This is a genomic window from Hoylesella buccalis ATCC 35310, assembly GCF_000177075.1.
GTDB classification, from domain to species: domain Bacteria; phylum Bacteroidota; class Bacteroidia; order Bacteroidales; family Bacteroidaceae; genus Prevotella; species Prevotella buccalis.
On record NZ_ADEG01000109.1, the window covers coordinates 1 to 47,259 of the forward strand.

The window sequence follows — 47,259 nt, forward strand, 5'->3', positions numbered from 1 at the left end:
ATATAATAAGGTATCTCGGCCCTGGAAACTACAACAAGGTCGATGAGAAAGGTAAAAGAAACTAAACAGATGAAGCGAAAACTCCTCACCCTGCTGGCATTGATGATGATGTCAATGGCCGCATGGACACAAGAACGACAGATTACAGGAACACTGGTAGACAAAGAGACCAACGAGCCGATGACGCATGCCACAGTACAGTTGTTGAAAACAGACAGCACGTTTGTCACCGGAGCCGTATCTAACAAGCATGGCGCCTACACCTTGAAGGCTCCCGCCAACGGCAGGTACCTGCTCAAGCTGTCGAGCATTGGCTACATCACCAGTTTCCAAAACATCCACATAACGAAGAACGAGTCTGTGAAGGTGGGACAAACGGCGATGCGCCCCGATGCCGTGATGCTGAAAGAGGCGCAGGTCACGGGACAAGCCATGAAGGTAGTGGTGAAGAAAGACACCTTCATCTACAACGCCTCGGCTTACCGCACGCCGGAAGGGTCGGTGGCCGAAGAACTGGTGAGACGCATTCCGGGCGCACAGGTAGACGACGATGGGAAGATTACCATCAATGGCAAGGAGGTGAAAAAGATTAAGGTGGACGGCAAGGAGTTCATGGTTGGCGACACCAAAACGGCCATGAAGAACCTGCCCGCCAACGCGATAGAAAAGATAAGGGCGTACGATGAGAAGAGCGACCTGGCACGCGTGACGGGCATTGATGATGGCAACGAGGAGACGGTGCTCGACTTTGGTTTGAAACGCGGCATGAACAAAGGAATGATTAGCAACGTCGACCTGGCCGTGGGAACCAAAGACCGCTATGCCGAACGCCTCATGGCGGCTTATTTTAAAGACGGTCTGCGTATCATGACCTTTGGCAACGCCAACAACACCAACGACATGGGATTTGGGCGAAGGGGTGGCTTTAGAAGAGGAAGAAACGGACTGAACGCCAACAAAATGGTGGGGCTGAACCTGAACTACGAAAAGAAAGACACGCTGAAAATAGACGGAAGCGTGCGCTGGAACCACTCAGACAGTGACATCGGCACGAAAAGATCGACAGAGAACTTCGTCAGTCGTGTGGGCTCGTTCTCCAACAGCGTCAACCAGCAATATGGACGAAACAACAGCTGGAATGCTAACATGCGAGTGGAATGGACGCCCGACACGCTGACCAACATCATGTTTCGCCCCAGTTTGAGTTATTCTACCAACGACGGGCGCAGCTGGAACCAGTCGGCATCGTATAACGAAGACCCGTTTCTACATGCCAGCGACCCATTGGCAGCCGAATCGTTGGCCCAGATGGCGGCCGACAGTGTGGTGGTGAACAGGCGCGATCACAATGGCATCAGCTACGGTGAGAACAAACGTTTCGGCGGGATGCTGCAACTGAACAGACGATTGGGAAACAAAGGTCGCAACGTCACCTTGAGGGCCGGCGCCCACTATAACGAGAGCGAAAACAACAACCTCACGATGAGCAACGTGCATTTATATAAGGTGAAAAATGCGCTGGGCAACGACTCAACCTACCAAACCAACCGCTACAATCTCACCCCGTCTAAGAACTGGAACTACAGTGTGCAGGCTACTTACAGCGAACCCCTGTGGAAGGCCACATTTTTGCAACTGAGCTACAAGTTCAACTACAGCTACAGCAAGAGCGACCGCTCTACCTACGACTTCAGCAACTTGGGCGAGGACTTCTTCGCCGGCCTCAGTCCTGTGTACCGCAACTGGAACAGTTATCTGAGTAGATTGGAACACCCCTACGAGACGTATCTGGACGAAGAGCTGAGTAGGTTCTCGCAATACCAAAATTATACGCACGAGGTGAACCTGGGTTTCCGCATGATTCGCACCAAGTACGACTTCAACGTGGGACTGATGGTACAGCCGCAGAAGTCGAAATTCATCCAACGTTATCAAGGAGTGGATGCTGACACAACCCGCACCGTGACCAACATGACCCCCACCCTGGACTTCCGTTACCGCTTCTCGGACGTGAGCAACCTGCGCATCAACTACCGAGGCTACACCACGCAACCGGGTATCGCAGAACTATTGGACATTTATGACGACAGCGACCCCTTGAACATATCCAGGGGAAACCCAGGACTGAAACCATCGTTCACAAACAACTTCCGCCTGTTTTACAACAATTACATCAAAAGCCATCAGCAAGGCATCATGGGCTATCTGCACTATGGCAACACGCGCAACAGTATTAGCCGCAAGGTGACCTACGATGAGAAAACGGGTGGAAGAACAACGCGGCCAGAAAACATCAACGGCAACTGGAATGTCAATGGCGGACTGATGTACAACTGCTCGATTGACACTGCGGGGGTGTGGAACATCAACACGTGGACTTCTCTGGGATACAACAACCGTGTGGGGTACATCAGCCTCAACCGCAAAGCCGACTCGCAGAAGAACACTACACGGTCGCTATCGGTTAACGAGCGTCTGGGGATGAGCTTCCGCAACGAATGGCTGGAAGTAGAGCTGAATGGATCGGTGAACTATGACCACTCGCGCAACCAACTGCAAAAACAAAGCAACCTGGACACATGGCGCTTTTCCTACGGTATCAACGTGAACTTGACGGCTCCGTGGGGAACCAGTCTGTCGACCGACTTGCATGAGAACAGTCGACGTGGCTACAACGACCAGGCTATGAACACCAACGAGCTGGTTTGGAACGTGCAGTTGTCGCAGAGTCTGCTCAAACAGCGCAACCTCACGCTGTCGTTGCAGTTCTACGACATCCTGAACAATCAGAGCAACTTCAGCAGGTCCATTGATGCCATGCGGCGCAGCGACACCGAATACAACAGCATCAACAGCTATGCCATGCTGCACGTGATTTATCGATTGAACATCTTTGGCGGCCGCCAAGCACGTCAAGGCATGCGTGAAAGAGCTGGTGCCTTTGGTGGTCGTCAACGCTACGGCGGCCGTGGCAACCAAGGCGGTCATGGCGGCAGACACTGGTAGAGATTAGTGTTGCCAATCAAGTTAATGGGAGGTAACGGGAGTTAATGGGGAGTAAATAGAAGTTAACGGACAATAGCGTTGCCAAAGAAGTGAATTATTTGCAAAGCTAATGTCCGTTAACTCCTGGTAACTACAAGATACTCCTGCTAACTCCCACTAATTCTATTCTCTTCCAAGAATTCCCGAACAACTTGCTCAATCACTTGCGGGAAATGCTTCATCTCCAGTTGGTGCTCTTTCTCCGCAATATCGTCGACACTGTCGGATGGGAGTAGTGGCGTGCGGAACTGAGCGATGATCTCTCCGCCATCGCATACCGAACTGACCCAATGAACGGTGAAACCTGTCTCGGTTTCGCCCGCGGCCTTCACCGCTTCGTGCACATGGTGTCCGTACATGCCCTTGCCGCCAAACTTGGGCAGCAAAGCGGGATGCAGGTTAATCATGCGCCGGTGGTAAGACTGGATGAGATAATCGGGAATCATCAGCAAGAACCCAGCCAACACAATGAAATCGATATGATGCTCATCGAGTATCTTCAGCACCTCGTCAGCCTTGCCGAACTCGGCCTTGGAGACGACAACGGTAGGAACGTTCAGTCTTTCGGCTCGCACCAAGGCGTAGGCATCTGACTTATTGCTCAACACCAGCGCGACATGCACCAGCAGTGAATCTTGAAAATAGCGTATGATGTTCTCGCAGTTGGTTCCGCTGCCGGAAACAAAGATGGCAACGTTACAGGGTTGCCGTTTGGATGCTGTGGTGGTGGTTGGTTTGGTCATAGTGATTATTGGGATTATTAGGCCAATTGGGCTTATTAGCCTTATTAGGCCTATTAGCCTTATTGTTGGTTGTCATCATCTTCTTCATCCCACTCATCCTCTTCATCCCATCCAAAGAGAGCCGGACGGACGAAGGCATCCATGCTGCGACGGTCTTTCTTCGTGGGGCGACCGGTTCCACGGGCACGGTCTACAAATCCACTGATGCGGCTCATCTCCAACAGTTCGTACTGCTTGGCATCGGTGACATTCTCGTATATCTGTGGAATGAACTTAGCCCCCACCCGCTGTTCGATGGTCTTAATCACCTTGAACGAATAGGTGATGGGCGGTTTCTTGACATCAATCGTTTCGCCGGGCTTGATGACATGACTTGGCTTCACGTTCACCCCATTGACGCTCACACGATTGTTCTTGCAAGCATCAGCAGCCAGTGTGCGGGTCTTGAAGATGCGAGCCGCCCAGAGCCACTTGTCAATGCGCGCCGATCCGGTGTCCTTGACACGAAGGTTGGTAGTGGTGGAGGTGGTTTCTGTCATAGTGATTATTGGGCAAATTAGGCCAATTAGGCAAATTAGGCTTATTAGGCCAATTAGGCCTATTGGGCTTATTGGCCTTATTAGCCTTATTGCCCCCCTTTCTTTTTCCCCTGTTGGTTGAACTGGTTCATGGTGATGTCGATGCCAGCCAGGACAAAGCTCTTGATGATTTCCACCGCCGTGTCGATGGCGGGCTGAAGAACCTGCATGTCCGTCTCATCATAGTGCCCGAGCACCCAGTCTACCTGTCCGCCACGCGGATACTCGTTGCCAATGCCCATGCGCAGACGGGGATAGTTCTGCCCGATGAGCTGCTGGATGTGTCCCAGTCCGTTGTGCCCGCCATTGCTGCCACTACCTTTGAGGCGGAACTCGCCTAAGGGCAAGGCCACATCATCTGAAACCACGAGCAAGCGGCGCTGATCAATGTTTTCCTTGTTGAGCCAATAGCGCACGGCATTACCGCTGAGGTTCATAAACGTAGTGGGCTTGAGCAAGATGATTTTGCGACCCTTCAGACTGGTTTCCGCCACGAAGCCATAACGCTTATCCTCAAAAACGATATTGGACGCCTTGGCAAAAGCGTCCAATACCATAAATCCAGTGTTGTGGCGGGTTCCCGCATATTCAGCACCTGGGTTTCCCAGACCACAAATCAAGTATTTGTCCATTGATTAAACTATCGTGACTATCACGGGCTGATTAAGCCTCTGCTGGTGCAGCTTCGCCTTCACCTTCGCCCTCAGCGGCTGCCTCGCCCTCTTCCTCTGTTTCTTCGCCAGTAGACAAGTTAGCGGCACGTGTCATCTTGATAGAGCATACCACGACATCCTTCGATGTAGCCATTTCCAGTCCTTCAAAATTCAGCTGACCCACCTTGATGCTCTTGCCGATTTTCAAGTTGGTAACGTCGATGTCCAGATGTTCTGGAATACGCTGGTAAGGAGCGGTAACGTTCACCTTGCGGATAGACAGGTTCATGCGTCCACCATCGCGTACACCCTGTGCCAATCCAACCAACTTCACCGGAATACCGATGGTGATAGGCTTCTGGTCGTTCACAGCGTAGAAGTCAACGTGGAGCAGTGCGTCCGTCACAGGATGGAACTGCAGTTCTTTCAAGATGGCGGTATGACTTTCGCCATCAATGTTGAGGTTGATGACATAGATATGCGGTGTGTACACCACCTTGCGCAACTCTGACATGGGAGCTGCGAAAGCCAATGCTTCCGGTTTGCCGTCAGCCTGTGCTGCACCGTAAATGTTACAGGGCACATAACCCTCTTTTCTCAATTGCTTAGAAGCTTTCTTTCCAAGGTCTTCACGCTTCTTACCTGATACATTAATCTCTTTCATAATGTGTTACTCTAAATTAAGTTGTTGAACTTTCATTGCCTTAATTCGCCATCACACAGAGACGCAGGACTCTCCTGCTTGGCCGATGCCGCTAGTAAGAGCAAAGGTGGAGCATGGCTCCTCTCCCCTACTTTTACGACATGCGTCGGCGTCACTGATGCGCTCAAAAAAGCGCTGCAAAGTTACTTGAATTATCTGAGATATGCAAAGTTTCTGTAAAAAATTGCTATTATCAAGAAAGATTGCTTGCAAGTCATGTAAAAAAAGGCTACATTTGCATGATAAAAATAGAAAGAACACAAGGATGATCAATCGTGAAATAATCAGGACCAAGATAGTCCAGTTAACCTACGCATACTATCAGAATGGCAATCACAACATGGATAACGCTGAGAAAGAGTTGCTTTTCTGCCTCTCCAAAGCATACCATTTGTACATCTATCTGCTCCAACTCATCGTGGCCATCTCGCGTGAAGAGCGACACAGAGTGGAAATCAACACGCAGAAGGCCGAAAGGGAAGGAACGGAGATGCCTTCACAAAAGTTCGCCTTCAACAAGTTCGCCGTTCAACTGGAAGAGAACAAGATGCTCAACGACTTCATTGAAGAACAGAAACTAACCTGGGATGATGACGTTGAGTTCATAAGAAAGATATGCAACCAGATTGAGCAGTCGGAAACCTACCAAGCATACATGTCCGACACGGACGACAGTTATGAGGCCGACCGCGAGGTATGGCGCAAGCTGTACAAACAGCTCATTCAGGATAATCCCGAATTGGATGCCCTGCTCGAGGAGAAGAGCCTCTACTGGAACGATGACAAAGAGGTGGTAGACACTTTCGTGCTGAAAACCATCAGGCGGTTCGACCAGGCCAACAAGGCCGACCAGGAAATCTTGCCCGAATACAAGGACGAGGAAGACCGCGACTTCGCCACCAAACTCTTCCGTGCCACCATCCTCAATGCCGACACCTACCAGCTGTACATGAGCGAAACCAGCCGCAACTGGGACTTCTCACGGTTGGCCTACATGGACGTGGTCATCATGCAGATTGCCATCGCCGAGATGCTCACGTTCCCGAACATCCCCGTCTCGGTGACGATATACGAATACGTCAACCAGGCCAAGCGCTACAGCACTACGAAGAGCGGCGGATATATCAACGGCATGCTCGACTCCATCGCTCGTCACCTTATTTCAACAGGCAAAATGCTCAAACCCATGCCTGAACCTAAGCAGCGCCGGTCTGCCAAGAGAGAGAAAACTCCTGATACAGAGCAACCGACCGAAGGACAAGAATAGACAAAATAGAAATACAAATACGAATTAATTAATCAATCAATCAAATATGACAACACTATTATTAGCTGCACAAGCAGCAGGCGGCGGAACAAGCATGCTCATCCTCATGGTGGCCATGCTGGCTATCATGTGGCTGTTCATGATTCGTCCACAACAAAAGAAACAAAAGGAGATACGCAACTTCCAAAACGCTTTGCAGGAAGGCTCAAAGGTAATCATCAACGGCGGCATCTACGGCACCGTGAAGCGCATCGACCTCACTACAAACAAGGTGGACGTGGAAATCGCGCGCGGCGTCACCGTACAGGTTGACCGCAACTTCCTTTATGCCGACGCGGCTTCGCAGAACACAACCAACGCTTAACCGCAATCGCACATGCTCAAGCAGCTCAAGCGTATCACCGCACCCATCAGGAATTTCTTGCTCGACTTGGTATCCAAGCGATTCCTGGTGTTTTTGTTTTTCCTATTTCTCAGTGCGGCGTTTTGGCTCTCCATGACGCTCGATGAGATGTACGAAAAGGAGATTCCCGTGCCCATACGCTTGGTCAACGTGCCCAAAAACATCATCATCACCACCAACATGCCCGACACCGTCATCATGACGGTACGCGACAAAGGATTTGCCTTCATGAGCGACTTTACGGGCAGACGGTTACGACCCATCAACCTCAACTTTTCTACCTACGCCAACGAAAGTGCAGGTAGAGGAAGTGTACCCCTGGCCGACGTGCAGAACATCTTGTACCAACGCCTGGCCACTTCTTCCAGAATCACCGCACTGAAGCCCGACCAGCTGAGATTCTTCTTCAATTTCGGACAGTCGAAAACCCTGCCAGTACGCATGAACGGTACCATGACACCCGCCAAGAACTACTACCTGGCGCGCGTGAGCTTCTGGCCCGAAAAGGTGACGGTGTATGCGCAGCAAAGCAAACTGGACAGCCTGACATACATCCTGACCGAGAAACTGAACATCACCAATTTCACGGACACACTGATTCGAAAGGTCAACTTGCAGAAAATCATTGGCGTAAAGACGGTCCCGGAGCAGGTAAAGATTGGGCTCTTCCCCGACATCCTCACCGAAGAGAGTATCGAGGTGCCCATCAAGGCCATCAACATGCCAAAAGGTAAAACCCTGCGCACCTTCCCAACCAAGGTAAAGGTGCTGTTCAACATCGGTGTCACGGCATTCAGGAAAATCAATGAAAAACAATTCGAGGTGGTGGTCGACTACAACGAGCTGCAGGCAAACCCATCGGACAAATGTGCCTTGCACCTGAAAACCGTTCCCGCTGAGGTACGACAAGCGCGGTTGGAAATGAGCCAGGTGGATTATCTCGTAGAACAACAATAACCACCCATGCAACCAACGGTGCGATGAACAACAAGAAAAGTATTGTCGCCCTCACGGGTGGCATCGGGTCGGGCAAGAGTTTTGTCTGCCAATTGCTCAGGCAGCACGGCATTATCGTCTACGACTGTGATGAAGCGGCCAAACGGCTCATGCGAGAAGATAGTCAGCTGCGGCAACAACTCATACAACTGGTGGGACCGGATGTGTACGAGGGAACGGATCTTCAGAAGTCGGTGCTCGCCCAGTTCCTGTTGGCATCAGAGACCAACAAGCAAGCGGTTAACGACATCGTTCACCCCGCTGTAGCTATCGACTTTCTACAATCGCCGTTGTGGTGGGTTGAGAGTGCCATCTTGTTTGACGCTCATTTCGACCGCCGCATCAAGCCCGACATGGTGATATGCGTCACGGCACCATTGCAGATTCGTGTGGAACGCATCATGCTTCGTGATGCTATCAGCCGCGAAAAGGCCACGGCGTGGATCAGCAGTCAGATGTCACAAGACGAGATGGTCCGACTGAGCGATGTGGAAATCATCAACGATGGAAAAGCTAATTTACCCCAACAAATAGAGAAAATTTTAGAACTACTGCACCGCAACCACATCCTATAATATAAGGTGTACAGGGTTGCGGGGTGGTACATGTATCATCTATCAAACGAAAATTAACGAATAACAATGGAAACAATTCTTTCAATCGCAGGTAAGCCAGGACTTTATAAATTGGTATCACGCGGAAAAATGAACCTCATCGTCGAATCGCTCGACGAAACACATCGCCGCATGCCGGCCTTCTTCACCGACAGGGTTACCAATCTGGGCGACATCGCCATGTACACCGACGCCGACGACGTACCACTGTGGCAGGTGCTCAAGAGCGTGGGCGAACAGGAGCAAAACAAGTTGGTTTCGTTCAACTATAAGAAAGCCGACAGCAAACAACTGCGCGAATATTTCGCCAAGGTGCTGCCGTCATTCGATCAGGATCGCGTTCACGACAGCGACATCAGGAAACTGTTGCAGTGGTACGACATCCTTGTGAAGAACGACATGACCGACTTTGAGACCATTTTCTCACCCGAAAAGAAAGAAAACAACGAGGAAGTAACCGAATAAAGGTAGGGGCGTGATTTATCACGTTCCGCTTTTTATGGAACGATGTTTTGTTTGCGTTATTTAACATTTGTTCATGCAATGTTTACGTTGGTCGATTGTTTATTTTTCAGAAGTAACGCACACTTGTCATTCATACGGTCAATACATGGGTTGCTTTGCTGACAAACAATGATAATTCTAACAAACAAGAAAATGAAGAAAATGAAGAAAAATGTAGGGATGACATGGCTGTTAGCGGCATGTCTTACCCTGGGTGCAACCTCGTTAACCTCTTGTCTTGGCTCCAATGAAGACAACCAAGTGAAGATTACGAAAGAAGAGGTACAGCTGGCATTTGCCAAGGTGAAGGGTAAGCATACCGGCAAACTGATTTATCCGCAGCGTGAGATGAAGAGTGCCACTGACCGCACTGACACGCTGGACATCTCGTGGACGCTGACAACAGACAGTACGATGGTCATCCACAACTTCCCAGCGAAAGCCTTGGCGGAGAACGTGACCAACACCGATTTGCGGAAACTACTGCTCACGGCACCCGACCAAGATTTGAAGTGCAACATCGGCTTCTATAGCGTGTCGCCCGTAGCCTTTGTCATACAGCCCACCCGACTGACCTACCAGTTGGATGACAATGGGGTGAGCAAGAAATATGAAGTGGCATTCTATTACAACATCCCCGGTTCGATCGGTGTTTACAATGAGAAGGAGGGACAGGCAAATATGATTATGCAGATTGTGCAGGCTGTCATCCTCGAACAAGGACAGGAGAAGGAGGTATTCCGGCAAGGCATTCCTTTGATTTTATCCGAGAAGAAAAAGAAGTAAAAATATTCCCTGGGCCCGCAAGGCACCCAGGGAATATTTTTTTTAATAGGTTTTCCCTAGATTTCTAGGTTTCCTAGATTCCCTAGAACCCCTAAATTTCCTAGGATCCCTAGATTCCCTAGAACCCCTAGGATTCCTAGGATTATTTTTTATCCTAGACTTTGCTTGATATCATCCAACAAATCGTCCACGTCCTCGATGCCCACAGAGAGGCGAATGAGGGTGGGGTCGATGCCTGCCGCGCGCAACTGCTCGTCACTCAGCTGGCGATGGGTGTGGCTGGCGGGATGCAGCACGCAGGTACGACTGTCGGCCACGTGGGTGGCGATGTTGATGAGGCGCAGCGAGTCCATGAACTTCACGGCCGTCTCGCGGTCACCCTTCAGGCCGAAGGCAATCACGCCACACGACCCGCCCGGCAAGTATTTCTGTCCCAAGGCGTAATGCTGGTCGCTCTTCAGTCCGCAGTAGTGAACCCATGCCACGCGCTCATCTGCCTCAAGGAACTCGGCAATGCGTTGAGCGTTCTGACAGTGACGGGCCATGCGCAGGTGCAACGTCTCCAGACCTAAGTTGAGCAAGAAGGCGTTCTGCGGCGACGGAATGGAGCCAAGGTCGCGCATGAGCTGTGCCACCAGCTTGGTGAGGTAGCCCATCTTGCCGAAATCCTTTGCATACGTCAGTCCGTGGTACGAGTCATCGGGCAGACACAGTCCGGCGAACTTGTCAGCATGCGCCATCCAGTCGAAGTTGCCGCTGTCCACAACTACTCCTCCTACAGCGGCCGCATGTCCGTCCATGTACTTGGTGGTAGAATGGGTCACGATGTCAGCTCCCCACTCGAAAGGCCTACAGTTGATGGGTGTGGCAAAGGTGTTGTCCACGATGAGGGGCACGCCGTTGCGGTGGGCGATGCGCGCAAACTTCTCGATATCCAGCACGCGGCATCCTGGGTTAGAGATGGTCTCGCCGAACATGGCGCGCGTGTTGGGGCGGAAAGCCTTCTGTATCTCCTCTTCCGATGCGTCCTGGTCTACAAAGGTACAGTCGATGCCCAGTTTCTTCATCGTCACGCCAAAGAGGTTGAACGTGCCGCCGTAGATCTCGGTAGAGGCCACGATGTGCGACCCAGCCTCGCAGATATTAAACACAGCGTAGAAGTTGGCGGCCTGTCCGCTGGAAGTGAGCATGGCACCCACGCCTCCTTCAAGCGCTGCTATCTTCTGTGCCACAGCGTCGTTGGTGGGGTTGGCCAAACGGGTATAGAAGTAGCCTGATTTCTTCAGGTCGAAGAGCTGTGCCATCTCCTCTGTGTTGTCATATTTGAAAGTGGTACTCTGATAAATAGGGGGTTGAACGGGTTCTCCGTTTTGTGGCTTCCATCCTCCACGGATGCAGAGGGTTGCCGGTTTCAATTTCTTTTCCATAACGTCTCTTTGTTGATTGATTTGTAAAAATAGAACGTGCCTCAACAAAGAAAAAAAACTTTCCCCTGCATTCAGCTGTCTCTAATTTTGGTGCAAAATTAATATATTTTTTTGGCATGGAGCAAAAACAAACCACAAAACCATTCGCCACCCCTCCCCCATTCCCCGCCATGCCCAGGTGAAGCCTCGCCAGCGCAAGAAGCTGGCACACAATCGCAAACAACTCAAGTTGGATGCTTATGTGGAAGTCGCCATCAGCAAGCCCAATCCATTTTGCTCCTTCGAAACCTATTGCTTGGATTCGACCCACTGCAATGCTTTTTCTACCTTTGACCCTCGGAGAGATGAGCGAAGGTAGGCAACAACCGCACGCTGTACTCTCATTCACTAAAAATAATTTTTATCATGAAAACACACATGCTTAGCGAGCATTTCTCGCTACGAGAGTTCACAGCTTCGGCAACGGCCGAAAAGTATCACATCAACAACACGCCCGATGCCCAAGCCTTGGAGAACATGCGCGTGCTGTGCCGCGAGGTCCTCGATCCTTTGCGCCACCGCTTCGGCCCCATCTACATCAACAGCGGCTATCGGTGCGAACTGCTCAACAACCTGCTGCACGGCGTGGGAAACTCGCAACATCTTTTCGGTGAGGCGGCCGACATCCGCCTGCCTAATGAACAGGCGGGACAGGCGTACTTCGACTTCATCCTGCTGCACTGTCCCTTCGACCAACTGCTCTTTGAGTACAGTCGATTTGGGCGCATCTGGCTCCACGTAAGCTGCAAGCGTCATCCTGGAGAGAACCGCAGAATGGCCCGAAGGCGATACCAGGTTTAACGCCTGGAAACCATTCTTCTTCTGATTTGTTCAACCACATATATAATAAGGTGTATTTTGCAAAAAACACGGTTTCAACATGATTATGTGAAAAGAATCCTGTATTTTTGCATAAGATAGGCATCGCCTCAACAAAGAAAACAAGTTTCCTTCGTTTTCGGCTTGCACTATCTTTGCAACAAATACAAAGATTATGTGGTTGAACATTTTATGGATGATTGCCGGCATCGCCCTCGTGTTATGGGGTGCCGACCGGTTGACTGACGGTGCCGTTGCCATTGCAGAACGCATGCACATGTCGCAAATAGTAATTGGACTGACGATTGTGGCCATGGGAACCTCCATGCCCGAGTTTTTTGTCAGTCTGCTATCCGCCTTGAAGTCCACGCCCGACATGGCGGTGGGCAACGTCTTGGGATCTAACATTTTCAATTCCCTGCTCATCGTGGGTTGTGCCGCCTTGGTGGCACCAATGACCATCCTGAAATCAACGGTGAAGCGGGACATTCCCTTTGCCTTTGTAGCTTCGTGGATGTTGCTGATGCTGTGCCTCGACCGCCATCTCTCGCGCATCGACGCAGGCGTGCTCTTCGCTATGTTCTTGCTGTACATGTATTTCACCCTCAAGGGAGCCAAGCAAGAACCCGATGAGAGCGAGGAGGCGCAAAAGAACTATTCTCTCCCAAAATCTATTTTTTTCCTGCTGTTGGGCTTGGGCTGTCTGGTCTTTGGCAGCAACCTGTTTGTCGATTCGGCCACGGTGATTGCCAAGTCGATGGGCGTGAGCGATGCCGTGATTGGTCTGACCATCATTGCCGGCGGAACCTCGATGCCCGAGCTGGCCACCAGCGTGGTGTCGGCTCGCAAGGGACAGAGCGGCATTGCCATTGGCAACGTGTTGGGTTCTAACGTGTTCAACATCTTGATGATTCTAGGCATCACCGGCCTCATCAGTCCGATGCAGCTCAAGGGTATCACCAACCTCGACTTGTCGATGCTGATTATCTCGATGGTGATGCTCTGGCTGTTCTCGCGCACCAAATACACCATTGCCCGTTGGGAGGGTGCCTTGCTCACCGTGGTGTTCCTGGGCTACATGAGCTACCTGGTGGCAGGAGCCTGAGGCATCGTTGGGCCGTGATTCATCACGTTCCGCAAACCGTTTGGGCGCGATAATTCTTCCCTAAGTAATCATCGAACTGCGCGAGGGGTCCAGCTGGTCGTTGTGCCAGCGGTGGAAGCTCTCGCGCGTCTTTCTGCCCTTGCGCAGCAGAGCCAACAGATGGCATTTGGCATCCGAGATGTCCTTGATGGGCTTGCCCTGCGAATGGCGCAGCATGCGGAACCATTGCAGACAATAGTAGCGGGTGTGGGCGTTGCGATAGACGCACAGCCCCGTGAGCGCTTCCAGACTGCGCATGAAAGCTGCATCGCCAAACAACGCATTGAGGATGCCCTTCTCCACCGCTTCCACATCGGCCGCAGACGCATGGCCGGCAATAGCATGCTCATTAGCCGCCAAAGTCATGTGGTTTGGGCGCTTATCTGTAAGAGATTGAGCATCAACCAACATGCTTTTGCCCGTCGGCTCGCTAACGGGCGTTTGGGAAGCACTTTGAGGCATTGATTGAGCTGCTAATTGTTCTTCCTGTTGCGGTGCAGGTTGCGATTCCGGTTGGGTGACTGGTTGTGATTCCGGTTGACAGGTCTGACGTGCCGGAATCGTTTCCCGATTTTTATTTTTAAAATTTCCGTCGGCGGCGTCGGCTCTTTTTTTCTCCGTCGTCGGATTATTAGTATCATCAGTATTATCAGTATTATTAGTATTATTAGTATTATTAGTATATAAGGGCGACCCTTGATTATCAAGCACTTGCGAGGGGGTAAATTGATTGTTCGTTGAATGTTGAACGAATAATGAATGCTCCAAGTAGGGACAATAAAAGAATTTTTGATCCACGATTTCGAAGATTTTATAGTCGGAAATGATGTGCATCAAATACGTTTTTGACTTACGACAGTCGTGTGCGATGTTTTTCAACGCGGCGAGGTACCCCGTTCCCTTGGGACAGGTGCGCAGGTAGCGCATCAGGGCCAACACGCATCCTTCACCGGTACACCCTTCGATGGCCCGCATCTCCATGTACACGGGTGCCTCGAAAAAATTCAATTCTAATTTAAGATATGCTTTCATGGTAATTAAGAGCCTCTCCCCCAACCCCTCCCCAAAGGGGAGGGGAGTAGATAGACAGGGTTTTTAGTTTATGAGTTTATAAGTTCTTTAGTTTACAAGTTGACGAGTTGACAAGTTAACAAGTTAACGAGTTGATAGCTCAGCTAATCATAAAGTTCAAAGTTCAATGTTCAAATTTCAAAGTAAGTACAGTTCAATGTTTAAATCTCAAAGTTCAAAGTAAGTACAGTTCAAAGTCCAAAGCTAACTACTCCCCTCCCCTTTGGGGAGGGGCCGGGGGAGAGGCTTTTTCTTTGATGAACCTCCCCAGCGGTTCTTCCCCTTGCTCCATCAGGTGGCGGCAGCGGGTGAGGAGCAGCAGATCAGGGTTCTTGCGCTTTCGCACATTATTCATCACCGTGTTAGGTTTGCGCGGCGAGGGCAGGTTGAGCCGCTCGCAAAGAAGGTTGACGGTGGTGCTGAAGTTGAGCACCTGTCCGTGTTCATTGATGGTCAGACCGTCGTACCACATCATGTGGACCAGCTCAACCAAGTCGGACACGGTGCCCAACCACCGCACCTGGCTGCCTTCTGGCAACCTCATCAACCTTTCAAACGTGTTTCTCATGGCATCTTTTGCCTGTTTTTGTGTGATTTCCATTTTTTACTTTACAGTTTATATATATTTGATTATCCTAAGTCAAAAAAAGTTTGCTGTCACCCCTACCCTCCCTTCGTCCATTTACTCTGTGAACCGAACATGATGCATCACGCACCTACGCTGGAGAAATCAGGGATGTGCCTTTCCTCATTTGCAAAGATACTGTCGATTTGCGCAATATTTGTTCCATTTACAGAGTTTAAATAGGCAGAATTATTAAATTGTGTTCAAACCCTTTGTACATGAGGATTTAGCCGCCTATCACTACCAAGCACTTATGTAAAAAGAAGTCATCTGCTTGAATTACAACGGTTTACCTATAAACGAACACCACCATTTGGAACTATTCTTTCCAAAGCATAGTGAATGAAAGTGAAAAACCATTGTCGTAAGCAACAGAAGACGTATGCTACATTGTTTAAGTAACAAACAACTTTTATTTGCTAAAATAAAAACCCTCATCTACAAAAGGGTTAGCACCCTAACAACGAAAATATTAGCAGAAAATCAGGCAAACGCTTATTAAAAATAACTACCTATTTTTTGTTTTAATAATAAAAATATTGTTACATTTGCATTTATAAATGAAACTAGACCTAAAAATAGCAAAAACGATTAAGCACACAGGTTTTCAAGAAAAATGAAGAAATAAGAACTATTGTTAGTCAGCTTATCAATAGACATGATTTGCAACAACATATGTTTGGATCTTTACTACCCAAGCCGTGGTGCATGATGTTGCATCAGACTTTATTTCAAGACGACAGCAGTATATCTACGATTTATTTTCATTGAACAAAGGCTAATTCATTCGTGAATCTTATCAGTAATTACAATTAATAACATTTTATGGAAAACAAATTTAGAATTAGATTGCGAAACGGAGAAATCCGGCTCGCAGCCGCAGCGATTCTTACCTTGGCCACTCCATTGTGTGCGCTGGCAGCGAAAGGCACTATGCCCGTGCAGGCCGAGCAGCAACGACAGATTGTGGTAAAAGGTAAGGTGGTAGACAAACAAACCAAGGAAGGACTCATCGGTGCATCGGTTACCGTGAAGGGCCTGACAACGGGGGCTGTTACTGACATCAACGGCAACTTTACCATCAACGTACCGTATGCAGAGGCCACGATTGTGGTTTCGTACATAGGCTATCAGCCTCAGGATGTGAAACTCGCAGGACGTAAAGAACTCGTGGTTGAGCTGATTGAAGATGCCAAAGCCTTGGAAGAGGTTGTGGCTGTGGGTTACATGAAACAGCGAAAGGAAACCATGACTGGTGCTGTAGCCACCATCACCACGAAAGACCTTACACAAAGCCCTACGGCCAACCTGAACAACGCCCTGGCCGGACGCTTGCCGGGTTTGATTGCCAACCAATACATGGGTGGTGAGCCTGGTGTTGACAGAGCCGAGGTGTTTATTCGCGGTAAGGCTACCTTCAATGCGCAGAACCCTATCGTGATCATCGACGGTGTAGAACGTGACATGACCTATCTGGCTGCCGACGAAATAGAAACCTTCACCATCCTGAAAGATGCGTCGGCAACGGCACAGTATGGTATACGCGGTGCCAACGGCGTGGTGGTAATTACCACCAAGCGCGGACAGTCGAGCGACAAAGCCAGCGTAAACTTCAAGGCATCATACGGATTCAACAAGGCGGTAAAGTTCCCTACATATTTAGGTTCGGCCGACTATATGACGCTGTACAACGAAGCCATGATTAACGATGCCCACATGAACGGACAATCTGCCGAGGAAATATCAAAGCTCAACCTCTTCAAGAAAGAAGCCATTGATGCCCACCGCACAGGGCAAGGATACAACTGGGATTACTTTGATTATGCTTTCAAGACGGCTCCTCAACAAGACTATACGCTGTCTATCCGTGGTGGTAACGACCGCGTGAAGTACTTCGTAATGGCCAACTACTTTAACCAGGGTACTAACCTCAAGTACAACTCAGAAGCTACCAACGGTGCCGAGAGCCGATTCAACCGATACAACATCCGGTCGAACATTGATATCAACATCACCAAGAACTTCTGGGCCAAGTTCGACTTGGGTGGCCGTATCACCGACCGTACCAGTCCTGGTACATCGGCTGCCACCATCGTTACGCTGGCCAACACGCAGCCTCCTTACCTGCCCATCACACTCGATGACAACGGCAACAAGGCTAATAAGAACATCTTTGCGCAGAACCCTAACGGCGTGCTCTTTGGTACACAGCTCTATCGCTACAACATCCTGGGAGAATTGAGCCGTACAGGTTACCAGAACGAGAAGAACACTTACTTTGAGGGCGCGCTCACCTTGGGTCACAACCTCGACTTCATCACCAAGGGACTGAAGGTTGAAGGCATGTTCTCTTACGACTTCCACGGAAACCGCTGGATTATTCGTGACATCCCTTACTACCTTGAAGGCTACAAGCGACTGCCAGGCTACGCTACTTTCGAACCACTTGATGGCGTTGACGTGTACAACGACCCTACCGTTCCTTATAAGGGCGCATACGGCGGCGGTAACAAATACGAGATTGACCAGAACCGTAACAACGGTGTGAACAATAACCCGCAAGACTCGCGCTACTACGCACAGTTCAAGCTGGAGTACAACCGCACCTTCAACCAAGATCATGAGGTGAGTGCCATGTTCCTGGCCAACCGCAGCGAGCGCAACTACAACAACGATCCTTACTACCGCTATCAGGGTATGACCGGTCACGCTTCTTACTATTATCAAAGAAAGTATCTGGCTGAGTTCAACTTTGGTTACAACGGATCAGAGAACTTCGCCCGTGGCAAGCGTTACGGATTCTTCCCCTCAGGCTCACTGGGATGGGTGATCAGCAACGAAAAGTTCATGGAGAGCACTCAGTCGTGGCTCGACTATTTGAAACTGAGAGCATCTTACGGATTGGTAGGTAGCGACATGTTGCCTAGCGACCGCTTTGCATACCTGGCTTACTATGGTGGTGCCAACGGTTACAACTTTGGTCCTAACCTCAACACCGGAATCGGTGGTAACCGAGAGGCCCGCCTTGCCAGCACTGCCCTGACATGGGAAAAGGCCAAAAAACTGAACCTTGGTTTCGATATCACCATGCTGCAACAGCGACTCAACTTCAGCTTCGACTTCTTCATCGAGAAGCGCTACGACATCCTCACCAGCCTCAACACCGGCGCAGGTGCCGATATCCAGCGACTCAACTTCCCAGCCATCGTAGGTGCGTCGGCTCCATGGATTAATTCTAGTAAAATTAAGAATCAAGGTATCGACTTCGAACTGACATGGCAAGACAAGATTGGACGCGACTTCAGATATTACATCAAGCCCAACTTTACCTTTGCCCGCAACAAGATTGAGTTCACCAACGAAATCAACTGGGGCGACAACACTTGGCGCCAGGCCACCGGCAAACCCATGTACAGCAACTTTACTTATGTGTTCGACCACTTCGTTGCTGACCAGGCTGAAGCCGATGCCCTCAACGCCTCTGGCATCCAGGGTTCGTTTGGCAAGCTGATACCTGGTGATGTGGTATACAAGGATATGAACAACGACAAGGTGATAGACGACAAAGACCGCGCTGCTCAAGGTTATCCACGCAGCCCCGAGATTATGTTTGGTATCCCCGTAGGCATCACATACAAGGGATTCGACTTCAGCGTGTTGTTCCAGGGTGCAGCCAACTCTTCTGTTCTGTTGAATGGCGCAGCTGTGTACGACTTCCCTAACTTCGACAACGACAAACTGGGTAAGGTAAAACCGCTGCACATGAACAGATGGACACCAGAAACCGCAGCCACAGCCAAATATCCTGCACTGCACCTGGGTACACACAACAATAACAAAAACTCTCGCAACAGTCTCTTCCTCTATGACGCCAGCTATATGCGTCTGAAGAACCTGGAGATAGGCTACTCGCTGCCTCACAGCATCATCAAGATTGCCAACCTGCAGCAGGTACGCTTCTACATCCAAGGCCAGAACCTCTTCACGTGGGATAAGCTCGACGATGTTGACGTAGACCCCGAAACCAGCAGCAACGGTACCTGGTATCCTATCCAGAAGACCTTCAACTTTGGTGTTAATATAACATTCTAATCTATTATTGAAATACAATTATGAAAAAGCTATATAGTTCATTATTCATGTTAGGAATATTCCTGACATTGGTCGGATGTAGCGAAAGTTTCCTTGATAAGGAAGAAGACGACAAGAAGTCTGAAGCAGACGTCTACACCCGATACGAGGAAGTTAACAAGAACGTAGCCACCGCCTACTGGAACGCCCGGTACGCCATGCGTCCGTTGGTATGGCTCGAGCACTTCTCTTCTTCAGTCATCACAGACGAGTGCGAGGCATCCAATGTGGAAGGCAACATCGGTAACCGATACAACCAAGGCGACTGGAACCCTAACGCCAACTTCCCAGGCAACAACCGCCAGTTCTGGAACAGCATGTTTGCGGCCATTCGCCACATCAACCTGACACTGGAAGGCATCGAGAAGTACAAGACACCTGACAACCCGCTTAGCCCGGGCGACCTGGATAAGCGCATCGGTGAGCTTTACTTCCTTCGCGGATACATGCACCTGAGACTGATGACACTCTACGGAGAAATACCTTATATCGACCACAGCATCCCCACAAACGACAAGATGGAATTCAAGCAGGAAAGCGTGCACGCCGTGGTTGACAAGATTGTGGCCGACGCCGAAGCAGCATACGCTAAGGTGGCAGAAATGTATAACCGCAGCGACGAACACTTTGGACGCGTAGACAAAGGTGCCTGTCTCGGCCTCATTGCCATTGCGCGATGGATGGCCGCCACACCACTGTACAACGGCGCCAAGGAACATGGGTACGAGGGCAACCGCGTATTTGAAAGCGAATATACTTACAAGGCCGAACGCTGGACTGCTGCCAAAGATGCAGCCAAGAAGGTAATCGACTTTAGAGTAAACGGTGCTCCACGCTACAGCCTCTATACCAAGTACGACGCACACGACTTTCAGGACGACGGCAACCGCAACCTCAATGGGTCACTGCTCTACCACCGCCTGTGGGATATGTTCTACGACCTGGATGGCATGCAGACCGAAGGCGTGTTCTTCGTAACACGCGACAAGAACAACTGGTGGCAAGGCGACCAGTACGCTCCAAGCCGTGGTGGTGGCTCACGCCAGCAGCCCGTGCAAGAGCAGGTAGACGAGTATGAATACATGGCACCCGATGGCTACGGATATCCCGTATACAGCCAGGAGGCACGCAACGCAGGATACGACGATGCCAACCCATATGTAAAGCGCGACCCACGCTTCTACCGTGACATCATCTACCATGGTGCTCCTTATCGTGACAACGGTAACCACGCACGCCCCATGAACACCGCCGAGGGATCTGACCAGATCAATGCCAACAACGCAACCACAACGGGTTACTACCTGCGCAAGTTCATGAAAGACGGATACAACAAGAGCGGTGGATTCGACATCCACTCACCAGCCATCTGGCGCTTGCCCGAATTTATCTACATCTACGCAGAGGCTGTAAACGAGACCAGCGGACCTAACCAAGAAATCTACGACATGATTAATAAGGTACGTGCCCGCTCGTTCATGAGTCCGATGCCACCGGCAACCATGACCAACAAGAAGCTGATGCGCGAATACATCAAACGCGAGCGCCGCGTAGAGTTCTTCTACGAGAACAAACGTCCATTCGAGTGCCGTCTGTACCTCGAACCATCTTCTAAGGAAGAATTGGCAAAAGAGAAGATTTTCTTGTCATTAGGAGCCGACAACACACAGCGCTCTATCAACTATTGGAAGCAGCACAAGGGTGCTTATCCTAAGTGCCAACGCATGATTAACGGCATGCGCCCCGTAGAAGATCCAGCCGGTAAGATAGAGATCAATGGCAAACACTATCGCATGGAACGCTTCTGCAAGGAAGAGCGTACATTCGAGACACCGAAGCACTATCTATTCCCAATCCAGAACACCGAGCTGAACGTTTGCCCAACACTCGTTCAGAACCCAGGCTGGTAACAGAAAGGCCAATAGGCTAAAGGAAGAATAAGATAAGATTAGATAGGGAGTGAAGGAGAGCAACATCTCTTCTTCGCTCCTTTTGTTTATTTTTCCTCAACGCAGAAGCCAGATGGTTTTTCTTGCTTTTATTTGCAAAAAATATTTATCTTTGCATACAGCAATATGGCGGGATAAACCTGCTGAACAAAGACATCACATGGACAAAACACAACGAAAACCTATATTAAGGAAGCCTCGCTGGCTGTACACCCAGATAGAGGGTGGAGAGAAATACGGCATGGTGGAAGACACCATCGCACAAAACGGACTGCACACCATTTGCAGCAGTGGCAAATGCCCTAACAGGGGACACTGCTGGAAACACGGCACGGCCACCTTCATGATTTTAGGTGACCGCTGCACGCGTGCCTGCCGCTTCTGCGCCACGATGACGGGGCATCCACTGCCACCCGATGGCACGGAACCGATAAAGATTGCCCGATCGGTGAAGGCGATGGGACTGAAACATGCCGTGATTACCTCGGTCGACCGTGACGACCTGCCCGACAAGGGGGCGGCTCATTGGGCGGAAACCATCCGGGAGGTGCGCCGCCTGTGTCCCAACACCATCATCGAAATACTCATTCCCGACTACCGGGGCCAAGAGCTTCAAACCGTGCTGGACGCCAAACCAGACATCGTGGGACATAACCTGGAAACGGTTGAGCGACTTACACCATCCGTCCGCAGCCGGGCTACCTATCGCAACAGTATGGCAGTGCTGCAAGAGATTGCCGCGGCCGGATTCATCGCCAAGACAGGCATCATGGTGGGACTGGGCGAACAGCCCGACGAGGTGACGCAGTTGCTGCGCGAAGCTCGTGAGGCGGGCTGTCGCATGCTGACCATCGGACAGTACCTGCAACCCTCATCCGCCCAGCTTGACGTGGTGGAGTACGTTCATCCCGACACTTTCGCCCTGTACAAACAACAGGCATTGGAATTGGGCTTCGACCATGTTGAGAGCGGTCCGCTGGTGCGCTCATCGTACATGGCCGAGCAATCGTTCGTGAGCATGATGGTCAAGAGCAACGAAACGCACAGCGATGCCCCACAAGCGTCTGCGAACAGACAAGCGTGAAGGAGGCGAACGTGCCTATGAACACAAATTCTTTGAAACCCTAACAAACATCAGAAACACCTATATGATTGACGACATTCTGACCTTCAACAAACAATTCGTAGCCAAAAAAGAATACGAGAAGTACATCACAACGGGGCAACCCGACCGCAAGCTGGCCGTACTGAGCTGCATGGACACGCGCCTGACCGAATTGCTGCCAAAGGCGATGGGACTGAAAAACGGCGACGCCAAGTTCATCAAGGTGGCCGGCGGCACAATGCTATCTCCCTACGACACGGTGATGCGCTCACTGCTGGTGGCCATCTACGAGCTCGGCTGCGAAGAGGTGATGGTGATTCACCACACCAACTGTGGCCTGTGCAACATGCACGCCAACCATTTCATCGAGCTGATGCGGCAGCGCGGCATCAAAGAGGAGGCGCTGGCCGAGGCATCCAAGTACACCGATCTGGAGAGATACCTCGGTGGCTTTCCAGACATCGAGGAAGACGTGCGCCTCACGGTGACAGCCATCAGGCGACATCCCTTGATACCGCGCAGCGTCATAGTACGCGGCTTCATCATTGATTCGGAAACCGGACAGCTCACAGAGATAGAGAAATACTAACACATCAAACACGCGAAGCGGAACGGATGGACAAAACAACGTAATATTAAAATAATCTTTATGAACACAAGGATGCTCCTACTGGCCATAACGCTGGCCGGCAGTTTGACAATACATGCCAAGGACAACGACCAGGCACCCGCACCGGTGATGCCCATCCCCACCGAGCATCAGGTGAGGTGGCAACAGATGGAGACATACGCCTTCGTCCATTTTGGCCTGAACACCTTCAACGACCGCGAATGGGGATACGGCGACTGCAAATTGGAAACCTTCAACCCCACCAGGCTCGATTGCGAACAATGGGCGCAAACCTTTGTCAAGGCAGGTCTGAAGGGTGTAATCATCACCGCCAAGCATCACGACGGCTTCTGTCTGTGGCCCACCAACTACACCGACTACAGCATACGCAACACGCCTTACAAGGACGGAAAGGGCGACGTGGTGGGCGAGCTGGCTGCGGCATGCAAGAAGTACGGACTGAAGTTTGGCGTGTACCTCTCACCCTGGGACAGGCATCAGGCTTTCTACGGCACACCGTTTTATGTAGACTACTTCTACCACCAGCTGCGTGAGCTGTTCACACGCTACGGCGACATCTTCGAGATTTGGTTCGATGGAGCCAACGGTGGCGACGGATGGTATGGCGGTGCCAAGGACACGCGGACCATTGACCGCCGCACCTACTACCAATACGATCGCGCCTACAAGCTGATTGACGAACTGCAACCGCAGTGCATCGTGTTCTCAGATGGCGGACCGGGCTGTCGGTGGGTGGGCAACGAGCGGGGATATGCGCATGCCACCAACTGGTCGTTCTTGCGCCAGGGCGAGGTCTTCCCTGGTTATGAGAAATATTACGAACTGCAACAGGGACATGCCGATGGCAACCAATGGGTGCCGGCAGAGTGCGACGTGTCCATCCGACCGGGCTGGTTTTACCATGAGCGCGAGGACAACAAGGTGAAATCGGTAGACCATCTCACCGACCTTTATTATCGCAGTGTGGGACACAACGCCAACTTACTCATCAACTTCCCTGTCAATAAGGAGGGGCGCATTCATCCCACCGACTCGGCCCGCATCATCGCCATGCATCAACGGGTGACGAACGAACTGGCGGACAACCTCCTGCGGGGCGCTCGCATCAAAGCGTCTGAAGAGCGAGGAAGACGGTTTGGCGTGAAGGCCCTCACCGACAACCGCTTTGACACCTATTGGGCCACCCATGACAGTGTGCGCAGTGCCACGCTCAGCATCCGCTTCCGCCGTGCCACAAGGCTCAACCGCCTGCTGCTGCAAGAGTACATTCCGCTGGGACAGCGCGTGAAGAGCTTCACCGTGGAGTACCGCTCGGGCAAGCAGTGGCTACCCATCCGGCTCAACGAAGAGACTACCACCATTGGCTACAAACGACTGCTGCGATTCAAGCCTATCACCACTCGGCAGCTGCGCATCCGCTTTAACGATGCGCGGGGATGCCTCTGCATCAGTGAGATAGGCGCTTACCACGCTCCCAACGCCCAAGAAAGTTTCGAGTTGAAGGAAGCCGATTTGAAAGGTTATGCGTTTACCCAGGTGTCCGGCACGGCAGAGAATGAGGTGCTGATGGATTTAGGACAGAGCCGCACCGTGAGCGCACTACATTATCAGCCGGCGCAAAAGGGCATCGCAACCCATTACGAGATTCTCGTTGGTGCCGACCCTTCACAGTTGCGAACCCTCACCACGGGCGAATTCTCAAATATCCGCAACAACCCAATCCGACAGGATGTATACCTCACCCCCACCCATGCCCGTTACATCATGTTGCGTGCCCTTCGAATAGTAGACGACAGCAAGCGCCTACTGTTCGACAAGCTGGTGGTGAGATAGATTACAAGTTGACGAGTTGACGAGTTTACAAGTTTACAAGTTAACGAGTTGATGGTTCATGGGCTGAGAGGCTCACGAGATAAACCATCAGCTCGTCAGCTTGTTTGTTTATTAGCGTGTTTGTTTGCCAGCTTGTTTGTTTGCCAACTATTCTTTACAAAAACTGATAACCCATTAGCTATTTTTATTCAAGTTAATTATCTAAAAATATAATTTCTTTCATAAATTCATAGATAAAGTTTTCCAAAACTTTTTGTAACTTATTGTATTTAAAGCGATTAACTTTTATTAACTTGATAAAAGTTTTCCAAAATGATTTTTCATTGAAATATTTACTATCTTTGCAAAGCAATAAAAAAAAGATAGTAAGCAAGCACAATGTTTTCTTCTAGGGGCATCCTAGAAAGCTAGTGATTCTAAAAAAAATAGGAACCCTAGAAAACCTAGGAAACTAGAAAACCTAGGAAAACTAGAAATCCTAGAAAAACTTGTCAACTCGTCAACTTGTAAACTTGTCAACTAAAAAACTCATCAACTCGTAAACTTGTAAACTCGTAAACTAAAAACACATGATTCAAACCATAGTGAAGCGCGACGGACGCATAGTAGGCTTCAACGACCAAAAAATCATGGCTGCCATCCGAAAAGCCATGCTACACACCGAAAAAGGTGAAGACGAACGACTCATACAGCAAATCACCGACCACATCTCGGTTCACGGAAAACCGCAAATGTCGGTAGAGGACATCCAAGACGCTGTAGAAATGGAACTCATGAAGAGTGCCCGCAAAGACGTGGCACAGAAGTACATCGCCTATCGCAACCAGCGCAGCATAGCACGCAAGGCAAAGACACGCGACGTGTTCTTGGACATCGTGAACATCAAAAACAACGATGTGACACGCGAGAACGCCAACATGAACGCTGACACGCCAGCAGGCATGATGATGAAGTTCGCCTCGGAAACCACCAAACCCTTCGTAGACGACTATCTGCTGTCAGAGCAAAGTCGTGAGGCGGTGGCACACAATCTGCTGCACGTACACGACAAAGACTACTACCCCACCAAGTCGCTCACCTGCTGCCAACACCCATTAGATCACATCCTGCAACATGGGTTCACCGCTGGGCACGGCTCTTCCCGACCCGCCAAGCGCATCGAGACAGCCGCCGTGCTGGCGTGCATCTCCTTGGAGTGCGCACAAAACGAGATGCACGGCGGCCAAGCCATCCCTGCCTTCGACTTCTATCTCGCACCCTTCGTGCGCTCCTCATATATTGAAGAGGTGAAAAATCTGGAAAATCTCTATGGTGACAACTTCGAACACCTGTACCAAACCGAGATAGACGACTACATCGACCGCCCACTCAACGGACTGAAAGGCGATGCACGCATCAAGCAACATGCCATCAACCGCACCGTGGCGCGCGTACACCAGTCGATGGAAGCCTTCATCCACAACATGAATACCATCCACTCGCGTGGAGGAAACCAAGTAGTGTTCTCGTCCATCAACTACGGTACGGACACCTCTGCCGAGGGGCGTTGCGTGATACGCGAACTGCTCAACAGCACCTACCAAGGCGTGGGCAACGGTGAGACTGCCATTTTCCCCATACAGATTTGGAAGAAGAAACGAGGCGTGAGCTATCTGCCCAATGACCGTAACTACGACCTGTACTGTCTGGCGTGCAAGGTGACAGCACGGAGATTCTTCCCCAACTTCCTGAACCTTGATGCCACCTTCAACCAACACGAACTGTGGCGTGCCGACGACCCTAAGCGATATATGTACGAAATGGCAACCATGGGATGCCGCACCCGTGTGTTTGAAAACAGATATGGCTTGAAAACGAGTGTGGGCAGGGGCAACCTGTCGTTCTCCACCATCAACATCGTGCGACTCGCCATTGAGTGCATGGACATCAAAGACAAAGAGCAACGCATCGCCAAGTTCTTCGCCAAGCTCGATGACATGCTGGAAATCACCGCCAAGCAACTCGACGACCGTTTCCAATTCCAAAAGACTGCCTTCGCCAAGCAGTTCCCCTTGCTGATGTCAAAACTGTGGGGTGGCTGTGAACAGCTGGAGCCAAACGACACCATAGAGAGCGTCATCAACCAAGGCACTTTGGGCATTGGGTTCATCGGATTGGCAGAATGTCTCGTGGCACTCGTAGGAAAGCATCACGGAGAGTCGGAAGAGGCGCAAGAGCTGGGCATCAAAATCGTGACCTACATGCGCGACCGCTCCAAAGACTTCTGCGAACAGTACCAACACAACTACAGCATCCTTGCCACACCTGCCGAAGGACTGTCTGGAAAGTTCACCAAGAAGGACCGCAAAGAGTTTGGCGCACTGCCAGGCATCACCGACCGTGACTATTACACCAACTCTAACCATGTGCCCGTGTACTACAAGTGCAGCGCACGCCACAAGGCTGAGGTAGAAGCTCCCTACCACGACCTGACACGTGGTGGTCACATCTTCTACGTAGAGATAGACGGAGACGCCACGCACAACCCACAAGTCATCATGAACGTGGTAGACATGATGGATCGTTACAACATGGGCTACGGCAGCGTGAACCACAACCGCAATCGCTGCATGGACTGCGGATACGAGAACGCTGATGCACACCTCGACACTTGTCCTAAGTGCGGTAGTCATCACATCGACCGTCTGCAACGCATCACAGGCTACCTCGTTGGCACTACCGATCGCTGGAACGCTGGCAAGTTAGCAGAGCTCAACGACAGAGTGACGCACGAGTAAAAAAAGAGGCGGCCTCTCCAACGGTGGCCTCTCCCCCGACCCCTCCCCGAGGGGGAGGGGAGTAAATAGCTGGCTGAACAGAGGTTGTAAACTCACAGACTCAGTAACTCACAAACTCAGTAACTCATTAACTTTCCAACTCATCTTCCAAACAGCCTTCTCAAGAAAATAGTCTAACTACTCCCCTCCCTTTTGGGGAGGGGTCGGGGGAGAGGCTGTTGGGGAGAGGCTGCTCCCTATACTGTACTATGCTATCCATCCTATCCATTCTCGAAGACACCACGGTAGACGGACCGGGCTTTCGCACCACAGTCTACTGTGCAGGATGCCCTAACGCCTGTCCGGGTTGTCACAACCCACAGACATGGGACATCCACAACGGACAATGGATGCAAGTGGAGGACATCATGCGTGTGATAGAGGCAGACCCCTTTGCCAACGTCACCTTCTCGGGAGGTGACCCCATGTTTCAAGCCGAAGGATTCGCGGAATTAGCACACGCCATAAAGACACGCACCAACAAAACAATATGGTGCTACACGGGCTTTACCTTCGAAGCGCTCATCAAGAATCCGCAACAACGCCAACTGCTCGAGTGGATAGATGTGTTAGTAGACGGTCCGTTTGTGGAAAAACTCAAAGATCCTGACCTGCTCTTCCGTGGCAGCTCCAACCAACGCATCATCAACGTACCACTATCGCTACAGCAAGGCAAGGTGGTGCTATGGGAACAAGAAGATGACATGTAGATACGATGACAAAGACGGCTGGCGTGAACCACACCAACCCTGCAAAACGAAACGCCAACTTTCTTATCAATTTGCCAGACCAGCATTGTTTCCATTCGAATAAAAACAATGTTACTCACATCTTCTCATTCCTCACTTTTTTTACTGCATTGTTCCTAAAAAAATAAATACTTTTTCAATTTTCTAGGGTTATTATTTGATTTTTTTTAGTTTTGTATCAATAACCTATATTTAGTAAACGATGCTAAACAGAACCTCTACACTATTATTTGCCCTCCTATTGTGGCTAAGCGCATTTGGCGCACCTGTGAGCAAACAAAAGGCTCAAAAGTTAGTGGAAAACTTCTTGAAAGAAAATCTGCCGAGTAGTTATCAACCTACGCGTGCTGGCAAGAACGCCTTGAAAGCGGTGGATGCCACCCCATACTATTACGTCTTCAGCATTGGAAGTCAAAAAGGATTTGTCATTGCCTCTGCAGATGACAGAACCGAACCCATTTTCGGATACACGCTGAATGGAAACTTTGACAAGGCGAATTTGCCCGAAGGACTCTGCGACCTGCTCTCTTATTATGCAAAAGAGTTACAACTGCTCGACCAACGAGGAGCAACGGCGACACACCTTGCCACAAGGGCTGGCAACAACCGCACCCCCATTGAACAACTCATGGAAACGCAATGGAATCAATCAGCGCCCTACAACAACAACTGTCCCATGGATGGCAAGGAAAGAAGCGTCACGGGATGCGTGGCAACTGCAATGGCGCAAATCATGTTCTACCACAAATGGCCACAAAACATGTTAGCAAAACCCATTGCGGCTTATACCACTAAAACGAAACAAATCCAATGTGAGGCATTGGAATCCACCTCGTTTGAATGGGAGGTGATGCTTCACTCTTACCAAAGCAACCCGTACAAAGAGAGTGAAGAGGCGGTGGCAAAACTGATGAGATATGTAGGACAGTCGCTAAAGATGGACTATTCCGCAGAGGCATCGAGTACGAACTCCGGCAATTGCGTCTCGGCATTGTCCAATTACTTCGGCTACTCTAAAGGTATGAAGTTAGTACAACGAAGCGACTATGCGTACGAAGAGTGGAACAATTTGATATACAATGAACTAAAGAACAACCGCCCCGTGTATTACAGCGCATCAACACAGACCCGAAGCGGTCATGCCTTCGTATGTGACGGATACAAGGAGGGCGACTTCTTTCACATCAACTGGGGATGGGGTGGCATGTCCGATGGCTACTACCGCTTGTCGGTGTTACGTCCCAATCAGGCTGGCATAGGAGGCAACGCCGATGCCTACGCCTTGAACCAAGATGCCATCATTGGCATCAAGCCAGCAATAGAAGCAGAAACGACACCAATCGTACTCACCGTATACCAGTTGGAGCTGAACCCATCTAACATCACAAGGAATAATAAGACGAGTGACTTCAACGGCATGAACCTTTCTGTGATGTTTACCAACCGCTGTGGCACAGACTTCAATGGAAAGATTGGCGTTGGATTGTTTAAGGACAACCAACTAATTTCGGTACTGAGAGAAACGAATCAGCAGTACCCTAACAACCCATACACTGCCAGTGGACCGACCTTTAGTGGAGTATCGTTTGGGAAAGACCTTGACAATGGTACATATCAACTGAAGGCTATCTACCAAGTAGATGGAGAGACAGAATGGAAAGTGAGCGAAGACGGAGACAAGAAAAGAATTGACATCACCATTACCGACACGCAACTCAAGCAAACCACTGCCGACAATCGTCCTCGATTAGAGGTGAAAGAGGTGAAGATGAAAGGAAGCAAAGAGATTGGCGTACCACTCACAATCACACTGACAGTAGAGAACAAGGGCGGCGATTGCAACGAAGAATGGAACTTCTACCTCGATAACAAGATAGTAGCCATCGTTGGCGCATATATCGCAGCCAACGCCACCAACAGCATTGAAATAAAAATCAAACCACAAAAAGAGGGAACGCTGTCCTATTACCTTAAGCGACCCGACGGTAGCAAGTTGTATAAAGGTACCATAGAGGTGGGGCATTATGCCAACCAAGAGTTGCCCAAGATTGAAATCAAGCCCAACCTCGGCAAAGACGAAACCATTGAGGCGCCCACACTCACGGGAACGATAGTAGTCACCAACGATGAAGCTGGAACGTACGCCAACGGCATCGATTTGGTTTTGTACAAAATAAAGGAGGGGACCAACGATGGGTATCCTGTGGAGACCTATCAGATTGATCAAGAGATTGCTGGCAACACAACCGTTACTCTGCCTTTCACATTCAACAGCATTGAAGACGGCGCCAGCTATTTCATTATCGCCTGGGAATACAGAAACAATATGAGAACCCTCGTAGAACAAACTTATTCCTACAACGCAAAATTCCTGCCAAGCGGCATCGACCCCATCGGAAAGAATGCTCATCAAGACCATCTGCCCATATACAACCTTCGTGGTGTGAAGGTGGGCACAGGCTGGAAAGCCCTCCAGCATTTGCCAAAGGGTATATATATCATAGGTGGAAAGAAAGTGGCAAGATAAATACCCACTTTTAGGTATTGCGAAAATTCCTCACACCTCGTACCTTTGCAGCAAAGAAAATACAAGAGTATGAGAAAACGAAAGTACCATATAGCATATATGGATATACACCCCTCCACTATCGAAGCGCACTGTTCAAGAAAAGAACAGTGCGTTTTTTTTATGAACAAAATTGAACAACGTTCACTATTAACCCTTTACCCTCATTATGCAAACTCTGAAAGATGACATTCGGCAGCGCATCATCGCTACCGCCCGTGCAGAATTTATCGCACATGGCGTACGCTGCACCTCCATCCGCACTGTGGCTCGCAAATCAGGTGTCGCTGTAGGAAACCTATATAATTACTTTAGCAGCAAGGACGAACTGTTTTGCGAGGTGTTGCGGCCTCTCACCAAGGCGTTGAACAAACACATCCTGTCGCACAATGATGAAAAGTTCCTGTCGATAGACGTGTTCAACATGCGGCAACGACAAATAGATTATATCTTAGACATGTTATCCATTATAAAGGATTTTCGTCCAGAGCTTCGACTGCTCCTATTCAACTCAGAGGGTACGTCGCTACAAGGATATAAAGACAAGATGGTGGACAGACAGATGAAAGTGGGTATGGAATACCTGCGACTGATGAAAGAACGCTATCCACATCTCAACGCCAACATTTCGCCATTCTTGGTTCACATCAATTGCTCTACATGGATAACCGTTTTCTGCGAGATTGTAGAACACGAAGATTACAGCGACGAGGATATCAAAGTTGCCATGGAACAGTACATGGATTTTAGCATGGCAGGTTGGAAAGCATTAATGAAACCATAAGGACTAATTATTAAAAGACGATAATATATGATGAAGACTCTCAAACGTTTAGGAGCTTACATGGGAGGGCGCAAATACTTGCTGCCATGCTCCGTAGCACTGTCGGCAGTCAACGGACTGCTGTCGCTTGTCCCATTCATACTTTTGTGGCTCGTGGTGCGCACACTACTAATCGCCAAGGGCAATCTCTCAAACACACCCCTTATAGACTATGCCCTGTGGGCTTTTGTCATATCGGTGGCAAACGTGTTGCTCTACTTTTTGGCACTGATGCTCTCTCATCTTGCAGCATTCCGTATCGAAACCAACATGAGGCGCAAAGCGATGCAACGACTGATGCGTGCACCATTGGGCTATCTCGATGAACAAAACACGGGGCGTATGCGCAAAATCATAGATGAGGATTCGGGACAGACACATACCTTTGTGGCGCACCTGCTACCCGATGTGGCAAGTTGCATCGTTGCTCCGATAGGTGTTATCGTACTGTTATTCGCTGTGGATTGGCAGTTGGGTGCGGCTGCAATGATACCTCTCATTGGTGCGATAGGCATTATGGGATATATGATGAACCCGAAAAACAACCAATTTCAAAGGCTCTACCTTGATGCGCAGGAGAAGATGGGGGCAGAGGCAGTGGAATATGTCAGAGGTATTCCCGTGGTCAAGGTGTTCCAACAGACGGTCTTCTCGTTCAAACGCTTCTACGATAGCATTATCAGCTACCGCGACCTTGTCATCAAGTGTACGCTTGTATGGCGCACGCCAATGTCATTTTATATACTGGCTATCAATGCCTTTGCCTTCATCCTCGTTCCTACTGCTATTATCCTGATAGGACTCGGTGGAGATACAAGCACAATTATCGCCAACGTGATACTTTATGTGGTGATTGCACCGCTCATCGCTTCCAACGTGATGAAAGCCATGTATCTCAGTCAGGATCTATTCATGGCAAATGAGGCTGTGGAACGATTGGAGCAGCTCACTAATATTGCACCGCTCTCGCAACATGACGAGCCAAAACGGGCAGAAGCGTATGACATTCGTTTCAACGATGTTTCGTTCCGATATGAGGGAGCGGAGAAAGATGCAGTGAGTCATATCAACCTTACCATTCCCGAAGGCAAGACGGTTGCGCTCGTAGGAGCGTCAGGCAGCGGAAAAACCACGATAGCAAGATTGATACCCCGTTTTTGGGACGTACGCCAAGGCAGCGTTACCATAGGAGGTGTAGACGTGAGAGATATGCACAAGGACGAACTGATGCGCAACGTGTCGTTCGTCTTCCAAAACACTCGTCTGTTCAAGACTTCGCTCATCGAAAACCTACGTTACGGCAATCCTGATGCAACAACCGAGCAGATCAACCGTGCCATCGACCTCTCACAAAGTCGCGAGATTATCGACCGGCTACCACAGGGATTGGATACCGTTATCGGTGCCGAAGGTACTTATCTTTCGGGAGGTGAGCAACAGCGTATTGTTCTTGCCCGTGCCATTCTGAAAGATGCCCCTATCGTCGTACTCGATGAGGCAACCGCCTTTGCCGACCCCGAAAACGAACAGCTTATCCGTAAGGCACTGGCACATCTCACCCAAGGAAAGACCGTGCTAATGATAGCTCATAGACTTACCACTGTGCAAGATGCCGACAGCATCGTAGTTGTGGACAACGGCGAGATAGTCGAACAGGGTACGCACGAGGAACTATTGAGCAGGGAAAAGCAATACCACCGTATGTGGAACGAATATCAACAATCTGTTTCATGGAAACTATCATCTATTAAAAGTCATAAAGTCATAAAGTCATGATTAACTATTTTCAAAACCGTTTCGCTCTTACGGAAAAAGGGGCAAAAGACTTGCGGCAAGGCATCATCTTTTCGACACTGCTCAACCTTGTGCTAATGCTGCCACCCACTTATTTGTTTTTCTTCCTGATGGAGTATCTCGATAATATGCCAAGGAATGCCCCTCATACGTTGTGGTTTTATCTCCTCATGGCAGTAGGGCTTATGGTCGTGATGCTCGTCGTGATTCGTCGGCAATACGACAGCACCTATACCACCGTATATAATGAGAGTGCGCAACGCCGTATCTCCTTAGCCGAGAAACTGCGCCGCTTGCCTCTCGCCTTCTTTGGTGAGCGCAATCTCTCCGACCTCACTGCCACTATTATGGAAGACTGCACACAATTGGAAACAACGTTCTCGCACGCCATTCCCCAACTATTTGCTTCTATGGTAAGCATTGTCATTATCGCAGCGGGAATGTTCTGTTACGACTGGCGATTAGCCATCGCACTATTTTGGGTAGTACCTTTTGCCTTGGTAGTGCTATTGATTTCACGAAATCGAATGGACAAGGCTTTTACACATGTCTACCACATCAAACGAGGAGTGAGCGAACAGATACAGGAAGGACTGGAGTGTGTGCAGGAAATCAAGTCGTACAATGGCGAGGACGAATATAACCAGCGGTTCGACCAGCGATTAAAAACATTGGAAAAAGGACTTGTTGCCGGCGAACTCTTGACAGGTGTGTTTGTCAACATCTCCGCTGTACTGCTTAAATTAGGCATGCCTACCGTCATCGTTGTAGGCGCATGGATGCTTCAGCGTGGCGACGTGTCGGTGTTCGTCTATTTGGCGTTCCTTCTTGTTTCGGCAATGGTTTATAATCCTATCCTTGAAGTATGCAATCACCTTGCTATTCTTACTTTTCTCGATGTACGCATCAAGCGAATGAAAGAGATGGAGGCAATGCCCATACAGACGGGCAACACAGAGGTGGAAGTTTCAAATTATGACATTGAGTTCCACAACGTCAGCTTTTCCTACGAAACAGATAAGCAGGTGCTTCACAATGTTTCATTCACTGCCCGACAAGGCGAGATAACCGCACTCGTTGGTCCCTCAGGTGGTGGTAAGAGTACCACTGCCAAGCTCGCTGCACGCTTTTGGGACATCAATCGTGGGAAGATAACACTGGGCGGACACGACATCTCTGACATAGAACCAGAGACGTTGCTCAAAAACTACGCCGTAGTATTTCAAGACGTGATGCTCTTCAATGCCTCTGTTGCCGACAATATACGCATAGGAAAGCGCGACGCCACCGATGAGGAAGTAAGGCATGTGGCACGGTTGGCACAGTGCGATGACTTCATCAATCGTATGCCACAAGGCTACGACACGGTGATAGGCGAAAATGGAGAAACCCTTTCGGGTGGGGAGCGGCAGCGTATCTCCATAGCCCGCGCGCTCTTAAAAGATGCTCCCGTCATCCTCTTGGACGAAGCAACCGCCAGCCTTGATGCCGAGAACGAGACAAAGATTCAGGCTGGTATCTCCGAACTGGTACGCAACAAGACCGTCATTATCATTGCGCACCGCATGCGCACCGTATTGGGTGCCGACCACATCGTAGTACTCTCTGGCGGAACAGTCGTGGAACAGGGCGTACCCGATGAACTAATGGCACACAATGGGACTTTTGCACAAATGGTAAGACTGCAACAAGATACTCCTTCGGCAAACATCTCATCAAAAATAAAAACAGAAACCAAATAAAAGAAAGCAATCATGAAAATCGAAAAAATCAACAACCTTTTCAGGCAACTGGCGAACTGGATTTTGCGCCATCGGCTTGTTGTGGGTGCGCTGTTTGCGGTGGTCATCGCCTTTTCGCTCGTTGGAGCCAAGCGCATCGTGATAAGAACTTCGTTCGATGACTATTTCCTAAGCGACGACCCTATACTGCTCAAGACCAACGAGTTCAAGTCTATCTTTGGTAACGACTACTATGTGGCAGTACTGGTAAAGAATAAGGACATCTTCTCCAAACGCAGTCTCACACTCATTCGTGAGCTGAGCAACGAACTGAAAGATAGTTTGTCGTATGCCGACAAGGTAACATCGCTCACCGATCTTGAGTTTGCCTCTGGTACGGAAGAAGGTATGACCATTGAGCAGATTGTACCCGAGCAAATTCCATCGGATGCCGCAGGACTGAAAGAAATCAAGCGCAAGGCGTACAGCAAACCCTATCTGGCGAAGAAAATGGTATCGACCGATGGGACAATGACATGGATCATGGTAAAGCTGCGTCCCTTCCCTGCCGATAGTGTGTGGAAGAAGACAAGCGACATGGCTCCCGACATGATTACTGGCAGGGAAGCAGGACATATCATAGGCAAGGAGAAATATGCAGAACTGTCGCCCGCTGCTGCGGGAATGCCTTATCTGAGCTATGAGAAGGTGGTCTATCTCAAGGGCGAAATGGGACGATTGTTCCTCTTCGCATTCATCATCTCTATAGTGGTAATGCTCATCGTAACTCGTTCGCTACGCGGAGTAATAGCGCCATTGCTCACCTCTGTCTTAGGACTGCTCATCAGCTTTGGCATCATCGGCTGGACAGGCATCTACATCGACATGACAACCATGATGATAGCCGTCATTCTCACCTTTGCTTGCTCCATTGCCTACAACATCCACCTGTACAACTTCTTCAAGACGCGCTTCGTAGAGACAGGTAGGCGCAGGCAATCCATCATCGACGCAATGGGCGAGACTGGTTGGGGCGTATCGCTCTCGGCACTCACCACCGTGGCTGCCATGATGACATTCCTTTCCATGAACATCGTACCCATGCAGGCAATTGGTATCAACACATCAATCTGTCTGCTCGCCGTATTGATTACCTGCCTTTTCATCACTCCCTTACTGTTGTCGTTTGGCAAGGATAAAAAACCAACTGTCAACATGTCGAAGAGTTTTGAGGGCTATATTGGTAATCGGTTTGAGCAATTCGGAAGTTTTGTGATACGCCATCATCGGGGCATTGTCGCGTTGTCGGTGGTGCTGACGATTTTCTGTGGCATCGGACTCTTCTTCATCGAGCCAGCGTTCGACATTGAGAAGACGATGGGGAGAAAAGTGCCTTATGTCAACAAATTCCTCAACCTTTGTGAAACGGAACTCGGCTCCATGTATGCTTACGATTTGATGATTACGCTGCCACACGACAACGATGCCAAGAAACCAGAAAATCTACAGAAGCTCGACCAATTGTCAAAAATTGCTGACGGCTACAAACTGACGAAACGCCACAACTCCATCACAGACATCGTGAAAGACATGAATTGCACGCTCAACGGAAACAAGCAGCAATTTTACACCATTCCCGACAATGCCGATATGGTGGCACAGTTGCTGTTGCTCTACGAAAACGCGGGAGGAACGGAGTCGGAATACTGGATGGACTACAACTATAAACGGCTAAGGCTACAAATAGAACTGAAAGACTACAACTCCAACGAAGCGGAAAAGGAAATGAACGACCTTCAGGCAGAGGCACGCCGTCTCTTCCCCGATGCACACGTTTCGGTGGTAGGGAATATTCCGCAGTTCACCGTCATGCAGCAGTATGTGGAGCGAGGACAGATGTGGTCGATGATGCTGTCGGTATTGGTGATCGGCATCATCCTCGTTCTGATTTTTGGAAACTGGAAAGTAGGACTCGTAGGGATGATACCCAACATTGCCCCTGCCATTATCGTAGGTGGAATGATGGGCTGGCTTGGCTACCCACTCGACATGATGACCGCCTCGCTCATTCCGATGGTCTTGGGTATCGCAGTCGATGACACCATTCATTTCATCAACCACAGTCATGTGGCATACGACAGATGCGGCAATTATGCAGAAGCCATCAACCGCACCTTCCGCACCGAAGGACTTGCCATTGTGATGTCCACGGTCGTTATCTCGGCAACATTCATGGGCTTCGTCTTCTCCGATGCCACACAGATGAGCAACTGGGGCATACTGGCAGTAGCTGGCATGGTATCGGCTTTGTTGGCTGACCTCTTCCTCACTCCTATCCTCATAGACTATCTCCACATCTTCAAGCAAGAAAAAGTAAACATCAACAACACTCAAAATAACAATTAAATCAAAAAAAATATGAAAACAAGAAATTTTACATTGCTGCTCATCGCTCTGTTGGCAATTGGCAGCGCACAAGCAGCAGGACTGTCTGGTAGGGATATTATGCAGAAAGTAAAGAACCGACCTGATGGCGACACACGCTACGCTAACGTAGAGATGACGCTCATTCAGCGAAGTGGACACAAACGCATCAGAAAACTCGAATCGTGGGCTATGGACGTAGGCAAGGACACAAAGAAAATTATGTTCTTCACTTATCCCGGAGATGTGAAGGGAACAGGATTTCTCACCTGGGACTACGACAATCCACGCAAGGTGGACGACAAGTGGCTCTATCTGCCTGCCATGAAAAAGACAAGACGTATTAGCGGTAAGTCGTCGAAGACCGACTACTTCATGGGTAGCGATTTTACCTACAACGACATGAGTATGCGCAATGTGGACGAGGAAAAGCACCAGCTCCTGCGAGAAGAAAACTTAGGTGGACACCGATGCTGGGTGGTACAGTCGATTCCCAATGACAAAGACGAAATCTATACACGTCGAGTAACATGGATAAGACAAGACTGTTTGATGGCTGTCAAGGCAGAGTACTACGACAAACTGAACAAGCTACACCGCCGACTCTCTATCTCCAACATCGATAAAGTACAGGGATTTTGGACGATGCACCTCATGCAAATGGAAAATGTGCAGACGGGACACAAGACCATCATTCGCATGGACAACCAGCGATTCAACATCAAGGTGGCACCCAACCTCTTCACCGTTTCCAAATTGGAGAAAGGGCTCTGACATGAACCTGATACAACTATCCACTCTCTTGCTTGTGCCGATGTTCTCGGCACAGGCATCAGCCCAAGTAGAAACGCCAACAGCAGCTATTGACAGTCTTGAAACAGTACCCGAAGAGACTCTTCAGGAGACGCATGACAAAGACAGCGATGACGCATTACAAGTTCGGGTGAAAGGATTTCTTGACACCTATCACGCACTCCGAACAACAGGAAATGCTGACTGGATGGCGTCGAGAACTCGGGCAAGGGGCGAAGTGAAACTCGAAAAAGGTGCGACAGCTCTCTTTGTCTCACTGAACGCTATTTACAACGGAATACTGAAAGAACGCACAGGCATAGAACTGCGTGAGGCGTATCTGTCATATACTAAAGGCAACCTTGACCTGCGTGTGGGACGGCAAATCGTGATATGGGGAGTGGCAGACGCACTGCGCCTTACCGACTGTGTGTCGCCCATCGACTACACCGAATTTCTCGCCCAAGACTATGACGACATACGTATGCCTGTGAATGGCTTACGTGTCAAATACACCTTGGGAGCCATTACAGCAGAAGCGGTGTGCAACCCTGTGACTAACTTCGCTGTGATACCTACCGACCTGCGCAATCCGTGGGCAATGCGGTTGCCGAACACCTCCCTCCCCTATTCCATAGACTTGGAAAGCGGAAAACCAGAAAAGCGGTTGAAGAACATGGAATACGGTGGACGCATCTCCGTCAACCTCAGCGGTGTGGATTTCTCTGTGAGTGCCTTGCGCACATGGAACAAGTTGCCAGCCCTCCGCATGGGAAAGACAACCGACGGAAAGTCACTACACATCGATGGACGCTATCACCGCATGACAATGTTAGGAGCCGACTGTTCGTTACCCATCGGGCAATTCGTCATTCGAGCAGAGGTAGCCAAATACATCAATGAGGCGCAAAATGCTGCAATGGGATGCGAAGTGGAATGCCGCAATGCACTCAATGCCCTCATCGGCATTGATTGGTACCCTGGCAACGACTGGAATGCAAGTCTGCAATATTGCCACAAATACACATCGGGCAACCTCGAAAGACTGCCTATCTATCGCCATGCAGGAATAGCCACGGCACGGCTCGCCAAAGAACTACTGCAAAACACGCTAAAACTTTCTACCTTTGCCTACGTTGATGTAACAAACGGTGGCATCTTCAATCGTTTCTCGGTTTCCTATGCCCTTAACGACCAAATCGAGCTCACCGCTGGCTACGACTATTTCCATGCCGATAAAGGAATATTCAAGATGTATGGAAAAAACAGTGAGGCGTGGGTTAAAATGAAGTACAGCTTTTAACGACAACCACTACTCTGAGAGTAGGTTCTCGCATGGGCATGTCACGTGGAAGCGACAAACCAGCTGCCGATGGTCATCAGAACTGCTCAAGGATGGCGATGCGCTTCTTCGTGTCGGGATGCGTGGAGAAGAGCGAGTTCATAAAACCCATCAGGCCCGATGACATCGCATCTGGCTGCACGATGAAGAGCTGGGCCACGTCTTGCTGTTTGACATCATCCAGTCCTGGGTCTTGCGACAACTTGCGCAAGGCGCTGGCCAGTGCCATGGGGTTGCCACACAACTCTGCCCCACCGGCATCTGCCATGTATTCGCGTTTGCGCGAGATAGCGAAGCGGGTGACGATTGTGAAGAAGTAGGCGATGGCGCAACAAATCAATCCCACAAAGAGGATCACCAGGAACGACAGCCCGTTGCCCTTCTCGCCATTGCTTCTGCGCGAGCCGCCCCCCATCCACATCGTGTAATACAACATGCGCACCACCATGTACATGACCGTGGCGACAATGCCCACGAAGATAATGCTCACCACGAGCAGGCGCGTGTCCTTGTTACGAATATGGGTAAGCTCGTGAGCCACCACGCCGGTGAGTTCCTCGTCGCTGAGGCGGTTGATGATGCCTGTGGTAAGCGTCACGGTGTAGGTTTTGGCGTTGATGCCGCTGGCGAAGGCATTCAACTGCGAATCGTCTACCACGTTAATCTTGGGCATGTCCATGCCGCAAGTCATACAAAGGTTTTCCACAATGTTGTAGACGCGCGGATTTTCGCGCCGCGTGAGCGGACGGGCACCGGTGGCATGCCGAATCATTGACACGTTGGAGAAATAGGCGATGACAAACCAAATGCCCACTACGATGAGCACCCAAGGAATGGCCTGGACGAAATAAGCGTTCACCTCCTCGACGTTGAGGGTGTGTACCATTTCGCCGTTCGCGTCGTAATAGCCTCCGCCTAAGTAGTTGAGCAGCGCCAGAAAAACCCAAATCATCGCCAGGATGATAACAGGAAACGCCAGCAGCAACAACGCACTCATGATGTTGTTGCGGCGTATCTGCGTTTGGATGCCTACGTATTTCATGCTTTAAAACTTCACCTCCGGCGCCTTTTCAATCTCCGCGCGCTGTTCGGGAGCTATCTCGTACATGGGTTCGCGCTTAAAGCCAAACATGTTGGCAAAAAGGTTGGAAGGGAATGTTTGCACGGCGTTGTTCAGCTCGCGCGTGGCCGTGTTGAAGTAACGGCGCACGGCAGAGAGCTTGTTCTCGATGTCGGCAATCTCGTTCTGCAGCTGCATGAAGTTTTGGTTGGCCTTGAGTTCAGGATAAGCCTCCAAAGACACGCGCAGACCCGCCAAGGCCTGTGTCAGTGCGTTGTCGGCCTTCATCTTCTCGTTGATGGTCGTAGCACCCATGCCCATGGCGCGGGCCTCGGTGATGCGCTGCAGCACCTGCTTCTCGTGTTCGGCGTAACCTTTCACGGCCCCAATCAACTGAGGAATCAAGTCGGCACGCTGTTTAAGTTGTACGTCGATGTTGGCGAACGCATTCTCACGATTGTTGCGCAATCTCACCAAGTTATTATAGATGCCGATGCATCCCAGCACAAGTAGTACGATAACTACCAAAATCACAATTCCTGTTACCATAGTTCCATTTGTTTGATTGTTTGTTGGATGTACAAATATAATTAAAAGTTGCGGAAGTTCTTCTGATTTAAGATTTATTAGGAAACAAAGCAGAAAGAACACCGTTCATCGGCACAACTCTTTCACCTAAACAGGTCGTTTGTTGGCAAACCAATCATGGGCGTTTGTTTTAACAACGAATTGAATGAATTGCCATTTTTGAACAAGTATGTGTTTTTCTCTGGATTCTTTCAAACTATAAAATATAATATGTATCTTTGTTGTCGCGAAAAATGTATTCTTTCGCGACAAAAACATCTTGTAATTATGAACGAAAGTATTGAAGATAAGATAATTGCTAAGTCAAAGAAAAGTAAATGAAATCCTATGAGTTACCTGAAGTTGTAGTCACCGGTCATAGACCTCAGAATACAGAAGAAAAAGAGTCGAAAAGAGGAGGAACAAAACATGAAAATGAAAAATAAATATTTACTAATTCTAATGACTCTGTTAATTTTTGGGGGTGTTACAGGTTGTAATAGTAATACCTCTAACTCTCACCTCATATCAATACAAAAGAAAAATATTAAAGATGCTATTCAGAAAAAGGAAACAATTAAAAAAAACAAAATAGAGTTTGGTGATAGTCTTTTTGTGAAAAGAATTATTGATGGAAACTTTTTTCAAGAGAAATTTTCTACAGAACAGGACTATGCTTTAGTTGTAAAACACTGTTTTTCACATACCGATGAACAGTACGATGAAACTTTTGCTGATGGGTTGAGCCAAATGCTAATCAAATATCCTCACAAAATTAAAGGAATACAAAAAGCAATAAGCTTACTTCCTGCAGAACAACAAAATAAGGCTAACTACAATATGATGGTCTATATTGTATCTTCATGGATAATGGAAAACTATACTGATACCATGAACTTAAAAATGTTCTACCAAGCATATCCGTTTTTTAAACGAAGCTCTAAAATTGATAATATCTTGAAAGAACAGTTTGAAAATAATATGGAGTAAATAGTCTTATCGTAGAAAAATAGATATAGTATCACGACATAGATAATGCTTCAAATCGAGGAACTTTTCTCTTCCCGTTGACTTGATTTCCAGCATATTGCTTGCAGATTTCAAGTATTTTTTTGAACTTTGCCATGAGGTTGTGCATAACAAAGGTTTTATAACCTAATACAGTTTGTACCACTAAGTTACCAAAAAAGACAATGATTTGTACAACTTTTTGGCAAAAAGATATCGTCGAATTAATTCAACCAACAGGTCAGTTATAAAATAAGAGCCTAACAACGAAACCGCCCAACAAAACGAACATGACAGAAATACGAATTTATCAAAGCCTGCGAAAAAATATGCTTTGGGCTATCTTATGCTTTGTTTTTGCCTTAGGCGGATATTTTATTCTCACGGATGCCAGTACAAGCTGGCCAACAAAAGTATTGGGCGGAGGATTGGGAATTATATTCTTCGGCGGTGGCGGATTGTTTCTCTTTCTATCAACCGTCTATAACCGAATTCGTCAAATTCCGCTTATAATAATCCATGAAGATAGACTGGAATTATACATACAGGTCAAGGGAACCTATCATACCATCTATTTTACGGATGTAAAGCGTTTCCGATTAATAAAAATCCAATCGACCAAACTGATTGCTGTTGATTATAAGATAACGTCATTGATACATAAGGTAGACAAATCATCGGCTTCTACGCAGCGTATGATGACATTCAATTTCGCTGTGTCCGGAGCAATTGAAGGCCTTCCTGCTGAAAATCTGACTATGAACGGGAAAAAGATATGTGACATATTAAACGGACACCTGAGTAAAAATGTATGAATAGGCAATAGATGTTTTGGCAGGAAAAAGGAAAACGAAAAATTAATCGATAAGCCATTCGTAAATTCAATCAAGATCACACATTTTAATAACCATTTTGAAATAAAAGTCAGTACAAATGAATAGGAATATTTTTTCTGCAACAATAATCGTTATTTTGCTGTATACTGGTTGTAACAATGTTAATAATAGAAAGATGGCAGTGTTATCTCTTCGAGAACTACCGAACTTTGTGCAAGATACATTGAGGAAACTACCTGTAGATAAATATGGATGCTACCCTGATTTAATAGATTTCACAAATAAATTTCATTATAGAAGTACAACTATAGGGCCTTGGCAACACAAACAAGTCCTAACAGATTCCATAAATCAGGTTTCCTACTCATTCTCTTATGATACTCCCCGACCATTTATTGTCACTTCAACATTTATTGCTTTTCCAATGACCTATGTTAATTCTCTAAATATTTTTAAATTGGATACATTGTCTTTTAGGATTGTTTATATAGAATAATGTAATGCTACAATTAGGGGTAATAATCTAAAACAGTGGGTAATGCTCCAAACCGAGGAACTTTTCTCTTCCCGTTGACTTGATTTCCAGCATATTGCTTGCAGATTTCAAGTATTTTTTTGAACTTTGCCATGAGGTTGTGCATAACAAAGATTTTATAACCTAATAGATTTTGTACCACTAAGTTACTAAAAGCTCAACGACGTGTGCAACTTTTTACTCATGTTTATCAACTTAAATTAATTCCGCCAACGAGTAGTTATCATATATTATGAATAAGTTTACTTACATACTATTTGTTTTCCTCTGTTTAATAAGCTGTGCACAACCAAATAATAAAAAGCAAGTTTTAAAGGATAGGGCTGTGATATCACTAAAAAAAAATGTGACAGGAAAAACAACTTTTTATGATTTTTTCAAAAAGTTCGCCTCAGACTCATGTTTTCAACGGAAACACATTTTATTTCCGTTGAAAATTACATATGAAGGTTATGATTATGAAGAGACAGACTCGATTCTTCATATCAGCAAGAGTGATTGGATATATACAAATTTCAACGATTCTATAATAGAAGGGCAAAAAATAATTTTAAAGGTTGATACAATGACACATACTGTTATCTTAAAGGGCTACGATTCGGGAATATATATGAAATATTTATTCAAAACAGATAAGCGTTCTTGGATATTATTTCAGATAGATGACTACTCTAATTAACGTGAATTCGACAAATTCAGAATATCTTTGAATAACAGAGTTCTAAAATATAACGAATTTCGGTAATGCCCCAAATCGGGAGCTATTGTAATAACCATCTGATTATCAATGTGATTTTTAAAAGATTATGCATAAAGGCGGGGAAGTATTCTCTGCCTTTTGCTATATTTGTAGTCCAGAACAAAGAAAAATGAATATACGAGAACGCGTCGGCACTCTATGCTCCAGATTGGAAGTGAAAAACTCAAGTTTTCAACACCAAACAAGAGTTTTATAAATGGATTGACTAATTTTGCACTTGCAGGTTGACTCTACGCACTAAGTTACCAAAAAAAGATAATGATTTGTACAACTTTTTGGCAAAAAAATATCGTCGAATTAATTCAACCAACAGGTCAGTTATAAAATAAGAGCCTAACAACGCAACGGCCCAATAAAACGAACATGACAGAAATACGAATTTATCAAAGTCTGCGAAAAAATATGCTTTGGGCTATCTTATGCTTTGTTTTTGCCTTAGGCGGATATTTTATTCTCACGGATGCCAGTACAAGCTGGCCAACAAAAGTATTGGGCGGAGTATTGGGTATGATATTCTTCGGCGGTGGCGGATTGTTTCTCTTTCTATCAACCCTCTATAATAGAATTCGCCAAACTCCGCTTTTAATAATCCATGAGGATAGACTGGAATTATACGTACAGGTCAAGGGAACCTATCATAATATAAATTTTGCGGATGTAAAGCGTTTCCGATTAATAAAAATCCAATCGACCAAACTGATTGCTGTTGATTATAAGATAACGTCATTGATACATAAGATAGAGAAATCATCGGCTTCTACGCAGCGTATGATGACATTCAATTTCGCTGTGTCCGGAGCAATTGAAGGCTTTCCTGCTGATAATCTGACTATGAACGGGAAAAAGATATGTGACATATTAAACGAACACTTGAATAAAAATGTATGAATAGGCAATAGATGTTTTGGCAGGAAAAAGGAGAACGAAAAATTAATCGATAAGCCATTCGTAAATTCAATCAAGATCACACATTTTAATAACCATTTTGAAATAAAAGTCAGTACAAATGAATAGGAATATTTTTTCTGCAACAATAATCGTTATTTTGCTGTATACAGGTTGTAACAATGTTAATAATAGAAAGATGGCAGTGTTATCTCTTCGAGAACTACCGAACTTTGTGCAAGATACATTGAGGAAACTACCTGTAGATAAATATGGATGTTACCCTGATTTAATAGATTTCACGAATAAATTTCATTATAGAAGTACGACAATTGGGCCTTGGCAACATTCTCAGATTCTAACGGATTCCATAAATCAGGTTTCCTACTCGTTCTCTTATGATACTCCCCGACCATTTATTGTCACTTCAACATTTATTGCTTTTCCTACTAACTATGTTAATTCTCTAAATATTTTTAAATTGGATACATTGTCTTTTAGGATTGTTTATATAGAATAATGTAATGCTACAATTAGGGGTAATAATCTAAAACAGTGGGGAGTGCTCCAAACCGAGAACTTTTCTCTTCCCGTTAACTTGATTTCCAGCATATTGCTTGCTGTTTTCAAGTATTTTTTGGAACTTTGCCATGAGGTTGTGCATAACAATGATTTTATAACCTGATTAGTTTTGTACCACTAAGTTACTAAAAAGTCAACGACGTGTGCAACATTTTACTCATACTTATCAACTTAAATAAATTCCGCCTACGAGTAGAGTTTATAATATTTTTAAGATTTCAAATAGCTCAAAATGATGAAAAGAAAAGTAATAAAAGTTGTGGGGCTGTTGTTTATTTCCATGATGTTTGTCGGATGTTACGATAAAAGCTACCAAAAAAATATCTCTAAAGAGCATGTGACAATTTTTTATACAAATGTTAATGGTGTTCCTAATATACAAACGACTCCAACCAACTTTTATACAACAATGAAAGCAATGAGAATGACGGATACAATCGCCATATCAAAAGTAAAATATGAAGAATTAAAAAGAATTCTGCAAAAAAAACATAGGAATATGCAAGTAAATAATAATTTGGAAACTGTTATGTGCGTATTGTATAAAAAACAAAAATTATTTATTGGAAGAGATGAACTCGGGTATGATATAAATGGTTTTCCAATTGATGTTTCATTACATGAAATTTACTTTATAAAAGTAATATCAGGATATTACAATCATTTTAAGAAATATGATTTGGATATGTTGCAAAGTGTAAGAAAATATGGGCTACCTCAAAATTACAAGAATCTAAAAGATCTTCCTGGGGATATCACAAAATATAAAAGCCCATATTCAAAAATTTATATATTTGAAAGAGAAAGTTAATTATCAGTAATGCACTAAATCGGGAGTTGTCAATATAAAGGTCAGCTTTCTCTGCCTTTTGCTATATTTGTAGTCCAAAACAAAGAAAAATGAATATACAAGAACGCATCGGCACTTTACAC

At 47.9% G+C, this 47,259-nt stretch carries 38 protein-coding genes; 28 read left to right on the forward strand and 10 right to left on the reverse strand.

The genetic code is table 11. The features are described 5' to 3' along the window. The first annotated feature begins 42 nt into the window (after positions 1-42). A complete protein-coding gene (locus HMPREF0650_RS11475; RefSeq protein ID WP_004350977.1) occupies positions 43-3,006 on the forward strand; it encodes a TonB-dependent receptor in 2,964 nt (987 codons plus the stop codon). A 146-nt stretch (positions 3,007-3,152) separates the two neighbouring features. Here the strand turns inward: HMPREF0650_RS11475 and purN are convergent, their stop codons facing one another. The 4 genes from purN to HMPREF0650_RS11495 form a co-directional block, all read right to left on the reverse strand. After that, positions 3,153-3,788: a phosphoribosylglycinamide formyltransferase gene (purN, locus tag HMPREF0650_RS11480; RefSeq protein ID WP_004350978.1), complete on the reverse strand. Its 636-nt coding sequence runs from the start codon at positions 3,786-3,788 to the stop codon at positions 3,153-3,155. A gap of 59 nt (positions 3,789-3,847) precedes the next feature. Next, positions 3,848-4,327, reverse strand: a complete 480-nt coding sequence (locus HMPREF0650_RS11485; protein WP_004350981.1) for an Hsp15 family ribosome-associated heat shock protein — start codon at positions 4,325-4,327, stop codon at positions 3,848-3,850. A gap of 86 nt (positions 4,328-4,413) precedes the next feature. Next, the gene (gene pth, locus HMPREF0650_RS11490; RefSeq protein ID WP_004350983.1) at positions 4,414-4,998 is read right to left on the reverse strand and encodes an aminoacyl-tRNA hydrolase; all 585 of its coding nucleotides are present in this window, start codon (positions 4,996-4,998) and stop codon (positions 4,414-4,416) included. 31 nt (positions 4,999-5,029) lie between these two features. Next, entirely contained in the window at positions 5,030-5,683 is a 654-nt protein-coding gene (locus HMPREF0650_RS11495) for a 50S ribosomal protein L25/general stress protein Ctc (RefSeq protein WP_004350985.1), read from the reverse strand. A 304-nt stretch (positions 5,684-5,987) separates the two neighbouring features. Here HMPREF0650_RS11495 and nusB point away from each other — a divergent pair, with 304 nt between their 5' ends. The 6 genes from nusB to HMPREF0650_RS11525 all read left to right on the forward strand — a co-directional run bounded on the left by nusB (position 5,988) and on the right by HMPREF0650_RS11525 (position 10,292). After that, the gene (nusB, locus tag HMPREF0650_RS11500; RefSeq protein ID WP_004350986.1) at positions 5,988-6,989 is read left to right on the forward strand and encodes a transcription antitermination factor NusB; all 1,002 of its coding nucleotides are present in this window, start codon (positions 5,988-5,990) and stop codon (positions 6,987-6,989) included. 46 nt (positions 6,990-7,035) lie between these two features. Beyond that, positions 7,036-7,353 (forward strand): preprotein translocase subunit YajC, encoded by a 318-nt coding sequence (gene yajC, locus HMPREF0650_RS11505; RefSeq protein WP_004350988.1) that lies wholly within the window; start codon positions 7,036-7,038, stop codon positions 7,351-7,353. Between the two features lie 12 nt (positions 7,354-7,365). Continuing rightward, the gene (locus HMPREF0650_RS11510; RefSeq protein WP_004350990.1) at positions 7,366-8,349 is read left to right on the forward strand and encodes a CdaR family protein; all 984 of its coding nucleotides are present in this window, start codon (positions 7,366-7,368) and stop codon (positions 8,347-8,349) included. A 23-nt stretch (positions 8,350-8,372) separates the two neighbouring features. Further along, positions 8,373-8,963 (forward strand): dephospho-CoA kinase, encoded by a 591-nt coding sequence (coaE, locus tag HMPREF0650_RS11515; protein ID WP_004350991.1) that lies wholly within the window; start codon positions 8,373-8,375, stop codon positions 8,961-8,963. A gap of 66 nt (positions 8,964-9,029) precedes the next feature. Next, positions 9,030-9,467 (forward strand): DUF5606 family protein, encoded by a 438-nt coding sequence (locus tag HMPREF0650_RS11520; protein ID WP_004350993.1) that lies wholly within the window; start codon positions 9,030-9,032, stop codon positions 9,465-9,467. A 201-nt stretch (positions 9,468-9,668) separates the two neighbouring features. Then, entirely contained in the window at positions 9,669-10,292 is a 624-nt protein-coding gene (locus tag HMPREF0650_RS11525; RefSeq protein WP_162013139.1) for a DUF4840 domain-containing protein, read from the forward strand. Positions 10,293-10,441: 149 nt separating this feature from the next. Here HMPREF0650_RS11525 and HMPREF0650_RS11530 read toward each other — a convergent pair whose 3' ends face one another. Then, complete coding sequence (locus tag HMPREF0650_RS11530; RefSeq protein ID WP_004350997.1) at positions 10,442-11,719, reverse strand: O-acetylhomoserine aminocarboxypropyltransferase/cysteine synthase family protein; 1,278 nt, start codon at positions 11,717-11,719, stop codon at positions 10,442-10,444. Beyond that, positions 11,610-12,029, reverse strand: a complete 420-nt coding sequence (locus HMPREF0650_RS13290; RefSeq protein WP_162013140.1) for a hypothetical protein — start codon at positions 12,027-12,029, stop codon at positions 11,610-11,612. Before HMPREF0650_RS13290 ends, HMPREF0650_RS11530 begins: the two co-directional genes overlap by 110 nt. A gap of 95 nt (positions 12,030-12,124) precedes the next feature. Between HMPREF0650_RS13290 and HMPREF0650_RS11540 the strand changes: the two genes are divergently transcribed. Then, a complete protein-coding gene (locus HMPREF0650_RS11540) occupies positions 12,125-12,559 on the forward strand; it encodes a D-Ala-D-Ala carboxypeptidase family metallohydrolase (RefSeq protein ID WP_040563326.1) in 435 nt (144 codons plus the stop codon). Between the two features lie 193 nt (positions 12,560-12,752). Continuing rightward, a complete protein-coding gene (locus HMPREF0650_RS11545) occupies positions 12,753-13,682 on the forward strand; it encodes a calcium/sodium antiporter (protein ID WP_004350999.1) in 930 nt (309 codons plus the stop codon). Positions 13,683-13,742: 60 nt separating this feature from the next. Here the strand turns inward: HMPREF0650_RS11545 and HMPREF0650_RS11550 are convergent, their stop codons facing one another. Continuing rightward, entirely contained in the window at positions 13,743-14,753 is a 1,011-nt protein-coding gene (locus HMPREF0650_RS11550) for a hypothetical protein (RefSeq protein WP_004351001.1), read from the reverse strand. 247 nt (positions 14,754-15,000) lie between these two features. Next, entirely contained in the window at positions 15,001-15,393 is a 393-nt protein-coding gene (locus tag HMPREF0650_RS11555; protein WP_004351003.1) for a hypothetical protein, read from the reverse strand. 849 nt (positions 15,394-16,242) lie between these two features. Here HMPREF0650_RS11555 and HMPREF0650_RS11560 point away from each other — a divergent pair. The 14 genes from HMPREF0650_RS11560 (at position 16,243) to HMPREF0650_RS11630 (ending at position 40,054) form a co-directional block, all read left to right on the forward strand. Then, positions 16,243-19,509 (forward strand): SusC/RagA family TonB-linked outer membrane protein, encoded by a 3,267-nt coding sequence (locus HMPREF0650_RS11560; protein WP_004351004.1) that lies wholly within the window; start codon positions 16,243-16,245, stop codon positions 19,507-19,509. Between the two features lie 20 nt (positions 19,510-19,529). Then, positions 19,530-21,458 carry a RagB/SusD family nutrient uptake outer membrane protein gene (locus tag HMPREF0650_RS11565; RefSeq protein WP_004351005.1) on the forward strand — a complete coding sequence of 643 codons (1,929 nt, stop codon included), beginning with the start codon at positions 19,530-19,532 and terminating at the stop codon, positions 21,456-21,458. 199 nt (positions 21,459-21,657) lie between these two features. Further along, complete coding sequence (gene lipA, locus HMPREF0650_RS11570; protein ID WP_004351006.1) at positions 21,658-22,581, forward strand: lipoyl synthase; 924 nt, start codon at positions 21,658-21,660, stop codon at positions 22,579-22,581. A 64-nt stretch (positions 22,582-22,645) separates the two neighbouring features. Then, positions 22,646-23,191, forward strand: a complete 546-nt coding sequence (locus HMPREF0650_RS11575; RefSeq protein ID WP_040563343.1) for a beta-class carbonic anhydrase — start codon at positions 22,646-22,648, stop codon at positions 23,189-23,191. A gap of 60 nt (positions 23,192-23,251) precedes the next feature. Further along, the gene (locus HMPREF0650_RS11580; RefSeq protein ID WP_004351008.1) at positions 23,252-25,066 is read left to right on the forward strand and encodes an alpha-L-fucosidase; all 1,815 of its coding nucleotides are present in this window, start codon (positions 23,252-23,254) and stop codon (positions 25,064-25,066) included. Positions 25,067-25,635: 569 nt separating this feature from the next. Continuing rightward, entirely contained in the window at positions 25,636-27,843 is a 2,208-nt protein-coding gene (locus tag HMPREF0650_RS11590) for an anaerobic ribonucleoside triphosphate reductase (RefSeq protein ID WP_004351011.1), read from the forward strand. 248 nt (positions 27,844-28,091) lie between these two features. Further along, on the forward strand, positions 28,092-28,592 hold the full coding sequence (gene nrdG, locus HMPREF0650_RS11595) for an anaerobic ribonucleoside-triphosphate reductase activating protein (RefSeq protein ID WP_004351012.1): 501 nt from the start codon (positions 28,092-28,094) through the stop codon (positions 28,590-28,592). A 241-nt stretch (positions 28,593-28,833) separates the two neighbouring features. Further along, the gene (locus HMPREF0650_RS11600) at positions 28,834-31,158 is read left to right on the forward strand and encodes a C10 family peptidase (RefSeq protein ID WP_004351014.1); all 2,325 of its coding nucleotides are present in this window, start codon (positions 28,834-28,836) and stop codon (positions 31,156-31,158) included. A 208-nt stretch (positions 31,159-31,366) separates the two neighbouring features. Further along, positions 31,367-31,981: a TetR/AcrR family transcriptional regulator gene (locus tag HMPREF0650_RS11605; protein ID WP_004351016.1), complete on the forward strand. Its 615-nt coding sequence runs from the start codon at positions 31,367-31,369 to the stop codon at positions 31,979-31,981. Positions 31,982-32,008: 27 nt separating this feature from the next. Continuing rightward, complete coding sequence (locus HMPREF0650_RS11610) at positions 32,009-33,796, forward strand: ABC transporter ATP-binding protein (protein WP_004351017.1); 1,788 nt, start codon at positions 32,009-32,011, stop codon at positions 33,794-33,796. Continuing rightward, a complete protein-coding gene (locus tag HMPREF0650_RS11615; RefSeq protein WP_004351018.1) occupies positions 33,793-35,556 on the forward strand; it encodes an ABC transporter ATP-binding protein in 1,764 nt (587 codons plus the stop codon). The genes HMPREF0650_RS11610 and HMPREF0650_RS11615 overlap by 4 nt, the downstream gene beginning before the upstream one ends. 12 nt (positions 35,557-35,568) lie before the next feature. Beyond that, the gene (locus HMPREF0650_RS11620) at positions 35,569-37,941 is read left to right on the forward strand and encodes an efflux RND transporter permease subunit (protein ID WP_004351019.1); all 2,373 of its coding nucleotides are present in this window, start codon (positions 35,569-35,571) and stop codon (positions 37,939-37,941) included. A gap of 12 nt (positions 37,942-37,953) precedes the next feature. Continuing rightward, positions 37,954-38,733, forward strand: a complete 780-nt coding sequence (locus HMPREF0650_RS11625; RefSeq protein ID WP_004351020.1) for an outer membrane lipoprotein-sorting protein — start codon at positions 37,954-37,956, stop codon at positions 38,731-38,733. 1 nt (position 38,734) lies between these two features. Then, positions 38,735-40,054 carry a DUF1302 family protein gene (locus HMPREF0650_RS11630; RefSeq protein WP_004351021.1) on the forward strand — a complete coding sequence of 440 codons (1,320 nt, stop codon included), beginning with the start codon at positions 38,735-38,737 and terminating at the stop codon, positions 40,052-40,054. A gap of 76 nt (positions 40,055-40,130) precedes the next feature. Here HMPREF0650_RS11630 and HMPREF0650_RS11635 read toward each other — a convergent pair whose 3' ends face one another. Both HMPREF0650_RS11635 and HMPREF0650_RS11640 read right to left on the reverse strand, forming a co-directional pair. Further along, on the reverse strand, positions 40,131-41,135 hold the full coding sequence (locus HMPREF0650_RS11635) for a M48 family metallopeptidase (RefSeq protein ID WP_004351022.1): 1,005 nt from the start codon (positions 41,133-41,135) through the stop codon (positions 40,131-40,133). Between the two features lie 3 nt (positions 41,136-41,138). Further along, on the reverse strand, positions 41,139-41,702 hold the full coding sequence (locus HMPREF0650_RS11640; RefSeq protein ID WP_004351023.1) for a LemA family protein: 564 nt from the start codon (positions 41,700-41,702) through the stop codon (positions 41,139-41,141). A 453-nt stretch (positions 41,703-42,155) separates the two neighbouring features. Here HMPREF0650_RS11640 and HMPREF0650_RS11650 point away from each other — a divergent pair, with 453 nt between their 5' ends. From HMPREF0650_RS11650 to HMPREF0650_RS11670, 5 genes are all read left to right on the forward strand, one after another. Next, the gene (locus HMPREF0650_RS11650; RefSeq protein ID WP_245543505.1) at positions 42,156-42,710 is read left to right on the forward strand and encodes a hypothetical protein; all 555 of its coding nucleotides are present in this window, start codon (positions 42,156-42,158) and stop codon (positions 42,708-42,710) included. Between the two features lie 308 nt (positions 42,711-43,018). Then, positions 43,019-43,543, forward strand: a complete 525-nt coding sequence (locus tag HMPREF0650_RS11655; protein ID WP_040563330.1) for an STM3941 family protein — start codon at positions 43,019-43,021, stop codon at positions 43,541-43,543. A 788-nt stretch (positions 43,544-44,331) separates the two neighbouring features. After that, positions 44,332-44,778 carry a DUF4348 domain-containing protein gene (locus tag HMPREF0650_RS11660; RefSeq protein ID WP_040563332.1) on the forward strand — a complete coding sequence of 149 codons (447 nt, stop codon included), beginning with the start codon at positions 44,332-44,334 and terminating at the stop codon, positions 44,776-44,778. 444 nt (positions 44,779-45,222) lie between these two features. Continuing rightward, positions 45,223-45,747 carry an STM3941 family protein gene (locus HMPREF0650_RS11665; protein WP_004351026.1) on the forward strand — a complete coding sequence of 175 codons (525 nt, stop codon included), beginning with the start codon at positions 45,223-45,225 and terminating at the stop codon, positions 45,745-45,747. An 811-nt stretch (positions 45,748-46,558) separates the two neighbouring features. Then, a complete protein-coding gene (locus tag HMPREF0650_RS11670) occupies positions 46,559-47,137 on the forward strand; it encodes a hypothetical protein (RefSeq protein WP_004351027.1) in 579 nt (192 codons plus the stop codon). The last annotated feature ends 122 nt before the right edge of the window (positions 47,138-47,259 follow it).

What these genes read in the sequence shown, in the direction of transcription:
- HMPREF0650_RS11475 (WP_004350977.1), top strand. Translation starts at nt 43, where the DNA reads ATGAGAAAGGTAAAAGAAACTAAACAGATGAAGCGAAAACTCCTCACC.
- purN (WP_004350978.1), bottom strand. Translation starts at nt 3,788, where the DNA reads ATGACCAAACCAACCACCACCACAGCATCCAAACGGCAACCCTGTAAC.
- HMPREF0650_RS11485 (WP_004350981.1), bottom strand. Translation starts at nt 4,327, where the DNA reads ATGACAGAAACCACCTCCACCACTACCAACCTTCGTGTCAAGGACACC.
- pth (WP_004350983.1), bottom strand. Translation starts at nt 4,998, where the DNA reads ATGGACAAATACTTGATTTGTGGTCTGGGAAACCCAGGTGCTGAATAT.
- HMPREF0650_RS11495 (WP_004350985.1), bottom strand. Translation starts at nt 5,683, where the DNA reads ATGAAAGAGATTAATGTATCAGGTAAGAAGCGTGAAGACCTTGGAAAG.
- nusB (WP_004350986.1), top strand. Translation starts at nt 5,988, where the DNA reads ATGATCAATCGTGAAATAATCAGGACCAAGATAGTCCAGTTAACCTAC.
- yajC (WP_004350988.1), top strand. Translation starts at nt 7,036, where the DNA reads ATGACAACACTATTATTAGCTGCACAAGCAGCAGGCGGCGGAACAAGC.
- HMPREF0650_RS11510 (WP_004350990.1), top strand. Translation starts at nt 7,366, where the DNA reads ATGCTCAAGCAGCTCAAGCGTATCACCGCACCCATCAGGAATTTCTTG.
- coaE (WP_004350991.1), top strand. Translation starts at nt 8,373, where the DNA reads ATGAACAACAAGAAAAGTATTGTCGCCCTCACGGGTGGCATCGGGTCG.
- HMPREF0650_RS11520 (WP_004350993.1), top strand. Translation starts at nt 9,030, where the DNA reads ATGGAAACAATTCTTTCAATCGCAGGTAAGCCAGGACTTTATAAATTG.
- HMPREF0650_RS11525 (WP_162013139.1), top strand. Translation starts at nt 9,669, where the DNA reads ATGAAGAAAAATGTAGGGATGACATGGCTGTTAGCGGCATGTCTTACC.
- HMPREF0650_RS11530 (WP_004350997.1), bottom strand. Translation starts at nt 11,719, where the DNA reads ATGGAAAAGAAATTGAAACCGGCAACCCTCTGCATCCGTGGAGGATGG.
- HMPREF0650_RS11540 (WP_040563326.1), top strand. Translation starts at nt 12,125, where the DNA reads ATGAAAACACACATGCTTAGCGAGCATTTCTCGCTACGAGAGTTCACA.
- HMPREF0650_RS11545 (WP_004350999.1), top strand. Translation starts at nt 12,753, where the DNA reads ATGTGGTTGAACATTTTATGGATGATTGCCGGCATCGCCCTCGTGTTA.
- HMPREF0650_RS11550 (WP_004351001.1), bottom strand. Translation starts at nt 14,753, where the DNA reads ATGAAAGCATATCTTAAATTAGAATTGAATTTTTTCGAGGCACCCGTG.
- HMPREF0650_RS11555 (WP_004351003.1), bottom strand. Translation starts at nt 15,393, where the DNA reads ATGGAAATCACACAAAAACAGGCAAAAGATGCCATGAGAAACACGTTT.
- HMPREF0650_RS11560 (WP_004351004.1), top strand. Translation starts at nt 16,243, where the DNA reads ATGGAAAACAAATTTAGAATTAGATTGCGAAACGGAGAAATCCGGCTC.
- HMPREF0650_RS11565 (WP_004351005.1), top strand. Translation starts at nt 19,530, where the DNA reads ATGAAAAAGCTATATAGTTCATTATTCATGTTAGGAATATTCCTGACA.
- lipA (WP_004351006.1), top strand. Translation starts at nt 21,658, where the DNA reads ATGGACAAAACACAACGAAAACCTATATTAAGGAAGCCTCGCTGGCTG.
- HMPREF0650_RS11575 (WP_040563343.1), top strand. Translation starts at nt 22,646, where the DNA reads ATGATTGACGACATTCTGACCTTCAACAAACAATTCGTAGCCAAAAAA.
- HMPREF0650_RS11580 (WP_004351008.1), top strand. Translation starts at nt 23,252, where the DNA reads ATGAACACAAGGATGCTCCTACTGGCCATAACGCTGGCCGGCAGTTTG.
- HMPREF0650_RS11590 (WP_004351011.1), top strand. Translation starts at nt 25,636, where the DNA reads ATGATTCAAACCATAGTGAAGCGCGACGGACGCATAGTAGGCTTCAAC.
- nrdG (WP_004351012.1), top strand. Translation starts at nt 28,092, where the DNA reads ATGCTATCCATCCTATCCATTCTCGAAGACACCACGGTAGACGGACCG.
- HMPREF0650_RS11600 (WP_004351014.1), top strand. Translation starts at nt 28,834, where the DNA reads ATGCTAAACAGAACCTCTACACTATTATTTGCCCTCCTATTGTGGCTA.
- HMPREF0650_RS11605 (WP_004351016.1), top strand. Translation starts at nt 31,367, where the DNA reads ATGCAAACTCTGAAAGATGACATTCGGCAGCGCATCATCGCTACCGCC.
- HMPREF0650_RS11610 (WP_004351017.1), top strand. Translation starts at nt 32,009, where the DNA reads ATGATGAAGACTCTCAAACGTTTAGGAGCTTACATGGGAGGGCGCAAA.
- HMPREF0650_RS11615 (WP_004351018.1), top strand. Translation starts at nt 33,793, where the DNA reads ATGATTAACTATTTTCAAAACCGTTTCGCTCTTACGGAAAAAGGGGCA.
- HMPREF0650_RS11620 (WP_004351019.1), top strand. Translation starts at nt 35,569, where the DNA reads ATGAAAATCGAAAAAATCAACAACCTTTTCAGGCAACTGGCGAACTGG.
- HMPREF0650_RS11625 (WP_004351020.1), top strand. Translation starts at nt 37,954, where the DNA reads ATGAAAACAAGAAATTTTACATTGCTGCTCATCGCTCTGTTGGCAATT.
- HMPREF0650_RS11630 (WP_004351021.1), top strand. Translation starts at nt 38,735, where the DNA reads ATGAACCTGATACAACTATCCACTCTCTTGCTTGTGCCGATGTTCTCG.
- HMPREF0650_RS11635 (WP_004351022.1), bottom strand. Translation starts at nt 41,135, where the DNA reads ATGAAATACGTAGGCATCCAAACGCAGATACGCCGCAACAACATCATG.
- HMPREF0650_RS11640 (WP_004351023.1), bottom strand. Translation starts at nt 41,702, where the DNA reads ATGGTAACAGGAATTGTGATTTTGGTAGTTATCGTACTACTTGTGCTG.
- HMPREF0650_RS11650 (WP_245543505.1), top strand. Translation starts at nt 42,156, where the DNA reads ATGAAAAATAAATATTTACTAATTCTAATGACTCTGTTAATTTTTGGG.
- HMPREF0650_RS11655 (WP_040563330.1), top strand. Translation starts at nt 43,019, where the DNA reads ATGACAGAAATACGAATTTATCAAAGCCTGCGAAAAAATATGCTTTGG.
- HMPREF0650_RS11660 (WP_040563332.1), top strand. Translation starts at nt 44,332, where the DNA reads ATGAATAAGTTTACTTACATACTATTTGTTTTCCTCTGTTTAATAAGC.
- HMPREF0650_RS11665 (WP_004351026.1), top strand. Translation starts at nt 45,223, where the DNA reads ATGACAGAAATACGAATTTATCAAAGTCTGCGAAAAAATATGCTTTGG.
- HMPREF0650_RS11670 (WP_004351027.1), top strand. Translation starts at nt 46,559, where the DNA reads ATGATGAAAAGAAAAGTAATAAAAGTTGTGGGGCTGTTGTTTATTTCC.